The organism is Rhodococcus sp. WY5 (genome assembly GCF_018588185.1).
Lineage (GTDB): Bacteria > Actinomycetota > Actinomycetes > Mycobacteriales > Mycobacteriaceae > Rhodococcus_F > Rhodococcus_F qingshengii.
On sequence record NZ_JAAMPR010000001.1, the window covers coordinates 3,321,467 to 3,379,137 of the forward strand.

Here is a 57,671-nt window from a genome sequence, read left to right on the forward strand (position 1 = left end):
CGGTTCTGTACTTCGATCGAGTGTCGTTCAGCGAGATCGCACCGGTCGAGCACACTCGCAGTTGGTACCGATCCGACCGCTACCAGTTGCAGATGGAAGTCCAGGGCCAAGCGCGGCCCAAAACGCGCGGCGACCAATAGTCATCGTTCGAAGCGAAAGGGCGAGCACACCTTCCGGTGTGCTCGCCCTTTGCGTTACGCCGACCAGTCGAACAGAGTGTCGCCAGTGGCGACGTCCCCACCGACGGAAGGGGATTCGACGGTGTCCGGTTTGGAATCCATCACGACTACCGGGCAGATCGCCGAGTAACCGGTCGTGTCGATGTGCGCTGGATCGAAGCTGACAATGGGATCACCCGCATCGACGGTGTCACCCTCGGCGGCGATGAGGGTGAATCCGTCGCCTTCGAGCTTGACCGTGTCGATGCCGATATGGACCAGCACGCCGGTGGCTTTCTCGCCGAAGATCACGAACGCGTGGGGGTGAAGTTTCAGGATCTTTCCGCTGATCGGCGCCACGACCGTGAGCGGGCCCTGACCGCGGGCGGGTTCGATCGCGACGCCCGAGCCGACCATCTGCTGAGCGAACACCGGGTCCGGTACGTCAGCGAGTGCGACGACCCGACCGGGGAGCGGGGCGAGGACGACCGTCACAGGATGTCCTCGATGTCCTCGGCAAGGGTGTCGGCCTCGGGCCCGACGATGACCTGGACAACCGTTCCGGCCTTGAGTACGCCGTGTGCGCCGGCAGCCTTGAGAGCGGACTCGTTCACCTTCGCTCCGTCCTTGACCTCGGTACGCAGGCGGGTGATGCAAGCCTCGATCTCGACGATGTTCTCTGCGCCGCCGAGGCCTTTGATGATTGCTTCCGCTTTCGACATTTGCTGCTCCTGATTGTCGGGTTGGTCGTGATCGTTGAACGGTCGTGCAGGTGGGCTGACTAGTTGCTGGTCAAGGCTATCCCGGTTACGTATGTCACATTTGGGTGTTGACAAACCGCCTCCACCAGGTAAAACTACAACTGGTTATGACCGGACAGTACCCGTTGGAAGTCCGGCTCCACAACAGTTTCGACAAAACGGTTTCGGCCTCACTTCCGAGCAAGAACCGTGACCTGCATTTTCACGAAACCTGCACGTGTACGACACCCGAATTTCCAGAACCAGCGGCCGATCGCGACGCGGCCCGGCGAACGAAGAAGGTCCTTGATGACTCTCGAAGACACCCCGAAGAAGGAATCGAAAGTGTTCGCCGGGGTTCAACGCCTCGGCCGAAGCTTGATGCTTCCGATCGCCGTTCTGCCGGCTGCGGGAATCTTGCTCCGCCTCGGCCAGGACGACCTGCTCGGGCGATTCAGTTCGATGCACAGTGCTGCTGCAGTGATCTCTGCGGCAGGACAAGCAGTCTTCACGTGGCTGCCGCTGATCTTCGCCGTCGGTATCGCGATCGGCTGGGCCAAGAAGGCCGACGGATCGACTGCCTTGGCAGCCGTCGTCGGCTACATGGTGATCGACGGCGTGTTCAAGGCGATGTCGCCGATCGTCCTCGAAGGGAAGACGGACCCGAACGGGGATCAATCCCTGATCAACTACGGTGTGCTCGCCGGTATCGTGATGGGCTTGCTGTCGGCGATCTTGTGGCAGCGGTTCTATCGAACGAAGCTTCCCGATTATCTCGGGTTCTTCAACGGGCGCAGGCTCGTTCCCATCCTGACAGCGATCACCGGTCTTGTGGTCGGTGTCCTGATGGCATTCGTGTACCCCTTGTTCAACTCCGGCCTCAACTGGGTCGGTGAAGCAGTTGCTTCCAATACCGTTGTGGGCGGCGGCATTTACGGCGCAGCGAACCGCCTCCTGATCCCCACGGGCCTGCACCACATCTTGAACTCCGCCGTGTGGTTCCTGATCGGCGACTACCAGGACGCGAGCGGTCAAATCGTTCGCGGTGACCTCAACCGGTTCTTCGCCGGCGACCCCTCCGCCGGTACGTTCATGACCGGCTTCTTCCCGATCATGATGTTCGCCCTCCCCGCTGCAGCCTTCGCAATCTGGCGCAACGCCAAGCCTTCTCAGAAGAAGCTCGTCGGCGGCATCATGCTCTCCACCGGCCTGACCGCATTCCTCACCGGTATCACCGAGCCGCTCGAATTCTCCTTCATGTTCGTCGCGTGGCCCCTGTACGTCATCCACTCGCTCCTGACCGGAACGTCGATGGCCTTGGTCAATGCGCTCGGGATTCACGACGGATTCACGTTCTCCGCAGGCTTCTTCGACTACGTGTTGAACTTCGGCAAGGCAACCAACGCATGGATGTTGATCCCGATCGGACTCGGCTACGCCGTGATCTACTACTTCCTTTTCAGCTTCGTCATCAAGAAGTGGAATCTGCGCACGCCAGGACGAGAAGAAGAGGTCGAGGTGGCTGCAGGTGAGCCCGACCCAGCGCTGCTCGAAGCCGAACTGGCACTGGCTGCCGAAGGTGACAGCCGCACCGACGCCCCGCTCGTCGCCGAACTGGAAAACAAGCTCGACAAGGAACTGGAAGGACGCTGAACATGGCGATCGCAACCACGACAATCGGATCCCGCGTCGGACTCCACGCACGACCCGCAGCGCTCTTCGCGCGCGCCGCAGCCGATCTACCGGTAGACGTCACCATCGCGCTCGGCGACGGCGAACCCGTCGATGCCTCCAGCATGTTGTCTGTCATGACTCTCGGTGCAGCATTCGGGGATTCGGTGACCTTGCGTGCTGACGGTGACGGCGCCGACGCTGCGGTCGGTTCGCTCGCAGAGCTTCTCGCATCCGAACTGGACGAAGCCTGATGACGGCGAGTGTGGACAACCGCATCGCGGGTATCGGAGTGAGCGCGGGTTCGGTCTGCGCGCCGTGGTTGCGATTCTCCACGCCTGAGCCGACCTCGGCGGCGGACCCGATCACGGGCAGTCCCGAGGCGGAGCTGATCAGGATCCGTGAGGCACTGGACGTCGTCGCGGAGGAACTGCTCTCGCGTGCAAAGACAGTCGAGGGCGTCTCCGCGGAGATCCTGACGACGTCGGCTGCGATGGCGCGCGACGCGGGCATCGTGAAGGCGGCCAAGGCGAACCTGGAATCGGGGCTGCCGACCGCACACGCCGTCGCAGTTGCCTTCGACGCCTTCTGTGAAAAGCTCACGGCGCTCGGCGGGTACATGGCCGAGCGGGCAACGGATTTGCGCGATCTCGGGCAGCGAGCCGTGGCCGTTCTTCGAGGGGAGCCGATGCCCGGAATCCCCGCTCCCGGTCATCCGTACATCCTGGTGGCGCGCGACCTCGCTCCGGCGGATACAGCGACGTTGGGCAACAGTGACGTGGTCGGATTGTTGACTGCCGAAGGAGGTCCGACCAGCCACACCGCAATCTTGGCGAAGTCGCTCGGAATCCCGGCCGTGGTCAACTGCTCGGGAACCGATCTGCTGGCGGAGGGAAAACTCCTCATCCTCGACGGCACCACCGGGACGGTCACCATCGATCCCTCGGCAGAAATGCGCGAGCGCGCTGTCCTCGAAGCATCGTTCGTGGCAGAGCAGTCGGCTTCGGCACAGGGTCCAGGACGCACGCGTGACGGGTTCGCGGTGAGGTTGTCGGCCAACATCGGAACCCTCGAGGACGCCGCGCGGGCCGGAGCGGCGGATTGCGAGGGCGTCGGACTGTTCCGTACCGAATTCTCGTATCTCGGGCGTCACGACGCGCCGTCGGTGGAGGAGCAAGCGCAGACGTACGCGTCGGTGCTCGGGCACTTCGCCGGACAGAAGGTGGTGGTCCGCACTCTCGATTCGGGTTCGGACAAGCCGTTGCCGTTTCTCGATCTCGGGGTCGAGGAGAATCCGGCCCTTGGTATCCGCGGGCTCCGTGTCGGCACGGTTTATCCCGACACGCTCATCAGCCAGCTCGACGCCCTCGCGGCGGCAGGCAATGCGACGGGTGCCGATCTGTGGGTCATGGCGCCGATGGTAGCTACGGCCGACGAGGCGAAAGACTTTGCAGAACTTGCGCGTTCGCGGGGGATCGGCAAGGTCGGAGCGATGATCGAGGTTCCAGCTGCAGCGTTGCGGGCGAAGGATATCCTCGAGCACCTCGATTTTGTCAGTATCGGTACCAATGATCTGAGCCAGTACACCTGCGCCGTGGATCGTATGGCCGGAGGCCTGGCGCAACTGCTCGATCCGTGGCAGCCGGCGGTCCTCGATCTGATCGCGATGGTCGGTCAGGCGGGCGCCGATGCCGGAAAACCAGTTGGTGTGTGCGGAGAATCCGCGTCGGACCCGCTGTTGGCTCCGGTTCTGGTCGGTTTGGGCGTGACCAGTCTGTCGATGTCGGTCCCGGCATTGGGCGCAGTTCGCGCGCAACTGGCCTCTCTCGATCTGGCGGTGTGCAAGGACATGGCCGCGGCGGCGCGGGGCGCGCGAAACCCGATCGAGGGTAGAGCGGCCGTCGCGCGGATTCGCGAGTCGGCATGAGTACATCAGGCTCGGCTACTGTCGGCGATCCGATCGTATTGCGGGGAACTGTGATCGGATCTCCGGCCGGGAGGATTCACGACGGAGTCGTCGTCGTGGACGGCGAAAAGATCAGTTGGGTCGGCTCGGCTGCGGACTATGTGGCGTCCACACCCGTCGTCGTCATTCCGGAACGCACCGACGCGGTGATCATGCCCGGCTTGATCGATGTCCACAGCCACGGCGCCGCGGGTGCTGGTTTCCCGAACACCGACGCCGATGGAGCGAGCCGCGCGGCGGCGCACCATTGCGAGCACGGCACGACCGGAATGCTGGCCAGCCTGGTCTCCGCACCGCGCGCAGATCTGGTGCGACAAGCAACGATGCTCGCCGATCTGGTCGAACGCGGAGAACTTCTGGGTATCCACCTCGAGGGGCCGTTCATCAACGGCGTCCGCTGCGGTGCCCAGGATCCGGCGGCGATCATTCCCGGTGATCCGGATCTGCTCGAAGCCGTGTGTGACGCCGCGCGTGGGACCGTGCGGTCCATGACCTTGGCGCCCGAGACCGAGAATTTCGAAGAGTTGCTCGCGATCATGCGTCATCGCAACATCGTGCCGAGTTTCGGTCACACCGATGCCGACGCGGCAACGACGTCGGCGCGCATCGATGCTGCGGTGCACGGGGATTGGGCCGGACAGATCAGCGCGACCCACCTCTTCAACGGGATGCCGCCCCTGCACCATCGATCTCCGGGTCCCGTCGCGGCGTGCCTGGCGGCTGCCGCGAGAGGCGAGATGGTGGTGGAACTGATCGCAGACGGTGTGCATCTTGCGCCCGAGACCGTGTCGATGGTCTTCGACGCTGTCGGACCGGACCAGATCGCCTTGGTCAGTGATTCGATGGCCGCGGCGGGAATGGACGACGGCGACTACCAACTCGGTGCGCTCGACGTCACGGTTGCCGACGGTGTAGCAAGACTCGCGACCGCCGACGGCAGTTCCGGTGCCATCGCCGGAGGGACTGCAAGATTGCTCGACGTGCTTCGCAGCACTGTCTTCGACGGCGGCGTCGCGCTGGAAGATGCTGTCGCAGCGGCAACTCGGAGCCCAGCGCGTCTGCTGGGACTTGGCGACCTGATCGGATCGCTGGCCGTGGGCTGCCGAGCCGACATCGTGGTCACCGATCGTCACTTGCGCCTGGGGCGTGTACTACTCGGCGGAAAAGCCGCCGGAATGGAAAAATCATGGAAATCGTAATTCAGCCGACACCCGCGGAGGTCGACTCGACCGTCGCGGACATCGTCGAAGGCTACGTCAGAGCCGGGGCGACGACGCTCGGGCTTGCAACGGGGTCGTCGCCGATCGGAACCTATCGTGAACTGGCAGCGAGGCATCGCGATGCCGAACTCGACTTCTCGCTGGCTCGGGCGTTTCTGCTCGACGAGTACCTGGGATTGCCGAAACGCCATCCGCAGTCGTACTACTCGGTGATTCGGTCGGAATTCGTCGATCACGTCAATCTGGATCCGGCGATGGTGTCGAGTCCCAACGGTGAAGCGCCGTGCCCGGAGAAAGAGATCGCGCGATACGACCAGAGCATCGCGGCGGCCGGGGGAGTGGACGTGCAGTTGCTCGGCATCGGCACCGACGGTCACATCGGCTTCAACGAGCCAGGGTCGTCGTTGACCTCGAGAACTCGCGTGAAGACGCTGACCGAGCAGACCCGGATCGACAACGCACGGTTCTTCGACGGGGTGGACGACGTCCCACACCATGTGCTCACCCAGGGTCTCGGAACCATCAGCGATGCACGGCATCTGGTGATGATCGCGACCGGAGAAGGTAAGGCCGATGCGATCGCCGCTGCCGTCGAAGGTCCGTTGTCTGCGTTCTGCCCGGCTTCGGTGATGCAATTGCATCGCCATGTCACCGTCGTCATCGACGAAGCTGCGGCCAGTTCACTCAAACTTGCCGACTACTACCGGTATGCGCTCGAACACAAGCCGTCGTGGCAGTCCTTCTGACATGACGGTTCTGGAGCTGGCTGTGCAGGACGTGCGGGGGGCGAGGATCGCGCGTTCGGTGGGAGCGACTCGAGTCGAGTTGTGTGCGGCACTCGGCCCGACGGGGGGATTGACGCCCAGCATCGGAGTGATCGAGGCTGCGACGGAGGTGGGGATCGCGGTACACCCGCTGATCCGTCCGCGCGCCGGAGGTTTTGTGTTCTCACCCGACGAAGTGTGGGTGATGGAGCACGACGTACATGCTGCTGTGGCCGGTGGAGCTTCCGGCATCGTGATCGGCGCGCTGACAGAAGACAATTCGATCGACACCGTCGTGCTGCGCCGCATCATCGGATGCGTGGACCGGGCGAGAGTCGAGGTGACAGTACATCGTGCGATGGACGTGGTGACCGACCGTCTGACCGCGCTGGACGAACTGATCGACCTGGGCGTGACCCGCGTGCTGACGTCCGGGGGTGCGGACACTTGCAATGAGGGACTCGACGAGATCGGTCGAATGGTCGAACATGCCGCGGGCCGGATCCAGATCATGGCCGGTGGCGGAATAACCGTCGACGACATCCCGGCAATCGCTGCCGTCGGCGTCGATGCGGTGCATCTCTCGGCGCGCAAGGTTGTCGCAGTTTCCGGCGGACCTGGTGGGGGATCGGACGGATACGACGTCACCGATGCAGTAGTCGCGCAGGAAGCGGCAGCCGCGCTCCGCGCTGTGCGCCCTTATTAACCCCCCGCGGTTAATAAAGGCGCACAGCCCTTGGGCTCTAGACATACATGGACATCCAACTATAGGATGGTAGACATATTCACTGCTGCCTCCTGGGCGGTCCATACGAGCAAGGAACGGGTTAGCACAATGGTTGAAAATGCGACGGTTCACGAGTTGACGCACTTCGTCGGTGGCAAGCGTGTTCCCGGGACATCTGATCGATTTGCGGACGTGTTCGATCCCAACACCGGCAAGGTGCAGGCCCGCGTTCCCCTCGCGAGCAAGGCCGAGACCGAAGCCATCATCGCCAATGCCGAAGAGGCGCAGCAGGTGTGGGCAGCGTTCAACCCGCAGAAGCGTGCCCGCGTGCTGATGAAGTTCCTGCAGCTCGCCCAGGCCGAGATGGATTCTCTGGCCCGCCTCCTCTCGTCCGAGCACGGCAAGACCGTCGCCGACGCCAAGGGCGACATCCAGCGTGGCCTCGAGGTCATCGAGTTCGCCGTCGGCGCTCCGCACCTGCTCAAGGGTGAATTCACCGAGAGTGCCGGCACCGGCATCGACGTGTACTCCATGCGTCAGCCGCTCGGCGTCGTTGCCGGCATCACGCCCTTCAACTTCCCCGCGATGATCCCGCTGTGGAAGGCCGGCCCCGCCCTCGCCGCCGGTAACGCCTTCATCCTCAAGCCCTCCGAGCGTGACCCCTCCGTGCCGCTGCGCCTGGCCGAGCTTTTCCTCGAAGCAGGACTGCCCGCGGGTGTGTTCAACGTCGTCAACGGTGACAAGGAAGTTGTCGACGTTCTGCTCACCGACGATCGCATCAAGGCCGTCGGCTTCGTCGGCTCCACGCCGATCGCTCAGTACATCTACGAGACGGCTGCAGCTCACGGCAAGCGCGCACAGTGCTTCGGTGGCGCCAAGAACCACGCGATCGTCATGCCGGACGCGGACCTCGACGAGGTTGCCGACGCCCTGATCGGTGCGGGCTACGGCAGCGCCGGCGAGCGTTGCATGGCCATCTCGGTTGCCGTTCCCGTCGGCGAGGAGACCGCGGACGCTCTTGTCGCGAAGCTGAAGGAGCGCGTCGCGAAGCTCAAGATCGGTCGCAGTGACGACGAAGGCGTCGATTTCGGACCGCTCGTTTGCCAGGATGCCCTCGACCGCGTCAACAACTACGTGCAGATCGGCATCGACGAGGGCGCAACGGCAGTCGTCGACGGCCGCGGCTTCACCCTCGAAGGCCACGAAGGTGGATTCTTCGCCGGCGCAACCCTGTTCGACAACGTCACCTCGGACATGCGCATCTACAAGGAAGAGATCTTCGGACCCGTCCTTCAGGTGGTCCGCGCTGCCGATTACGAAGAGGCACTGCGTCTTCCGACCGAACACGAGTACGGCAACGGTGTCTCCATCTTCACCCGCGACGGCGACACCGCGCGTGACTTCACCGCTCGCGTCAACGTCGGCATGGTCGGCGTGAACGTGCCGATCCCGGTCCCGATCGCGTACCACACCTTCGGTGGCTGGAAGCGCTCCGGATTCGGTGACCTGAACCAGCACGGTCCCGACTCCTTCCGCTTCTACACCAAGACCAAGACCGTGACGCAGCGCTGGCCTTCCGGCAAGAAGGAAGAGACCAACCACTTCGTCATCCCCACGATGAACTGATCGGAACACTTTCCATGTTTACTCTGACCGATGACGAGCGGGCGATTCGTGACACTGCCCGCGACTTCGCGGCCGAGCATCTGGCGCCCAACGCAGTGGAGTGGGATCAGACCAAGCATTTCCCGGTGGACGTCCTCCGTAAGGCGGCGTCCCTGGGAATGGGCGGTATCTACATTCGTGAAGACGTGGGTGGCAGTGAGCTGAGTCGCGTCGACGCTGCCCGGATCTTCGAAGAGCTGGCCAAGGGCGATCCGTCGATCGCCGCGTACATCTCCATCCACAACATGGTCACGTGGATGATCGACCAGTTCGGCAACGACGAACAGCGCCGCAAGTGGGTTCCCGGACTCTGCTCGATGGATCAACTGGGCAGCTACTGCCTCACCGAACCCGGCGCTGGCTCCGATGCTGCGGGCCTGAGCACCAAGGCCGTTCGTGACGGCGACGACTACATCCTCAACGGCGTCAAGCAGTTCATTTCCGGCGCAGGCACTTCCGACGTGTACGTCGTGATGGCACGCACCGGATCTGCCGGTGCCAAGGGGATCTCGGCGTTCATCGTGCCCAAGGATTCGCCCGGACTGTCGTTCGGTGCCAACGAGATCAAGATGGGCTGGAACGCGCAGCCCACCCGTCAGGTGATCTTCGAAGACGTGCGAGTTCCTGCCGCCAACATGCTCGGTGAAGAGGGCAGCGGATTCCGCATCGCCATGAAAGGTCTCAACGGCGGCCGGCTGAACATCGCCGCCTGTTCGGTCGGTGGGGCCCAGGCAGCGCTGGAGAAGGCAGTCGCATATCTGGTGGACCGCAAAGCTTTCGGTTCGGCACTGATCGAGTCGCAGGCCCTGCAGTTCCAGCTCGCCGACATGCGTACCGAACTCGAAGCGGCCAGGACGTTGCTGTGGCGCGCCGCTGCCGCACTCGAAGACGGAGCGTCCGACGTCGTGGAGTTGTGTGCGATGGCCAAGCGCTTTGCCACCGACACCGGATTCGACGTAGCCAACAAGGCCCTCCAGCTTCACGGCGGGTACGGCTATCTTGCTGAGTACGGGATCGAGAAGATCGTCCGCGATCTTCGGGTTCATCAGATCCTCGAAGGCAGCAACGAGATCATGAGGGTGGTCATCGCCCGCAGCGTGGTCGCATCAGGTCAGGGAAAGCAGGGAGCAGCATGAGCGACGAGCTCGAGGTATTGATCGAAAAGCGTGACGGGCTGGGGCTCATCACTCTCAACCGTCCCAAGGCGATCAATGCCCTCAACCACTCGATGGTCAAGGCGATGGCCAAGGCCCTCGAGGAATGGAAGTCCGACGACGACGTCAAGGCAGTCGTACTCACGGGCGCCGGCGAGCGTGGTCTGTGCGCCGGCGGCGACATCGTCTCGATCTACCATGACGCCAAGGACGGCAAGACCGGTTCGCTCGACTTCTGGCGTGAGGAGTACATCCTCAACTCCGAGATCGCGAACTACCCGAATCCGTACGTCGCGATCATGGACGGGATCGTCATGGGCGGTGGCGTCGGAGTGTCCGCACACGGCGACATTCGCATCGTGACCGAGCGCTCGATGATCGGAATGCCCGAGACCGGAATCGGTTTCATTCCAGACGTGGGCGGAACTTACCTGCTCTCGCGTGCTCCCGGTGAACTCGGGACGCACATCGCGCTCACCACGGCGCGACTGAGCGCCGGCGATGCCATCGCAGCAGGTTTCGCTGACCACTTCATCCCGTCGGAGAACATCGAGACGTTCATCGCCGCACTCGCGTCGTCTTCGGTTGCCGACGCCGTGGCGCAGTACGCGGAGCCGGCTCCGGTGTCGGAACTGTTGGCCCAGCAGAGCTGGATCGACGCCGCGTACTCCGCCGACGACGTATCCACCATCGTCGAGCGTCTTCGCGCAAGTGGAATCCCCGAAGCGGAGAAGGCAGCGGAGCAGATTCTCGGCAAGTCCCCGATTGCACTGTCGGTGACCCTGCGATCTCTGCGGCATGCCAAGGAAGCAGCAAGCTTGGAAGAAGTCCTCAACGAGGAGTTCCGGGTCTCGACCGCTGCGCTCGCCTCACACGATCTGGTCGAGGGCATTCGCGCCCAGGTCGTGGAGAAGGACCGAAACCCGAAGTGGTTGCCGGCAACTCTCGACGACGTCACGGCAGAATCCGTCGACGCCTACTTCGCCCCGCTGGGCGACAACGAGCTCGGACTCGCCCCTCAACCGCAAGGCAACTGATCACCGCCGAAGGAGCATCACTAATGAGCACCATTGGATTTATCGGACTCGGTCACATGGGTGGCCCGATGGCGGCCAATCTCGTCAAGGCCGGACACAAGGTCGTCGGTTTCGACCTGGCACCTGCGGCGCTGGAGCAGGCAGTCAAAGACGGTGCATCGGTGGCGGATTCGGCGGTCGACGCCGTTCGCGGTGCCGACGTCGTGATCACGATGCTGCCGAGCGGTAAGCACGTTCTGGGTCTGTACGAAGAGCTGCTGCCGGTGGCAACACCGGGCACGCTGTTCATCGACTGTTCCACCATCGACGTCGCCGACGCCCGCGAGGCGCACGACAAGGCCGAAGCGGCCGGTCACCGCAGCGTCGACGCACCGGTCTCCGGTGGAGTCGTCGGAGCTACCGCAGGCACGCTGGCATTCATGGTCGGCGGTTCCGAGGCTGACTTCCAAGCCGCGTCACCGTTGCTGGACGTGATGGGCCGCAAGGTCGTTCACTGCGGCGACGCCGGTGTCGGCCAGGCAGCCAAGATCTGCAACAACATGATCCTCGGCATTTCGATGATCGCGATCAGCGAGGCGTTCGTGTTGGGCGAAAAGCTCGGCCTGAGCAACCAGGCGCTCTTCGACGTGGCGTCCAACGCCTCGGGACAGTGCTGGGCACTGACCACCAACTGCCCGGTTCCGGGACCTGTGCCCACCAGCCCGGCCAACAACGACTATCAGCCCGGCTTTGCTGTTGCACTGATGGACAAGGACCTGAGTCTGGCAGCAAATGCGTTGCGCAACAACGGCGTCGATGCGGAGATCGGACTCAAGGCCGCCGAACTCTACAGTCGCTTCCATGCCGCGGGCGGTGGCGGTCAGGACTTCTCTGCCATCATCAACGACATCCGTGACCGTTCGACCGAAGGACAGTAGTGACCGACTTCAACACCATCATCCTCGAGCGTAAGGGTCGCGTCGGCGTCATCACGCTCAACCGCCCGAAGGCTCTCAACGCGCTGAACTCCGAGCTGATGAACGAGGTCGTCGCCGCGGTTGCCGACCTCGAAGCGGACAACGGCATCGGAGCCATCCTGATCACCGGTTCCGAGCGCGCCTTCGCCGCCGGTGCCGACATCAAGGAAATGCAGTCCAAGACGTACATGGACGCATACGTCGAGGATTTCTTCACCCCGTGGGATCGCGTCGCAGCAGCTCGTAAGCCGCTGATCGCCGCCGTCTCCGGATACGCGCTCGGTGGTGGCTGCGAGCTTGCGATGCTCTGCGATTTCATCATCGCTTCGGATACCGCGAAGTTCGGCCAGCCCGAGATCAAGCTCGGTGTCATTCCGGGTATCGGTGGCTCGCAGCGCCTTACGCGCGCCGTGGGCAAGGCCAAGGCCATGGAGCTGTGCCTCACCGGCCGCAACATGGACGCAGAAGAAGCCGAACGTGCAGGCCTGGTTGCCCGGATCGTTCCGGCCGCCGATCTGCTCGACGATGCCCTGAAGACCGCAACCACCATCGCCGAGATGTCGCTGCCGATTGCGATGATGGCCAAGGAAGCAGTCAACCGCTCCTTCGAGACCACCCTCGCCGAGGGCGTCCGCTTCGAGCGTCGGGTGTTCCACTCGACCTTCGCGACGGAGGATCAGAAGGAAGGCATGACCGCGTTCGTGGAGAAGCGGTCGGCAGAATTCAAGCACCGCTGAATTTCAACAGCGCTGAAACTGCCCTCACACTCGTCGAGAGTGTGAGGGCAGTTTCTTTGTGTGTACGGGTGGTCGGTTCACCACTTGGTCGGTGCGCCGCCGGTGTCGAAGTCACCCGCAGTCTTGCGAAGTTCAGTGAGGATCGTCACCAATTGCTCGAGCTTGTCCTGCTGGAGTCCGGGGTGAGCGAACACCTTGCTGTTGAGCATTTCGGTGGCTTCGAGGGCCAGCGCGCGACCCGCGTCGGAGATCTCGATGAGCGTCGCACGGCGATCGCTGGGATGCGGGACCCGCCTGACCAACTCCGCTTTCTCCAAACGGTCGACGGCATTGGTGACGCTGGTGGGGTGGACCTGGAGTCGGGCGCTCGCCTTGGCCATCGGGAGTGCGCCCGACCTGGTGAAGGTGAGAAGCGTCAGCAGTTCGTAGCGAGCGAAGGTCAACCCGAGCGGCTTGAGTACCTCTTCGACCCGCGCCATCATGATCTGCTGCGCACGCATCACCGACGTGACCGCAGCCATACCGTCGGCGACGTCGCTCCACCCGTGCTCCGTCCACTGACGATGCGCCTCTTCGATGGGGTCGAGGGGGAGCGGCGCGGGGGGAGACATAGGTTCGATCATCCCATGCTGGCAAGCGGTCGGGTGCCTTGTCTGATTGTGTGTCGCAGCCGCTTACGTCTGTAGAGTCCCACGGGTGATTTCAATCCTCGTAGCGGGTGGCGTCTCGTTGTTCGTCGCGCTCTTCCTGACTCCGTTTCTCATTCGTGTGCTTTCGCGGCAGGGGCTCGGGCACGAGATTCGGATCGAGGGTCCGCAGAGCCATCAGGGCAAGCGTGGCACCCCGTCAATGGGCGGCATCGCGATCATCGCAGGCATGTGGGCGGGCTACCTGGCGGCACACATCATCGGTTTCGGCTCGCGGCTACCGCGGCTGTCTGCATCCGGTTGGCTGGTTCTCGCGCTGGCGACGTCACTGGGAATCGTCGGCTTTCTCGACGACTTCATCAAGATCCGCAAGAAGCGCAATCTCGGGCTGAACAAGACGGCAAAGACTGTCGGACAGCTGGCAAGTGCCATCATCTTCGGCATTTTGTTCCTGCAGTTCTCCAACAACAACGGAGTCACTCCCGGAAGCCAGTACCTGTCCCATGTTCGTGACATCTCGGTGTTCTCCATGGGTGCCATCGGCTTTGTGGTCTTCTTCTGCATTCTGGTGTTCGCCTGGTCCAACGCCGTCAATTTCACCGACGGCCTCGACGGTCTCGCGGCCGGTTCGATGGGCATGATCCTGGGGACCTACGTCGTCATCGCCGGTTGGCAGTACCGGAACTCGTGTGTCCTCGAGCCTGCCGCCGGTTGCTACGACGTTCGTGACCCTCTCGATCTAGCGATCGTCGCTGCCGCCGCAGGCGGGGCGTGCCTCGGCTTCCTCTGGTGGAATGCCGCCCCGGCTCAGATCTTCATGGGCGACACCGGCTCCTTGGCACTCGGCGGCCTGGTTGTCGGCCTGTCCGTCACGACGCACACCGAGCTGCTGATGGTCATCATCGGCGCCCTGTTCGTCGCTGAGATCCTGTCGGTGATCATCCAGGTTCTGGTCTTCCGATCGTCCGGTCGACGCGTATTCAAGATGGCCCCGATCCATCATCACTTCGAGTTACTCGGTTGGCCGGAAACCGTCGTGATCGCAAGATTCTGGATCTTCGTCGCGATCTCGTGCGTCCTGGGACTTGCCACCTTCTACAGCGAGTGGTTCTCCGCTGCCGGTTAGACCGATTCACTCTTTCGGGTCGTAGCCAGAAGAGCGATCAGACCGAGCGACACACACGCCGTCATCGTGACGGCCAGGGCTGTGCTCGTGTTTCCCAGTAGACCGACTGCCGGCGCGATGGCCGCACCGACGCCGAACTGGAATGCACCGAGCATTGCCGCGGCAGTACCGGCCGCTTCGCCGTGACGAGCGAGGGCCAGTGCCGGGGCGTTGGGCAGAACGAACCCGATGGCGCCGGCCATGACCCACAGTGCGATCACGAATCCGGCGAGTCCGCCGAGTTCCAGGACCGCGACAGCAATGACGACGGCCCCGGAGACAACGGCAGCCACGAGGGCCCACTTGGTGATCTGCTGAGGAGTCCAGCGATCGAGCAGTCGAACGTTGACCTGCGAAGCGCCGATCAACGCGATAGCGCCCGCACTGAAGAGCAGTGCGAACTCCTGCTGATTGAGGCCGTACTGATCCTGATAGACAAACGACGCGCCCGAGACATACGCGAACAACGACGCCATACCGACGCTGGAGACGAGCGTCAGGACCATGAACGTGCGGTCGCCGAGCAGCGAACCGTAGGTGCGGAGAACCGACGTCAATCCGCTCGGGCGACGCTTTTCCTTCGGCAGTGTTTCGGACAGTCCGAACGCACCGATCATCGCCGTGCCGACGCCGATCAGTGCCAGGACGACGAAGATCCCGCGCCAGTCGAGGGCGACGAGGAGGGCGCCACCGATGCTGGGCGCCAGGATCGGCGCAACGCCGAGCACGAGCATCAGCCGGCTCATCACGACGGCAACGGTGTTACCGCTGTAGAGGTCGCGGACGATCGCCATGGTCACCACTGCCGCGGCCGCCGCGCCCATGCCCTGGAAAACCCGCAGGATGCCGAGGACAGCGATGCTCGGTGCGAAGACCGCCAGCAGCGAAGCCAGGATATGGACGCCGATTCCGGCAAGCAGCGGCTTTTTGCGGCCGAGAGTGTCCGAGAGCGGCCCGACCAACAGCTGGCCGAGTGCGAGGCCGATGAGAGTTCCGGTGATGGTCAGCTGAACCGTTGACGACGAGACCCCGAGATCGGCACCGATATCCGGCAGCGCGGGCAGGTACATGTCGATGGTGAAGGGCCCGAGTGCAGTCATGGAACCGAGGGCAAGAATCTTCCCGACGCTCGGCTTACGGTCGATACTGCTCGTTTCCAGCGGGGCTGCCTTCACGGGCGGGGCGATGGCGGTGTTCTCGGCACTCATGAAACCTTCTGGGTTGTCTGGGTCTGGCGAACTGCTCGGTCGTTCGGGCGAAATTCGGGCCGCAATCGAATGACCTGCGCCCACCGAGGGAGTCAGCATCGAGACTGACCGATTTGTTCCCGAAAGGCCCGCACTTTTCCCAGAGACTGGAACGCTTGGCGAGAACGCACTCGAATCATGCTGAGCGGAACTGTGGTTCGAGATCGTCACTCAGGGCAGAGTTACTCACTGACGCGGGTGTGGCTGAGTGGCTAGGCACCGGCCTGCAAAGCCGTTCACACGGGTTCGAGTCCCGTCATCCGCTCGTGTCGGAGACCGGCAGGCATATCGCCTGCCGGTCTCTCTTGTGTGGTCCCGGTTCGCGGGGTCGGCTGCGATAGTCTGGGCTGCCGGAGCGAGCGGACCACATGAGTGAGGCACTGAATTGATTTCGGGACAGGACCTGCGATCGCGGCGCTTGCACGTGGGGATCAGTCAGTTCCAGTTCGCCCGCCAGGCGGGAGTCTCGTCAGCAGTCGTCTCCGCGTGGGAACTCGACAAGGCATATCCGAAGCCACCGGTTGAGCGAGCAGTCCTCACGGCCCTCTCCGCGTTGGAAGCAGCCAAGCGTGAGGGCACGTACGCGGCCCCCCGGAAGCGATCGAGCGGTAGTACCCGTGCGCGTCGAGCGACACCGGTCAACGACCCCGCCTCGGTGGCCAGGCGTGCGGTCGCGGGGGCAGGAAACGGTGGCCCCACCGTATTGACGGCGTTCTCCGGTTGTGGCGGTATGGCCGAAGGCTTTCGGATGGCGGGGTTTTCGGTGGAGGGATACATCGAAGTCGTGCCGGAGGCGCGCGCGACCTTCGATCGGAACTTCCCCGGCGCGAAGTGCCTCGGTGAGGACATCCGGGCGATCGACGAAGCCCGGGTGAAAGATCTTCTGGCACAGGTGAATATCGATGTGTTGGCCGGGGGGCCGCCGTGTCAGGGTTTCAGTCTCGCCGGCCGGCGAGACCGCGACGATCCGCGTAACCATCTCTTCCGGAACCTACTCGAGCTCGCCGATCTGGTGAGGCCGAAGGTCGTGGTGATGGAAAATGTTCGGCTGCTGCTGAGCATGAAAGACCCGGACGGTGGGATGGTCGTCGACCGGATTCTCGGCGAGATGGCTGCATGCGGTTATGACGCCTCGGTCAACACGGTGAATGCGCAGGATTACGGAGTGCCGCAGTTCCGGGAACGAGTGTTCATCGTGGCGACCCGCCGCGACAGTGGTATCGGGCCGCTGCGTTTCCCGCCGAAGACTCACGGCGTGAATGATGTTGCACCGCTGAGGACTTTCCGCGACGCCACCGTCGACCTGGCCCCGCTGGAATCCGGGCAGGCCTGCGAGACGGACCCGCTGCACTGGGCCGTCGAACATCCCGAGCACGTCTTGCGGTGGCTGCGTGATGTACCAGAAGGAATGTCGGCGCACGACAACGAAGATCCGGCCATGCGACCGTCGTCCGGGTACAACACGACGTACAAGCGCCTCCGGTGGGACGAGCCGGCGTCCACGGTCGGAACCACTTTCGGGATGATCTCGGCTTCACGCAACGTGCATCCGAAACACACGCGATCGTTGACCGTTCGAGAAGCTGCTCGCCTCCAGACCTTTCCCGACGACTACGTCTTCGAGGGTAAGTGGGGAGCGGTGCGCACGATGATCGGCAATGCGGTGCCGCCGCAGCTGGCGTCGGTACTGGCAGGAGAGATCAAGAAGGCACTCGGCTGAGATAGGGCACCTACGGAAAATGGGGCCGACGATGTCGGCCCCATTTCGAGTTACGCCCTGGCAGGGGTGTGGTCCAAGCGAATCAGCTGAGGTTGAGCTTGGCGATCAACGGCTGGACGACCTTGATGATGTCGATGACGGCGCTGAGGGTGTTGATGGAACCCATGTTTCGGTCCTCCGTGTCGTATGTACAGGTGTGTATGTACAAGGTTGTGTCTGCGTGGTGTTTCTGTACGACCTTGTGTCGCAGACACAAGTTAGCAAACTGGACGCTTGTTTGGGTCGAAATGACCGCTTTGCGCTGAAGTTGCTGAAAAGTTCACGGATTGTTCAGGAACGTAAACAAAAAACAGGCCGGACTCCCCGAAGTCCGGCCTGTCGATGACGCTTTGCGATCAGCTGAATGCCGAAAGTGCGCTGATGAGGCCGATGCCCGCAACTGCGACCTTGAGGACACTCAAGACGTCTTCGAGCTTGACACCCTCGGGCAATACGTTTTCGACAGACTCCATGTTGGATCCTTCATGTGTTGGGGTCGTGGTCCAGTGCCACTGCAAGCAAGATACCCAATCGTGACCACCTGTGAAACCCCGGCACGAAGATCACAGTTGTGTTGCGCCGGACTCACTGGCCGTCGCGACAACGGTGGCTGCCACTATTTGCTCCACGCTGATGCCCGCTGCCGGTAGGCAGTGGTAGAAGATTCGTTCGCAGAGGTCGACCATTTCGCCTCGCTCGAGCGTCGGCTCGTCGATCCAGTTGACGACGATTTCCTCCATGAATGCCTGCCACCCGGCGATTGTCGCCTCCACGGTCGCATTCGATTCGATGCCTAGATTCGTCAGCGCAGCGACGATCCACGTGGTGAAAGTGCGGCGCATGCCTCGGTAGATCGTGCGCATTCGAACGTCGCCACTGCCGGCCATACGCATCACGGCGAGGTAAATGGTGGGGTGCTCGATAACGGCGTCGACGAATGTCTCGATACCTGAGCGCAGCTGGGACGTGATGGGTAGCTCGGGATCCGGTCGCATTCGATCTTCGAGATCGGCCGAGGCGGCCTCGAGGATGGCGTTCTGGAAACCCTTCTTGTTCTTGAAGTAGTGGAACAGCAGTGGCGGCGAGACACCGGCCTCGGCTGCGACGCGATCCATCGACAGTTGGTCGAAAGGCTCGGTCCGCAGCATCTGTACTGCCACCTCGAGGATTTGCCTCTGACGGTCTTCGGGGGAGCGGGGGACTGCAGCCATTCCGTCATCTTATGTATTGGTTCGAATGGTTCATTGACTTTTACTCAACGCTGTCTATAACGTGAGGTAACACATACGTGAGGCGAGGAGTCCGACAGTGTCTGCTTTCGACATCGTGGTCAACGACGGGTTGTGGTTCGACGGGACGGGGGCTCCAGGTCTGCGTCGTAATCTCGGAATTCGAGACGGCGTGGTCGCGGAGGTGTCCACGACGCGCCTCGAGATCGGGCCGGACACAGAAGTGATCGACGCGGCCGGCAAATGGGTTCTCCCCGGCTTTGTCGACGTCCACACGCACTACGACGCCGAAGCCTTGGTCAGTCCAGGGCTTCCGGAATCGGTTCGCCACGGCGTCACGACGGTCGTGCTCGGCAATTGCTCGCTGTCGACGGTGTATTCGACCCCGCGCGAGATTGCGGATCTGTTCAGCCGGGTCGAAGCAGTTCCCCACGACGCGGTGCTGCGCATCCTCGAAGCGAACAAGACCTGGACCGGTCCCGCGGCGTACACCGCCGCCCTCGAAGCCCTTCCCCTCGGACCCAATGTCGCGGCCTTCATCGGTCATTCCGACATCCGCACGCACGTACTCGGACTGGGGCGCGGCACCGACAAGAAGGTCAAGCCGACTCGCTCGGAACTCGGCCGGATGGGCTCGATGCTCGAGGATGCCATCGACGCTGGGATGCTGGGCCTGTCGTCGATGACCAATGCCCTCGACAAGATCGACGGCGACGAATATCGTTCTCGCTCTTTGCCGTCGACGTATGCACGGTGGAAAGAGTTCCGATTCCTCAATCGCATCCTTCGTGATCGCGGAAAGATCTTGCAGAGCGCTCCGACCATCAACCTGCATCCGAACGTCGCGGCGTTCTTCGCCGAAAGCTCCGCGATCGGACGCAAGAAGCCGCTCAAGACGTCGCTGCTCTCCGGCGCGGATTCGAAGGCCTACCCGGTGATCGTGTACTTCATGCTCGCTGCGGCCCCACTGCTCAATCGCTTCGCCAAGACCGATTTCAAGTGGCAGCACCTGCCGGTTCCCTTCACCGTCTACGCGGATGGAATCGACCTCGTCGTGTTCGAGGAGTTCGGCGCCGGCGCCGCCGCTTTGCACCTCAAGGACCAGGTGGAGCGCAACGAACTGCTCCAGGACGAGTCGTACCGTCGCGCATTCCGTAAGGACTACGACAACAAGTTCTCACCCCGCATCTGGCATCGCAATTTCTACGATGCGGTCATCGTGGGATGCCCGGACGAGACGTTGATCGGCAAGAACTTCGGTCAGGTCGGTGACATCCGCGGAGTGCACCCGGTGGACGCGTACCTCGACCTGGTGGTGAAGTACGGGCGAGATCTTCGCTGGCGCACCACCATTGCCAATCACCGGCCCAAGTTCGCGAAGAAACTCGCCGCGAGTTCCGGTGTGCAGATGGGCTTCGGCGATGCCGGCGCGCATCTGCGCAACATGGCGTTCTACAACTACCCGGTGCGACTCCTCAAGCGCGTCAAGGACGCTCAGAGTGACCGCAAGCCGTTCCTCACCATCGAACGCGCAATCCACCGCCTGACAGGCGAACTGGCGGACTGGTACGGCATCGACGCCGGGCATCTACGCCAGGGTGACCGCGCGGACTTCGTTGTCATCGACCCGGCCGGGCTCGACGAGTCCGTGGACGGGTTGTTCGAGGCAAAGGTTCCCGAGTACGGCGGGATCAGCCGGATGGTCAACCGCAGCGACGACGCAGCGGTCGCTACGGTGATCAACGGCCGACTCGTCTACCGCGAAGGTGAATTCGCCCCCGGATTCGGAATCGAAAAGACAGGTCAGTTCCTGCGTGCCGGTGAAAAGGCTCCGGTTACCAGGGCCGCGAAGACTAGCGTGGCGCTATGATTACACCGGCGGATCGCCTCACCTCGTACTCCCGGTCCGGGCTGACCTTCGACGTGCGCGACGAAGGACCCGCCGACGGTCCGGTCGTGGTTCTCCTGCACGGGTTTCCGCAGGATTCCCGCTCATGGGATCACCTTGCGCCGTTACTGCACGCCCGCGGCTTCCGGACCGTCGCACCGGATCAGCGAGGGTACTCACCCGGCGCCAGGCCGAAAGCGCGCTGGGCGTACCGTGGGTCCGAACTCGCCGCTGACACTGTCGCACTGATCGACGCGCTCGCGGTGGGCAAAGTGCACCTGGTCGGCCACGACTGGGGTGCCGCAGTCGCATGGCAGGTGGCCGCCGAACGGCCGGACTTGCTCGATACCGTGACCGCGGTGTCGGTTCCGCACCCACTGGCGTTCGTCAAGGCGATGGTGACCAGCACACAGGGACTGAAGTCGTGGTACATGGGGGCGTTCCAATTACCCTTCGTCCCCGAGAAGATTCTGTCCTCCACGTCGGCAGGTGAAAAGTTCCTGATTTCGAGCGGGCAGACGCCGGAGAACGCGCGGCGCGATCTGAACGCCATGCTGGCTCCCGGTCGGCTACGCGGCGGTCTGAACTGGTACCGCGCGATGTGGATGACCAAGCCGAACCCCGCAACTGCCAGGGTCACCGTGCCGACCCTGCACGTCTGGAGTGACGGCGACGCCGCCATCGGCCCCAAAGGGTCTGCGCTCACCCCCGCGTTTGTCGACGGCCCGTACCGGTTCGAGGTTCTCAGCGGCGTGAGCCACTGGATTCCGGACGAGGCGCCGGTCGAGTTGGACCGACTGCTGGGTGAGCATCTCAGCAGCTGACCGCGTTTTGATCACTGAAGCCCCGCCGATCGGCGGGGCTTCAGTCGTCAGCAAGGTCGTCAGCAAGGTCGTCGACCAACCGTGGTCAGCGAGCTCCGAATCGCTCTTCCACCTGCTCCTTCGTCAGACCGAACTCCTCGAGCGTGTACTTGTGCGAAGGTTTGCGAGCACCCGAGCGGCTTTCCTCGTGCATGGCCTCCATCGACTGCTGCGCGGCAGCTGTCAACGGGATGTCGAAGTGCGTGTAGATGTTCTCGACGGTTCCCAGCGGATCGGTGACGAAGTCCTGATAGTCGACGTCGATGAACTGCGCGGGATTGTGGTGTGCGCGTGCACTGTCGAACTGCTCGAGCCCCCTGGCCCACAATTCGAGCTGACTTTCGCCGATCACCTTGTCGGTGAACGTGTTCGACCAACCCTCTGTCGCCTGGGCGGCCAGGCTGCACACCGACGGAATGATCGTCGTAGGGGAGCGGTGAGTCTGAATGACAAGCGCGTCGGGGTACGCCTCCATCAATTCGTCGAGCGCGAACAGGTGGCTCGGGTTCTTGAGGACCCACCGTCGATCCTGATCGGGCAGACCGATCAGCTGCAGGTTCTTCTTGTGTCGTGCATAGGCGTTCGACCACTCCTGGTCCTTCAGCCATGCGGAGTACGTGGGTAGATTCGCCAGACACTCGTACGACACGGACTTGAACGTCTGACGCAAGAGTTGCCAACATTCTTCGACTTCGCTGGCCGACATGTAGTGCACGCCCATGAATTCGGGATGCTCGACGTGGTGTTGACCGAATGTCTCCTCGATCTTGGCGAAGACCTGGTTCGATTCCCACGTATCGCGAGGCGGGCGAGGCTGAGGGAACTCGGTCAGCCACATCTCGAGGCCCTGGTGAGCCGGGTCGACCGTGAGGAGGCGGTGCAAGGCAGTGGTGCCCGTCCGTGGCAATCCGGTGACGAAGATCGGCCGCTCGATCTTGACGTCGGCGTGCTCCGGATGCTCCTTCCACGCCGATTCGCTGAGCAGACGGGCCACCAGGGCGCCGCGAAGGAATACCCGAGAGATCTTGCTGCCGAAGGGCGTCAGATCCTCGTCACGGTCGTAAGACTCGAGCAGGACCGACAGAGCTTCGGTGTAATCGTCGACGCCGAAGTCCGTCAGGCCGGTCATCCGCGTCGCCGAGGCATGGAGATCCTCGACGGTGCCGACGTGAGTGCGTTCAGTCATGGTGCTCCTAGTGATGGAATTCGCCGCAGTTGACGTCGATGCATTGGCCGGTGATCGCGCTGGCCATCGGAGACGCCAGGAAGATCGCCGCATCGGATACTTCATCCGTCGTCGGCAGGCGCTTGAGGTCGGTGTTCGACGCAGTGTGCTCGTAGATCTGCTCGACAGTCATGCCGAACTTCTCCGCCTGGTGCGCGAAGTATCCCTTGAGGGTGTCTCCCCAGATATAGCCGGGTGCAATCGAATTGACACGAATTCCCTGCGGGCCGAGTTCGGTGGCCAGGGACTGCGACATGGCGAGCAGGGCCGACTTCGCCATCTTGTAGCTGCCGTAACGCTCTTGCGAATGCCGCAACACCATCGAATTGATATTCACCACGGAGCCGTCCGACTCGCCAAGTGCCGGCGTGAACAGCTGAGTCAGGCGCAACGCACCCAGTACGGTCAGTTCGATGCTGTCGCGGATGTGCTGGTAATCGGTGCGAGCCAACGGTTTCATCGACGGAATCGAGAATGCATTGTTGATCAGAGTGTCCACTTTGCCGTAGGCGGCAATGGACTCGGCCACCAGATTCTCGGCGGAAGCCTGGTCGGTGATGTCGGTGGCAACGGTGACGGCGCGCCCACCGGCATCGACTATTTCCTTCGCAACGTCGTCGAGTCGCGATTGCGTACGTGCTGCGAGAACAAGACTCGCGCCGGCCGACGCACATCGAAGGGCCAGAGCGCGGCCGAGTGCCGGGCCGACTCCGGAGATGACTACTACACGGTCTTCGAGCAAGGCGGTCATGATTACCCCAGCATTCGGTTGTCGATGGCGGCCTGGCGCTGGGCAATGCGTGCTGCCCAGTCCTCGGCGGTGATGGCGTTGGTGTCGAAATGCGGCAGGTGCTTCGCAATATCTGCGACGGCGACGATTTCGACGGTGGGACCGTCCTGCGGCGTCAGCTCGCGGGACACGCGCTGCCAACGGAACTGCAGAATGCCGCGCGGATGTCCGACGGTTTCGATCCAGTTGGTGACACCGGGGTTCTTCTCGCTGACCACCATTCGAACCATCCCGTCCGGATCGACCTGTGCCTGGCCGTTGTTGAGGGAGGTCTGATGATTGACGTAGTCCAGTGAGATGTACCAGAGGCTCCCCAGTTGGAAGCCGAGATACGGTGCGTCGGAGGCGGGAACGGTGATGATCATCGCCTGCTCGTCGGTGAGTTCGTAATGTCCCACCGACGAGTACTGCGTTGCCAGCCCGCCCGGTGTCAGGCGTGGTTCGGTCATGGTGTTGACCGTGAGCTTGAGGTAGAACCACTCCGGGAACTGGAGCCACGTCTTGACCCGCGTGACCAGTGCCTTCCCAGCCCGGGCGTAACGCTTCTCGGTCTCTTCGGCGGTGAGAGGTGGCGGCGCGATCCCGATCGAATCGGTGCGCTCGATGCGGATCACACCGCGCTGCTGACTCCAGTCGCTGTAGACCTCGCGAACGACCAGCTGCGAGGATCCGGGCGCCAGGGTGTAGTAGTTGGCTCGGCCGTCGGCAGGGCCGGGGCCGAACCAAGCGACGAAGTTACCGTCGTCGTCTATCTCCAGCTCGCGGTCGTCGAAGGCGATTTCGCTGCCGGGAACGTTCGAGTTGGTGTAGTTCCCACTCAACACCTGGAAGCTGAGATCGGCTGTGGTGCCGCGCTTTCCGGTGACCTTGTATTCCTTGTCGTCGTTGATACGGGCGCCGAAGTACAGAGTGTCGGGGTTGTCGAGGCCCATCTTGGTGAATGGTCCGGTGCCCTGGATGAAACTCGGATGGGTCTTTTCGCCGGCCCAGGCGGCATGCGTCGTCGCAATGATTCCGCCGGCCAGATATTGGTATCCCTCCAGTAGATCCTGTTCGGATCTGATGTGCGGCGCAGTCTCGATCAATTTCTCGGCTTCGGCGATCGCCTCGGCAAACGGGTCCGTCAGCACGCTGGCTCCTCACAGTTCCGACTATGTCGCCGGTCCAGAGCGTCGTGGTACAAATATGTACCTATTTGGTAGATGTTGGGTATTTCGACAATAGAACGCGTTCTAGGGAGTGGTCAATGGGTGGACCGGAGAAGACGCCTGAAGAGGGACGCCCGAGGGGGAGACAATCGCCTCCCACCGAACGGGTGGTTCAGGTGCTCGACTACCTCGTCGGTCGCCCTGATCAGCGGTTCGGGCTGTCGGAACTGGCCCGCGCGCTCGAGATCAGCAAGCCCACCTGCTTGGGAATCCTCACGGCGCTGGCTGATCGTGGATACCTGACTCGGGACGAGGTGTCGAAGACCTATGGGCTCGGTCCGGCCTTGATCGCAGCCGGACGTGCAGCTCAGCGGGGATTTGCCGTCGGACCCATTGCCCGCACCCATCTGGAGAAAGTGAGCACGGAGTTCGGGACGACGTGCACGGCGTCCGGTGTGATCGGTGATCAGATCAGCGTTCTCGAAGTGACCGGACCGATCGGCGCGCGTCGCGCCGCCAAGGTCGGTCAGGTGTACCCGTTCGCTCCACCGGTCGGACTGATGTACGTCCTCTGGGGTTCGGATCACGACATGGACAGTTGGCTGAGCAAAGAGCCGAGCCTGCCGGTGCGCTTGGATCGCGAGCGTCTGTGGAACGTGGTCCGCGAGTGTCGCGCTGCGGGGTATCTGGTCGAGAGTCTGGATCCCGTCGGGCAGCGACTGCACACGCTGATGGCGGGCGTTGCGACGCACGATCTTCCGCCGGAGGTGCGTGAACTGCTCGGTGAGATGGTGTCGAGCCTGGGCGAGAGGGTGTATCTCGGACGCGACATCAGCTCTGACGACGAGCATCCGGTGAGTCTCATTGCCGCCCCGACCTATGACGCCGAGGGGCATCAGGCCCTTGTGCTCACTCTGTATGTGGGTGGGGCGATCACGGGCGCCGAGATCGAGCGCCGCGCCGCGGTGCTGGTTGCGGCGGCGGATGCGGTGACGGCGGAAGTTGGTGGCAGGAGTCCGGTTCGCGGTCTGTGACGTCTGATTGCCGGTCATTGACCTTTGGGTAGAACGAGTTCTATTCTGTGATTGCGTTCAATTTAGAACCAGTCCGGTACATAAATGTACCGATGCGGAAATGGTGTTCCGCACGGAGTACGTGATGCTCAGGAGCGAAAGACATGGCAACACTCCAGACCCCGCCCGCCTACGAGTTGTCGCATCTGCGAGCACTCGAAGCGGAGGCGGTCCATATATTCCGCGAAGTCGCAGCGACTTTCGAAAAGCCGGTCCTCCTGTTCTCCGGAGGTAAGGATTCCGTCGTGATGCTGCACGTAGCGGCCAAGGCATTCTGGCCTGCCCCACTGCCGTTCGCTGTGATGCACGTCGACACCGGTCACAATTTCGACGAGGTGATCGAATTCCGCGACCAGACGGTCGATCGCTTCAACCTGCGTCTTGTCGTCTCCAGCGTGCAGGACGACATCGACGCCGGACGCGTCATCGAGGACACCGGAGTCGGTTCCAGTCGCAATCGCCTGCAGACGCACGCGTTGCTGCGCGGAATTCGCGACAACAAGTTCGACGCCGTATTCGGTGGTGCTCGCCGAGACGAGGAGAAGGCGCGCGCCAAAGAGAGGGTGTTCAGCTTCCGGGACGAATTCGGGCAGTGGGATCCGAAGGTGCAGCGACCTGAACTGTGGAACCTGTACAACGGCAAACACCGTAAGGGCGAACATATTCGGATCTTCCCGCTCTCCAACTGGACAGAGCTCGACATCTGGCAGTACATCGAGAGCGAGCAGATCGACCTCCCCGGCATCTACTACGCCCATCGTCGCGAGGTGGTTCCACGCGACGGAATGTTGTTGGCACGCACCCGTTTCCTCGAGCTTCGCGCCGGCGAAGAGTCCTACGAGGCGTTGGTGCGCTTCCGTACGGTCGGCGACGCAACGTGTACCGGATGTGTCGAATCGTCGGCCGAAACACCGGGCGCTGTCGTGGAAGAAGTTGCGGCGAGCCGTATCACGGAGCGTGGCGCAACCAGGGCTGATGACCGGATTTCCGAAGCTGGCATGGAAGATCGTAAGAAAGAGGGGTACTTCTGATGCCGCAACTGCTGAGAGTCGCTACAGCGGGCAGTGTCGACGACGGAAAATCGACACTCATCGGCCGGTTGCTCTACGACTCCAAGTCGATCTTCGAGGACCAACTCGAGGCCGTGGAACGGAGCAGTCGAGAACGCGGCGACGAGTACGCCAACCTCGCGCTACTGACCGACGGATTGCGCGCCGAGCGTGAACAGGGCATCACGATCGACGTGGCCCACCGGTATTTCGCGACCCCTCATCGGAAGTTCATCATTGCGGACACTCCCGGGCACGAGCAGTACACCCGTAACATGGTGACCGGCGCGTCGACGGCCGATCTTGCCCTGATCCTGGTGGATGCTCGCAAAGGGGTGCTCGAACAGACGCGGCGGCACGCCTTCTTGTCCACTCTCCTGGGGATACCGCACCTCGTGCTGTGTGTGAACAAAATGGACCTCGTGGGCTGGTCTCAGGAACGGTTCGAGGAGATCAAGGAAGAATTCCGACAGTTCGCGATCAAGTTGGACGTCCACGACCTGACGTTCATTCCGGTCTCGGCGCTGTTGGGGGACAACATCGTTGCCCGGACCGAGAACATGTCCTGGTACGACGGGCCTTCTCTGCTGCACCATCTCGAGCAGGTGCACATCGCGTCGGATCGCAATTTGATCGACGCGCGTTTCCCGGTGCAGTACGTGATCCGTCCGCAGAAGCAGACCGACGCCGACCTCCACGATTTCCGTGGATACGCCGGAACGGTGGCCAGTGGCGTCTTCAAGCCCGGCGACGAAATCGTGGCTTTGCCTTCAGGATTCACCTCGACGGTGAAGGCAGTCCACGGGCCGGGTGGTGACGTGATCGACGAAGCGTTTGCGCCCTCGGCCGTATGCATCGAGCTGACCGACGACCTCGACGTCAGCCGCGGGGACCAATTGTGTCGGCTCAACAACCGGCCGCAGGTCGGGCAGGAAATCGATGCGATGGTCTGTTGGTTGACCGAACAGACAACTCTGTCGGAGAACAATCGCTACTCGTTGCTGCACACCACGCGCTCCACGAAAGCGCAGATCGTCAAGCTCGACTACCGGCTGGACGTCAATTCTCTGCACCGCGACGAGAAGGCAGAATCTCTGTCCCTCAACGAGATCGGCCGCATCTCGATCAAGACGCAGCAGCCGTTGATGTTCGATCCCTACCGCCGCAACCGCGTGACGGGCAGCTTCATTCTCGTGGACGAGACCACGGGCAATACCGTCGCCGCCGGAATGATCAATGGTCCGACACTCAAGGAATCGCGCGTCGTCTGGCACAGTTCGGAGGTTTCTCGCGAGGAACGTGCGACTGCCGGCGCCACCGTCTGGCTCACCGGTCTCTCGGCCTCGGGTAAGTCGACGATCGCGGTGGAACTCGAGCGGCGGTTGGTGGCCGCGGGTATCCCGGCGTACCGCCTCGACGGCGACAACCTCCGGCACGGATTGAACGCGGATCTGGGATTCAGTGCCGATGACCGCGCCGAGAACGTCCGCCGAGTCGGCTCGGTGGCGCAGTTGTTCGCTGATTCAGGTGCAGTGGCAGTGGCCTGCCTGATCAGCCCGTACCGCGCAGATCGTGATCGAGTGCGGGCGGCGCACGAGGCCGCCGGGCTGAAGTTCGTCGAGGTCTACGTCGACACCCCGATCGAGCAATGTGAAGCCCGAGACCCCAAGGGCATGTACGCCAAGGCCAGGGCCGGGGAAATCACGGGATTCACCGGAGTCGACGATCCCTACGAAGCTCCGACAAGTCCCGAGCTGGTGATCAGACCCGAAGACGGAACGCCTACCGAACTTGCGCTGCGAATTATGGAAGTGTTGGACCGGTGAGCGAATCCACACACAGCAGAATCGCCGACGAGGCACTCGCGGCGGAATTGGCGCAGGCCGCCGGTGCGATCCTCCTGGGGATCCGAGCCGAGGGTCTGGGTGTCGACGACGGTCGTGAACTGGGTCGCCGGGGCGACAAGGCCGCCGATTCCTACATCCTCGACCGGTTGGCTGCCGAGCGGCCGGGCGATGCCGTGCTCTCTGAGGAATCTGCCGACGATCGCAGTCGTCTGGATGCAGCTCGGGTCTGGATCATCGATCCGCTGGACGGCTCCAAGGAATACGGCTTGCCGAATCATGCGGATTGGGCAGTGCACGTGGCGCTTTGGGAGCGCGGTAGCGGAATTACCGCAGCCGCGGTTGCTCAGCCGGCGCTCGGAGCGGTGTACTCCAGTGGCGACGAGGCAGCTTCGGTTGCCGCCAACTCGCCGCTCCGCGTAGTAGTCAGCGGATCGCGACCACCCGCATTCACCGAAGCGGTGGCAGCCGAACTCGGCGCCGACGTGGTGCACATGGGATCGGCCGGCGCCAAGGCGATGGCGGTGGTGCGCGGCGAGGTCGACGCGTACCTGCACGCCGGTGGGCAGTGGGAATGGGATTCGGCTGCACCCGTCGGCGTCGCACAGGCGGCGGGACTGCATTGCAGCCGCATCGACGGTTCGCCGCTGCTCTACAACGAATCGCATCCGTACCTGCCGGATCTCGTGATCTGCCGACCGGAGTTGTCGGAGTCGATCCTGGGCGCAATTGCCAAGCACTCCACGGAGTCTGCGGTAAGCGGACGCGTCGCCATGGCGCGTGAATACGTGAACGCATTGCTCACTCATGACGCAACGAAGGTCCGCTTCGCCGCCGACGCCTGGCGGGTCGAGAACGGTCAGCGAACCGGTGACAGCGGAGCCTTCATCAGCAACGAGCTCGAACAAGGCCAGCAATATCGCGGAATCGTGGCGATACGTGAACTCGCGCTGCGTGAGTGGGGCGAGAGCGTCGTAGCCCGGTATCTGCTCGACCTCGGAACACCTGGCCAGGCACCGGCCGTCACAGTTTTCGTCACCGAGTACTTCGGGATACCGGCAGGCGAGATCGAAAGCATCCTGGCAATCATCGAACCCCACGAAGACGATTCGAAAGAGGCTGGAACACAATGACATCGGACAAACTGATCACCGATTTCTGTGCGCTGTGGGCAGACGCCGATGTTGCAAAGATCGTCGACTACTTCACCGATGACGTCGTTTATCACAACATCCCGATGGAGCCCGTGGTCGGTCGCGAGGCCGTCCGGGCGTTCATCGAGCAGTTTGTCGGTGCCTTCGGCAACATCGACTTTCAGATCAAGCGTCAGGTCGCGGACGGCAACACCGTCATGAACGAGCGCGTCGACGTTTTCACCATCAACGGCGCCGAGGTAGCGCTCCCGGTCATGGGGGTGTTCGAAGTCGAGGACGGAAAGATCAAAGCCTGGCGCGACTATTTCGACATGGCGCCGATCAATGCGGCAGCCGGCCAGGCCTGATCGGGGCGCCTACTCCGCGATGACAGCGTGCGGGTAGTCCGACGAGCGGTGCTGGAAACGTGTGATGGCGGGATTCACGATGACGCCGTCCCGGATTTCGATGGCCCGATCGACGGTCTCGTCTGCCTTCCAGGCCGTCTCTCCTGCCATCACAGTGGGCAGGTAGGGAAGAAGTGATTCGCTGATCTCCCACGACGCGGAGTTCCACAGGTACGACGGGCTGTGATCGACGCCGTAGTAAGTGATGTTGTCGCCGACGATGAAGGTCGGATCCGCGAACGAGGTGGGACGAGCCCAGCTGAACCCCATGCCTTCGTCGCACGAGACGTCGACGATGAGGCTTCCCGGTTGGAAGTCCATGAGATCTTCCTCGGTCAGGAACGTCAGTGGGGCGTCCGTGTTCTGCAGTACGCAGTTGACGACGATGTCGTGCTCGGCCAAGAAACCGGGCACCGGCACGCTGTGGTTGTCGAGCATGACGTGGCTGCCACGGACGTCACCGTTGTTGTTGTCGAACGAGACCATGCGCGCCGAGTGGATGGGGGAGCTGACCGCGGTGACTCCACGCTGGGTGAGGACGTCCACTTCGTGGATACCGTGCGCCTTGAGTGCTGTGACCGCGCCGCGTGCAGTGGCTCCGAAACCGATCACGGCAGCGGTGAGACGCCGGCCGTAGTCACCGGTGGAACCGATCAACTGCAGGGCGTGCAGTACCGAGCAATAACCGGCGAGCTCGTTGTTCTTGTGGAACACATGCAGATTGAACGATCCGTCGCTGTGCCAGAAGTTCATGGCCTCGAAGGCGATGAGAGTCAGTTTCTTGTCGATCGCGATCTGTGTCAGTTCGGTGTCCTGGACACAGTGCGGCCAGCCCCAGAGAACCTGACCTGACCGTAGTTCGGCGAGGTCACGCACCAACGGCTTCGGTAGCAGAACCACATCGGTTTCCGCCAAAATCTGCTTGCGCGTGCGGATTCCGGCAACGAGGCGCGAGAGGTAGTCGTCGGAGTAGCCGAAGGGGTGGCCGTAGCCTTCTTCGAGGTAGATCCGAGAACGTAGTTCGGCATCGATGCGATCGAAATGCGCAGGATGGATCGGCAACCGGCGTTCTGCCGGTTTGCTCGACTGTCCGATGACTCCAAGGGTGCGTGCGTTGTTCAATTGTGTATCTCTCGATAGGAGCAGGTAGAGATGTCAGGCAGGAGCCTGAGGGACTAGCAGAAGGCGCAGGAACGCTGGCAGATTGCCTCGGCCAGGACCGCGTGAAAGCGTGCTGGCTGCGCTGCTGTCGATCGCCGACGGCAACAGAAAGGCGCGTCGGTATGTGCTCAGTCTAGTCCGGAACGGCCCTCGCCCGGTGGCCGGGCGCTGTGTCGTGCTCCGCTGACGTGTGGCTACTGCTCGCGCAGGCGTGAATCCAGTACGGCCAGTTGGATTTTGCTGGCGTCCGCGTGTACCTGACGTCCTTTGTCGGTGACGTCGACGAAGACTCCGCGCCGGTCGGCCTCGCACAGTGCTCGCTGAACCAGTCCGGCCTTCTCGAGTCGGGCCACGCTACGGGAGAGCGCGCTGGGACTCAGGTACATCTCCGAGGCAAGCTCCTGCATGCGTGGACGTTCGCACGTGGCGTCCATGAGTCGGTCGAGAGCCTCGAAGTCGCTCATGCTCAGCCCATGCGCCGACTGCATCTGGCGATCGAGTTCGCACGCGATGTCGTTGTAGCTGGTCGACAGCGAGCGCCAGGTGTTGCGCAATTCGGATTCCGACGTCACGACCGCATTCTAGTTGAAGACTCGATTACGTGCAATTGCATTAAATGCTTGTGCATTATGTGCATGTGCATCTATTCTCGCTGACGTGACTTGCACAGACTCGACACTCAAACCATTCGATTCGCCGGAAGCCCCGGTTTCTACGGAATCCTCGGATCCGGCCACAGGGGAGGGCTGGTCCCTCAAGCTGTGGGGCATCCTCGCGGTGCTCTGCCTCGTGTTGTTCCTCGACGGTCTCGATGTGTCGATGGTGGGCGTCGCGCTTCCGTCCATCGGCAATGAACTGGGCCTGTCCACTACCTCGCTGCAGTGGATCATCAACGGCTACGTCCTCGGATTCGGCGGCCTGTTGCTACTCGGTGGACGTACCGCCGATCTTCTCGGGCGCAGGAAGGTCTTCCTGATCGCACTGACCGTGTTCGCAATCGCCTCGCTGGTCGGTGGCCTTGTCGACAACGGAACACTGCTGATCGCATCACGATTCGTGAAGGGATTGGCTGCGGCCTTCACCGCTCCGACCGCAATGTCCATTCTCACCACGACGTTCAAGGAAGGTCCGGCCCGTAACCGTGCGCTGTCGGTGTTCTCCGTGTTCGGCGCCAGTGGTTACTCGTCCGGTCTGATCCTCGGTGGGCTGTTGACCAGTGCCGGTTGGCGATTCACGTTCCTGATGCCGGTTCCGTTTGCCGTCATCGCGCTGATCGGTGGGTACTTCCTCATTCCGCGGGACCGTCCCGCAGATACCGGGGGACACGACCTCGTCGGCGCCGTCACCCTGGTGACGGGAATGCTTCTCACGGTGTACACGATGGTTTCGGCTCCGACCCGTGGATGGGCACACCCGATGACGCTGGGTTCGTTCGCTGTCGCAGCCGTGCTTCTGGCGACGTTCTTCTTCGTGGAGAAGAAGGTGGCGCATCCGCTTGTGCGACTTGGGCTTCTGCGCGTCGGCACCATCGTTCGTGCAAATCTGGCCATCATCGCGCTCTTCGGTTCCTACCTGAGCTTCCAGTTCATGATGACGATCTTCCTGCAATCGGCCCTCGGCTGGTCGCCCCTGAAGATGGCGATGGCACTGCTGCCCGCGGGCATCATCGTCGCATTCGGATCGCCGTTCGTCGGACGGCTGGTCGACCTGTACGGCAGTGCCAAGCTCATCATCGCGGCACTGACCTCGCTCAGCGTCGGGTACCTCTGGTTCCTCTTCGCGGGCAGCGATTCACCGTCGTACGTCGTGGCGATTCTGCCGAGCGTCATCCTGCTCGGACTCGGATTCGCGCTGGGGTACACCTCGATCATGGCCCAGGCCACCTCGGGTGTCGACGACTCGGAGCAGGGTTTGGCGTCCGGGCTGGTGAACACCTCCGCTCAGGTCGGTGCGGCGCTCGTGCTCGCTCTGACCACTGCCCTCGTGACCGCTGGATCGCACACCGCGTCCGGCGCCGGTACCGCCGGATTCGAGCAGTTCCATCCCGGACTGATCCTGGTTACCGGAGTCGCGCTGGTGGGCTTGGCGATCACCGTCTCGCCGCTGTTACGTGGAAGGTCGCAGCGGGGAAGATCCGTGCGTGAAAGGCGCGCTGAGGAAGAAAAGGAATTGGCCGAGGTCAACTGAATACTTGCTTCATCCGCGAATGCGCTCGGCCGCGTAGGAGACAATCCTGCGCGGCCGAGTTGCTGTGTCTGAACTATCGGGTGGCAGATTTCAGGGCAGCGTCTTTCAGTGCTACGTCTTTCAGTGCTAGGTCGAAGCTCGTCGACGTAGCTTGCGAACCGAGAATCAAGGCAAGGCGCACCAACATGGCTTCGCGGTCGGACGGATCAGCCTGATCGAGTGCGTTCGACAGTGCCAACCAGACGTGCTCGCGATGGCCCTCGTCGTCGACCACCGCAGTTGTCGCCGACTGTGCCGTATCGAAGTGCGTCGGCGCAGTGCCGGCGGTGAGGTGTTTGGCCACGTCGTTCAATTGCGTGGGATCGCTGATGCGGCACAGCGCCAGTCCGTCGGGCCGAATCACGAAGATCTCGCCGACACGTGCGCCGAGGGCAGATGCGAGATTGCCTTCGGCATCGGGAACCGTGGAGTCGGTAGTTCCCACGGTGATCACGCGTACGGTTTCCGGTGCAAGGGCCTGAGCAAGGATTTCGGCTTGCGTGTCGAGTTCGGATACCAGCTCAGCTGACAGTCCGAAAGCCAGCAGGCCGAATCCAGTACCGCGCAGACTGTTCAAGGAGGTAGATGAACCGTCCGCCGAGACCTGGACGACCCTGTCTTCCAACGGATCGCCGGGTAGTACGCCCTCGGCGCCCGCAGCTGTGGGCCACGTCAGCGGGGAGAGCCGGGCGTGCGTCGCACTCGACTGGCGCGGATTGATGAGGTGCGCGAATTCGCTTCGCTTGGTGGCGATTTCGAGTACGGCATCGCGGGTGGTCCGGTAGCCGTGACTTCCCGGCGACATGATGAGCGTCGACTTGCCTGCGTTGTCGACGTTCTGCTGCCACGCGCTGCGACGTTCCTTCGAATACGCGTCGAGGATGGTGGAATCGGCAGCTCCGTTGATGACGGCGGCTAGTTGCCACACCAAGGTCTCGGCGTCTTCCATGCCCGAGTTCAGGCCGCGAACACCGAAGATCGGAACGAGATGCGCGGCGTCGCCGGCAAAAAGCACACGGCCGTGAGTGAAATCTTCCAGAGCGAGTGCGTGGGCGCGGTAGAAGCCGAACCATTCCAGGGTCCAGGGGATGTCGCTCTGGAGCCATTCGAGGTGACGCGTGATGCGGTCACGGATGCGATCTTCTTGCGTCTCCGCTTCCGGATCGTCCGAGGCGTCGAGCTGGTAGTCGATGCGCCAGATGTCCCGTGGTTGGCGATGCATGATGATCGTGGACCCCGGGTTGCTGGGTGCGTCGAACCACACCAGACGCTCGGCCGGGAGTTCCGATTCCCAATGAATGTCGGCAATGACGTAGTTGCCCTCGTAGCTGTTGCCCTGCAAGCGGATTCCGCTGAGTTCGCGCATCTTGCTGCGTCCACCATCGGCGGCAACGACCCACGCCGCGCGCAGTTCGCGGGTTCCGAACGCGGTGTCGACGGTCAGAGTCACCTCGTCGTCACCGACGGAGATGCCGGCGATCGACGACGACCAGTGGAAGTTCACCAGTGGGTGAGCGAGCAGCTTGTCGGTCATGATCTGCTCGAACTCGGATTGCGAGACGTTGACCATGGGTCCACGCGCGTCGTGCTCGGCGGATGCCATGCGGAACTGCAGTACTTCCTGATCGCGGTAGTAACTCCGACCACCCACCCACGGCAGAACGATGTCTTCGAGCTCGGCACCGAAGCCGAGGCGTTCGGCAACTTCGAGGCTGTGGCGTGACACGCAGATCGCGCGACTGCCGAACGAGACCTGATCGGCCGCTTCGAGAATCGTGACGGCAATGCCGCGCTGCGCCAAGCCCATGGCTACGCCCATGCCGACGGGGCCGGCTCCGACGATCACGACGGGAAGTGCGTCGGCCGAAGGCGCCAGGGAGGCGAAGTCCTCGGGTGCGTACTTCTTCGGATGAAAGTAGGTCGACATGATCACGAGGCTTTCTGTGCGGCAGTGTTTTTCAGGATCAATTGAGGTTCCGGGAGCAGCAGGATGGAAACCAGGCTGATCACGGCAATGATCACGAAGTAGGCGGTGATGGCGAACGAGGTATCGAAGGCGGCGTAGAGCGCGGTGGCGATCATCGGGGCCAGACCGCCGCCGAGGATTGCGCCGATCTGGTAGCCGAGTGACGCTCCGCTGTAGCGGATGTGTGCGGGAAACAATTCGGCGAACAGTGCCGCTTGTGGGCCGGCGCAGCAGCCGAGCGTGAAGCCGAGGGCGATCATCGATACGAGCATCACCGGAACGATCGCTGTGTCGATCAGCGGAAAGAACACCGCTGCCGCCACTACCAGGGTGATCGAACTGCGGATGTAGACGGTCCGGCGTCCGAGAGTGTCCGACTTGTGAGCGCTGAAAGCCATTCCCGCCATCCAGAACGGGCAGGATGCGATGAGAAGGAAGAGCATCGTGGTCTTGCTGAAGCCGAGTTCGGTCTCGCCGTACTTGAGGACGTAAACCATGTACGCGTACGCGATTCCGTTGGTGGCGATGAAGGTTCCACCGGCGAGGAGCACAGTCTTCCAGTGTCTGGTGAGAACCTCGAGAATCGGCATGGACTCCGCCGGTGCCTCGGATTTCGACGCGGTGAACTCGTCACTTTCCTCGAGGCCGAGACGGATCCACATCGCAACGCCCACCAGAACTGCGCTGAGCAGGAACGGGATTCGCCATCCCCAGGAGTTGAATGAATCGTCGTCCATGAAGGCGGCGAGGGGGAGATAGACGAGATTGGCCACCAGTACGCCTGCGGGAACACCGATTTGTGGTGCGCTGCCGTACAGCCCCTTCCTGCCCTCCGGTGCGTTTTCGGTGGCGACCAGAACTGCGCCGCCCCACTCGCCGCCGACACCGAGTCCCTGAACGAATCGCAAGGTCACCAGGAGTATGGGGGCAAAGACGCCGATAGCGGCGTAGTTGGGTAGCAGTCCGATGGCAACGGTGGCGCAGCCCATCAGCATCAACGAGGTGACCAACATGGATTTGCGTCCGATGCGGTCGCCGAAGTGGCCCATCACGATTCCGCCGATGGGACGCGCGACGAATCCGACGGCGAGGGTGGCGAAGGCGGCGAGGGTGCCGGCCAGATCGGACGTGCCGGGGAAGAACTGCTTGCCGAGCACGAGTGCGGCGGCGGTGCCGTAGATGAAGAAGTCGTACCACTCGATGGCGGTGCCGACAAAGCTGCCGAGGGCGGCCTTACGCGCCTTGACCGTCGCGGCGGCGCGCGTTGCGGTCGGTGAGGCGATGGAGGTCATGAAGTGCCTTTCGAGATGAATGTGGCTTGAAGAAACAATGACGTGCGCCACAACAATTGAAAAGCGAAAGAATTGGAGGTTCTTGCACGGAAAATACGTGGAACCAGCTCCGCTGCCTGGTAGCGGGACTATTGGGCAGTTTCTGAGGGTGAAACGAATTCTATGAAAGCGCGTGCGACGCGGCTGAGGCGAGTGTTCTGGTGCCAAGCGAGAACTACGTGCACCGACGGCACGGCGGGGGAAGCGATGGTCTTGACGACCACCTCGAGCCCCTCGTACGTGACGTCGATCTTGGGCCGCTGGAGTAGCAGCGTCCAGCCGAGGCCACGGCCGACAAATGCCCGCGCCGTCTCGAAGTTCGCAGTTCTGTAGGCAACCTTCGGGGCGAATCCGCCTGCGCGACAGACGTCGAGCGCGTGTTTGGTGCTCGGCGGCGCGTCGAGGAGAACCATCGGGTGTTCCGCGAGGTCCGGAAGATGGATCGGTCGCTCGGACCGCGCGAGTGGGTGTTCTGCACCCAGGACGATCAAGGGTTCGCGGATGGCCAACGGAACTGTGCGCAATTGTGGAGACAGGTCCAGGTCGTAAGCGATTGCGAGGTCCAACTCGCCGTTCTCGAGATGTGTCTGGAGCCGATTCTGAGTGTCCTCGCGGAACTCCACCTGCGCGTCAGGATTCTCACGGGTGAACCCGGCGATCATCGACGGCAACACCGTCGGCCCCAGAGCGGGATAACAGCCGATCGCGATGGGCCCCGACACGCTTCCGCCGGTTCCGAGCGCATCGGATTCGAGTTCCCCGGCTTGCTGAAGTAGCGCCCGGGCGCGCACCAGAACGGATTCACCGGTGCGGGTCAGTTGAATGCCGAATGAGCGACGGCGAACGCACAGTTGAACTTTGAGCGCGCGTTCGAGTTCGGTGAGCGCCGCGGACAGGGCGGAAGGAGAGAGGTGCAGGCGCTCGGCCGCGGCACTGATCGTTCCGGTCTCGGCTACCGCGACAAACGCAGCAAGCTGACGCATCGTGTACGTGGGAGCAGGATCGATGCGAGGCATGAGATCGACAGTAGTCGGGTAGATTGCCCTGAATATTTTGGTGTGGCACCGTGAAGAGGTCGACGATCAATCGCTGACCTGCGTCTTCGTGGTGCCCCCGGCAGGATTCGAACCTGCGACCTTTCGCTCCGGAGGCGAACGCTCTATCCCCTGAGCTACGGGGGCGCACCGAATACTCGGTGTGCCGATTGGGCTGCGTTAGCGTAGCGCATTGCGGGGGGACAAGACCAAACCGGCACCCGCCTCGGCATGGCGTCGTCGCGGGAGGTAGTCGAGGATGCGGCCGGGGACCATGGTCGTCGAATCATCTGTACCGACTGACTCGGATGCTTTTTACGCCTAGGCTCGGCTCTGAGCACAGGCTCGGGCGGACTGCTCGGGCACCCTCGTGAGGTACGGGAGTCGTTGATGACCGATCACCACTATTCCGAAGACCAGCTCGCGCTCGACCTGAAGTGGTGGGCAGCGGCCAACTACCTGACCGTCGCGCAGATCTATCTGAAGGACAACACGCTTCTGCGGGAACCGTTGCGTGCCGAGCACATCAAGCCCCGACTGCTCGGGCACTGGGGGACCAGCCCCGGCTTGTCGATGATCTACACGCTCCTCAATCGGCACATCGTCGCCACCGGCGCAGACTGGCTGTACGTGACCGGTCCCGGGCACGGCGGTCCGGCGCTGGTCGCGTCGACGTATCTCGAGGGAACGTACTCGGAGATCTATCCTGAAGTCTCGGACGACGCCGAGGGCATCCACCGGATGTGTCGGCGATTCTCCGCTCCCGGCGGAGTGCCCAGCCATGTGAGTGTGCAGACACCCGGAAGCATCCACGAAGGCGGCGAACTCGGCTACGCCCTTGCCCATGCGGCCGGCGCTGCCTTCGATCATCCGAACCTCGTGGTGGCCTGTGTGATCGGCGACGGCGAAGCGGAGACCGGGCCGTTGTCCGGTTCGTGGAAGCTCCCGGCGTTCCTGAATCCACGACGCGACGGCGCGGTGCTGCCGATCCTGCACGTGAACGGTGCCAAGATCGCCGGGCCGACGGTCTACGGACGCAGCAGCGACGAAGACATCCAGGCCTATCTTGGTGGACAGGGGTGGGCGCCGATCGTCGTCTCCGGTGACGACCCCGACGCGGTGTTTCCTCAGCTGTATCAAGCGATCTCGCAGGCGTACGAGAAGATCCGCGAGATGCAGGGTGCCGCACGCCGCGGAGAGGAGTGGACGGGTTCGTGGCCGGCAATCGTGTTGCGGACGCCGAAAGGATGGACCGGTCCACACACCGTCGACGGAATCTTGGTCGAGGGCACACATCGTGCGCACCAGGTGCCGTTGTCCGGCGTGCGAAGCAACGAATCACATCTGCGGCAACTCGAAGAGTGGATGCGGTCGTACCGTCCGGACGAGTTGTTCGACGCCAACGGATCACTCGTCGCGGAACTGGCGGCGCTGTCGCCGACGGGGGACAAGCGCATGGGGAGCACTCCCTACGCGAACGGTGGACGACTTCGCGTCGATCTCCCGATGCCGCCGCTCGAAAAGTACGCGCTTCCCATCCAATCCCCGGGTTCGACCTTCCACGAGACGACGCGAGTGCTCGGCGAGCTTCTGCGCGACATCTACGCCGCCACGGAAACCGAGGACAGCGGCGGGATCTTCCGACTCTTCTGTCCGGACGAGACGTCGAGCAATCGCCTCGGCGCCGTATTCGAGACAACCGATCGCTGCTGGCAACTGCCGATCACCGACTACGACGACGGGCTGTCCGCGGACGGTCGTGTCATGGAGGTCCTCAGCGAGCACCTCTGCGAGGGATGGCTCGAGGGCTATCTGCTGTCGGGCCGACACGGGATGTTCGCGAGCTACGAAGCATTTGCGATGGTGAGCGTGTCGATGCTCATCCAGCACGCCAAGTGGCTCCAACATGCCGTCGACCTGCCGTGGCGGGCGTCTGTTGCTTCGCTCAACGTGCTGCTGACCAGTACGTGCTGGCGCAACGATCACAACGGATTCAGTCATCAGGGCCCCGGCATGATCGACGCCGTTATTCCCTTGGCACCCAGTGTGATCCGCGTGTGGCTGCCGCCGGATTCCAACACGTTGCTCTCGATCTCGGATCACTGCCTGCGTAGTACCGACCACGTCAACCTGATAGTCGTGGACAAGCAACCGCACCTGCAGTACCTCACGCTCGAGCAAGCGCACGAGCACTGCGCGGCGGGCGCTTCGGTCTGGGAATGGGCCGGAACCGAGGCTCGCGGACAGGAACCGGACGTGGTCCTGGCCGCCGCGGGAGATGTGCCGACGCAGGAGATCCTGGCTGCTGCACAGTTGCTGCGCGATCACACACCCGAACTGATCACCCGCGTCGTCAACGTCGTCGATCTGATGGCCTTGCTGACGCCAACCGAGCATCCCCACGGATTCGGGGAGCGGGTCTTCCTCGATCTGTTCTCCGCGCAGACCGACGTCGTGTTCGCATTCCACGGATACTCGCGTGCCGTGCACGAACTGATTCACGGGCGTCCGAGTCCCGAGCGCTTCCACGTTCGCGGATTCAGTGAACAGGGAACAACCACAACACCGTTCGACATGGTCGTCCTCAACAAGATGAGCCGCTACCACCTGGTGATCGAGGCGCTACGACGCTCCAAGCGTCGGCCGGCCGGGGCGTCCGAGTTGGCGGAGTTCTGCCGCACACAACTCGAAAAGCACTCGCGTTACATCGTCGAGCACCTCGAAGACATGCCGGAAGTAGAAAACTGGACCTGGTCCTGAAATTCAGGACCAGGCCCAGTTGGGTCTGAACATTCTCGGCTCAGTTCAGTTCTGCTCAGTTCATGGGCAGTGGCACTGCGCCGCGAGCTGCCAACATGTCGGTCATCAGCTTGGACTCGCTCTGCTGCGTGTTGACCATCGTCTGCGCCAGGCTGCGCACCGGCCCCTCGGTGGCGTCGGCTGCTGCGTACTCCATCATCGGAAGCCCACCTTCGTGGTGACGAAGCATCAGCTGCAGGAACAAGGTGTCGAGTTGCAGACCTTCCGCTGCGCGGAGAGCCGCAAGGTCCTCGGGGGACGCCATGCCGGGCATGGTGTCGACCGGCCCGGAATGACTCATGTCCATCGTGGCCGAAGTCCCGTGCGATCCATGGCCGGAGCCCGAATCCGACGACATCCACTCCATGTACGGGCCCACCTTGGACAGCGGCTGATCCCACATGGTCAGCCACGCCTGCATCTGACCGAGCTGGTTCTGCTGCGTGGTCAAGATGTCGAACGCCAGCGTGCGTACGTCGTTGTCCGTGGACTTCGTCAGGGCGATGGACGCCATGTCGACGGCCTGGCTGTGATGCACGCTCATGTCCTGCGCGAAGCCCACGTCCACCGAATCCGAAGCCGGAACGGTCAGTGACGACTTCGCATCGGGTCCGAGGAGGTTGGTCAGTGCGCCGAGCGCAAAACCGACGGCGATCGCGCCGATCAGACCGATGATCAGCAGTGCGGTGCGCTGACTCGGCTTCGAAGACTGATCGGTGTTCGTCGAACTATCCACCGGCGGGAATCTGTTCGTCGGTGGCCGGGGTAGCGCCCGTGCCGTCCATCTGGATGGCGTCGGCGCCCGGAGGTGTCGGATCGAACGGCGACGTCGACGGAGTGAACAGCGGGTTGGTGCAGCTCGCGCCGACCTCGGGATAGACGTTCGGGTTCTGGTTCAGCGCAGTGATGAACTGATCGATGCGATCGTCGTCGGCCTTGTCGATCTCGAGGCGATGGCCCCACGACTGCAGAGAAATGGGGCTGCTCTGACCGGGGTACGGCGACATCAGCATGTAGGACTTGCCGTTCACGCGTCCGGCGAGACTGTCGATCTGGTCCTGGTCGACGAGATCGGGGTTGTACGTGATCCAGATGGCGCCGTGCTCGAGCGAGTGGACGGCGTTCTCGGTGCGAATCGGGTCGGCGTACACGGTTCCGGTGCAGTTAGCCCAGGTGGCGTCGTGCGGGCCACCGAACGGCGGGGTCTGGTCGTACGCCACGCGCTGAGTGGAATCGACGTGCTGGCCGGCCGGGTACTCGATCTTGAGGACGCCGTCGATCTTGTCGGACGGATCCTTGTTCTCGGAGCTGTACTTGTACGGCTCGAGGGCCTGCCGCTCCTCGACCTTGGGCCACAGATTGATACCGAGCACGGCGATGAGTGCGAGCACAGCCACACCGGCGCCGATCGACAGCCAGGGGATCTGGCGGGGAGCGGGGACGCCGCCCTTGCCCTTCTTGGCCGGCCGACTGTTCTTGTTGGCGGCCTTGATGGCCTTGGCTGATTTGGCCCCGGAGTTCTTGTTGGGACCGCGACTATCGGAACCGCTTGGCATCGATTGGGCTCTTTCGGTGTGTGGGCTTGAGGTGTGGCGCGCCCGCGCATGAAGGTACGCGGTGGTAGCTCGGGCATTACCACTGTACTTTCCGAGTCTGAGGGCAAACTTTGAGAGTGGCGTGCGACACGCCACAGCGGCCCCGCGCACGTTCACGGAGAGCGAGGCGTGAGGCGAGTCTCCACTTCCGGTGTGCAGGCAATAGGATGAATACCTGTGACTCCAGCTGACCTTGCCGAACTGCTCCGCGGAACCGCAGCGAGCGTCCTTGCCGATCGTGGCCTCGACGTATCCGTGCTACCCGAAACCCTCACCGTCGAGCGACCACGCAACCCCGAGCACGGCGATTACGCCACCAACATTGCCATGCAGGTAGCCAAGAAGGTCGGCACGAATCCCCGCGAGCTGGCGGGCTGGATCGCCGAAGCCCTCACCGCTGCCGACGGAATCGAATCCGCCGAGATCGCCGGGCCCGGCTTCCTCAACATTCGGTTGGACAAGGACGCCCAGGGCGCGATCGTCGTGTCGGTTCTCGAAGCCGGTGCGTCGTACGGCTCGGGTGACTCCCTCGCCGGCAAGAAGATCAACCTCGAATTCGTCTCCGCCAACCCCACCGGACCGATTCACCTCGGTGGAACCCGTTGGGCCGCAGTCGGAGACGCGCTCGGACGCATTCTGTCCGCGCAGGGTGGTTTGGTAACACGTGAGTACTACTTCAACGATCACGGTGCCCAGATCGACCGCTTCTCGCGTTCGCTGATCGCTGCAGCGAAGGGTGAACCTGCTCCCGAAGACGGTTACGCCGGTGCATACATCGCCGACATCGCCGCCTCGGTTCTGAAGCAGCGTCCCGACGTCATGGATCTGCCTGCCGACGAGCAGCAGGAAACCTTCCGCGCCATCGGCGTCGAATTGATGTTCACGCACATCAAGCAGACCCTGCACGACTTCGGCGTCGACTTCGACGTCTACTTCCACGAGAACTCGCTCTTCGAATCCGGTGCGGTCGAGAAGGCCGTCGAATCCCTCAAGGGTTCGGGCAACCTCTTCCACGAAGACGGTGCGTGGTGGCTCAAGAGCACCGACTACGGCGACGACAAGGACCGCGTCGTCATCAAGAGCGATGGCAACGCCGCCTACATCGCCGGTGACATCGCCTACTTCCAGAACAAGCGCGCACGTGGGTTCGACCTCTGTATCTACATGCTCGGCGCCGACCATCACGGTTACATCGGCCGTCTCAAGGCTGCCGCTGCCGCATTCGGCGACGATCCGGACACCGTCGAGGTGCTGATCGGCCAGATGGTCAACCTCGTCAAGGACGGCACTGCCGTCAAGATGAGCAAGCGTGCAGGCACCGTCATCACCCTCGACGACCTGGTCGAGGCAATCGGCGTCGACGCCTCGCGTTACGTCATGATCCGCTCGTCGGTCGACTCGAGCATCGACATCGACCTCGACCTGTGGACCAAGACCAGCAGCGAGAACCCCGTCTACTACGTGCAGTACGCGCACGCACGCCTCTCGGCGATCGCTCGCAACGCCGCAGACCTCGGTCTGTCCGCCGACGCGAGCAACCTCGCCCTGCTCACCGTCGAGCAGGAGGGTGACCTCATCCGCACGATCGGCGAGTACCCACGCGTCGTGTCGAGCGCTGCGAATCTGCGTGAGCCGCACCGTATTGCCCGCTACCTCGAAGAACTCGCGGGTGCGTACCACCGCTTCTACGGCGCGTGCCGCATCCTTCCGCAAGGCGACGACGACGCCACCGACGTGCACCGCGCGCGTCTGGCTCTCTGCGCCGCCACCCGACAGGTCCTGGCCAACGGTCTCGAACTGCTCGGCGTCACCGCACCGGAGCAAATGTGAACGCGCACCCCGCCGGCCCCAAGCATGCCGAGCAGTTGCAGGCCCCCGGCTTGCCCGACCGTCCGACCAGCCCCGAAGCCTTCGGCGAACTCTCACCGCAGGTGTGGCCGCGCAACGCTTCTCGCGGCGACGACGGTGAAGTGACCCTCGCGGGTGTCAAGGTCGGTGAACTTGCCGAGAAGTACGGCACTCCGTTGTTCGTCATCGACGAGGACGACTTCCGTTCACGCTGCCGTGACATGGCCCGCGCCTTCGGCCCGGATGCCAAGGTGCACTACGCATCCAAGGCATTCCTCTGTGGCGAGATCGCACGCTGGGTCGCCGACGAAGGCCTCTCGCTCGACGTCTGCTCCGGCGGCGAACTGGCGATCGCGTTGCACGCGGACTTCCCGGCCGAGCGAATTGCCATGCACGGCAACAACAAGTCAGTCGCCGAACTGGCCGCTGGTGTCGCCGCGGGCGTCGGACACGTCGTGCTCGACTCGTCGATCGAGATCGACCGACTCGATCGTGTCGCCGGTGAGGCCGGTGTCGTTCAGGACGTGTTGATCCGACTGACCGTCGGCGTCGAAGCGCATACTCACGAATTCATCTCCACCGCACACGAGGACCAGAAGTTCGGTTTCTCGCTGGCCGGGGGAGCGGCGATCGACGCGGTCCGTCGCGTCTTCGCTGCCGACAACTTGCGCCTGGTCGGCCTGCACAGCCACATCGGTTCGCAGATCTTCGACGTCGACGGTTTCGAGGTGGCAGCGCACCGCGTGATCGGTTTGCTCCGCGACGTCGTCACCGAGTTCGGAGTCGAGAAGACCAAGCAGATTTCGATCATCGACCTCGGCGGCGGCATGGGGATCTCGTATATCCCCTCCGACGACCCGCCGCCCGTCGACGAACTGGCAGCAAAGCTCGGCCACATCGTGCGCAACGAGTCCGCACTGGCCGGATTGCCGGAGCCGACGCTTGCCGTCGAACCCGGCCGCGCCATCGCCGGACCTGGCACGGTGACGCTCTACGAGGTCGGCACCATCAAGGACGTCACGGTGGGTAGCTCGCTGACACGCCGCTACATCAGCGTCGACGGCGGGATGAGCGACAACATCCGCACGTCCCTCTACGGTGCGGAGTACGAAGCCAAGTTGGTTTCGCGAACTTCCGAGGCTGATCCCGTCGTTGCACGTATCGTCGGTAAGCACTGCGAGTCCGGTGACGTGGTCATTCGGGACACCTGGATGCCCGAGGACGTCGGGCCCGGTGATTTACTAGCGGTAGCAGCGACCGGTGCATACTGCTATTCGATGTCGAGCAGGTACAACCTGCTCACCCGCCCAGCCGTGGTGGCGGTGCGTGACGGAGTCTCACGCGTGATTCTGCGGAGGGAAACAGTGGAAGATCTGCTCAGCTTGGAGGTATCGCAGTGACGAGCGAATCGGCGCATCGCGCTATCGGTGTGGCCGTTCTCGGCCTCGGCAACGTCGGGAGCGAGGTCGTCCGGATCATTCGTGAGCAGGCCGAGGAACTCGAAGCTCGCGTCGGCGCCCCGTTGGAACTGCGGGGGGTTGCCGTCCGCCGTATCGGCTCGGACCGCGGAATTCCCGAGGAACTGCAGACGACGGACGCCGAGTCCCTGGTCGGTCGTGACGACGTCGACATCGTGGTCGAGGTGATCGGCGGAATCGAGCTCCCTCGCAAGCTGATTCTCTCTTCCCTCAACTCCGGTAAGTCGGTCGTGACCGCCAACAAGGCGCTGCTCGCGGACCACACCGGTGAATTGGCGGAGGCTGCAGAGGCCAACTCTGTCGACCTGTACTTCGAGGCCGCTGTTGCCGGCGCGATCCCCGTGATCCGCCCGCTCACACAGTCGTTGGCCGGAGACCGTGTCAACAAGGTCGCCGGAATCGTGAACGGCACCACCAACTTCATCCTTTCGGCGATGGACGAGACCGGCGCCGACTACGAAGAGACCTTGGCCGAAGCCGGACGCCTCGGATACGCGGAAGCCGACCCGACCGCGGACGTCGAAGGCTACGACGCCGCGGCGAAGGCAGCGATCCTCGCGTCGATCGCGTTCCACACCCGCGTCACTGCCGCGGACGTGTACCGCGAAGGAATCTCCACGATCACCTCCGCCGACCTGGCGTCGGCGAAGGCACTCGACTGCACGATCAAGTTGCTCTCGATCTGCGAGCGCATCGTCACGCCCAAGGGCAAGGAGCGGATTTCCGCTCGCGTGTACCCGGCGCTGGTTCCGCTCAGCCATCCGCTGGCCTCGGTCAACGGCGCGTTCAACGCCGTTGTCGTGGAAGCAGAGAACGCCGGCCGGCTCATGTTCTACGGCCAGGGCGCAGGCGGCGCCCCCACCGCTTCCGCGGTGATGGGTGACCTGGTGATGGCTGCGCGCAACAAGGTTCACGGCGGCCGCGGCCCCCGCGAGTCCAAGTACGCCAAGCTCAAGGTCGCCCCGATGGGCGACATCCTCACGCGCTACTACGTGAACATGGAGGTCGCGGACAAGGAAGGTGTGCTTTCCGCAGTCGCCGCCGAGTTCGCCAAGCACGGCGTGAGCATCTCCGTCGTCCGCCAGGAGGGCGCCGGCGCCGGCGCGCGTCTGGTGGTCGTCACTCATGTAGCAACCGACGCGGCTCTCTCCGAGACCGTGGCGGCCCTCAACGAACTCGAATTCGTCACCGCTGTGACCAGCGTGCTGCGACTGGAAGGCACTGAACAATGACCGGCATCGTCAACCCCGTCCACAAGGCATGGCCGGGTCTCATCGAGGCATACCGGGACCGTCTCGCGATCGGTGACAACTGGAAGACCGTCACCCTGCGCGAAGGCGGCACCCCGCTCCTGCCGGCCGGCCACCTCTCCGAGATCACCGGCTGCGACGTCTACCTCAAGGTCGAGGGTCTCAACCCCACCGGTTCCTTCAAGGACCGCGGCATGACGATGGCCGTCACCGACGCCTTGGCCCGTGGCCAGCGTGCAGTTCTGTGCGCGTCCACCGGCAACACCTCCGCCTCGGCCGCTGCGTATGCAGCCAAGGCCGGCATGACCTGCGCCGTGCTCATCCCGCAGGGCAAGATCGCCATGGGCAAGCTTGCGCAGGCAGTCATGCACGGCGCCAAGATCATTCAGGTCCAGGGCAACTTCGACGACTGCCTCGAGCTGGCACGCAAGACCACGGCCGAGTTCCCCACCATCGGTCTCGTCAACTCGGTCAACCCGGTGCGCATCGAAGGCCAGAAGACCGCGGCATTCGAGATCATGGACGTCCTCGGCAAGGCTCCCGACGTGCACGCACTCCCGGTCGGAAACGCCGGTAACATCACCGCGTACTGGCGCGGATACTCCGAGTACTACGCGGACGGTCTGACCACGGTCAAGCCCCGCATGCTCGGTGTCCAGGCAGCCGGAGCGGCTCCGCTGGTCAACGGTGCACCCGTCAAGGATCCCGAAACCATCGCCACCGCAATCCGAATCGGTTCTCCCGCGTCCTGGAACGGCGCTGTCGCCGCGAAGGAAGAGTCGAACGGTGCATTCCGTGCCGCCACCGACGAGAAGATCCTCGAGGCTTACCGTCTGATCGCCGCCACCGAGGGCGTCTTCGTCGAACCGGCGTCGGCAGCCAGCGTCGCCGGCCTGCTCGCCGCACGTGCAGAGGGCTGGCTCGAGCCGGGCCTGACCGTCGTGTGCACGGTGACCGGTAACGGTCTCAAGGATCCTGACACGGCTTTGAAGGGTATGCCGAACGTCGAGCCGATCGGTGTCGATCCCGTTGCCGTCGCGGCTGCCCTCGAGCTTGCATAGTGTCCGTGGATTCATCGACCACTCCGCGGAATCCGGTGTCTGACATGACTATAACCCTGCCTATCGGCCTTTCGGTGACTGCTCGCGTCCCGGCCTCGAGTGCGAACTTGGGGCCGGGGTTCGACACCCTCGGTCTGGCGTTGGGGTTGTACGACGAAATCGTGGTCACCACAACGGATTCAGGCCTTCAGATTCGCGTCGAAGGTGAAGGCGCTGCCGACGTGCCCTGGGGTCCTTCGCATCTCGTGGTCCGCGCCATCGAGCGTGGTCTCGAAGCGGCCGGAGTGTGGGCCAGTGGCCTGGACGTGTTGTGCCGCAACGCGATTCCGCATTCGCGCGGGTTGGGATCCTCGGCTTCCGCGGCTGTCGGCGGATTGGCAGCAGCCAACGGTCTGGCGCGCGCGCTCGATGCCGAGATCGGCTTGACGGAAGAGCAGTTGGTTCAACTCTCGTCAGAGTTCGAAGGTCACCCGGACAACGCGTCTGCCAGTGTTCTCGGTGGCGCAGTCGTCTCGTGGAGTTGCCCACCGGCCGTCGAAGGCGACGAGCCGATCTACTCCGCGGCCAAACTCGACGTCCATCCCGACATCCGTGCTGTGGCACTGGTTCCCGAGGAGCGGTCGTCCACCGCACACACTCGCGGGCTCCTGCCCGAATTGGTTCCGCACCAGGATGCCTCGTTCAACGCGAGCCGCAGCGCGCTCGCCGTCGTTGCGCTCACTGCTCGGCCCGATCTGTTGATGGCGGCCACCGAGGATCGCCTGCATCAGGCGCAGCGCGCGCCCGCGCTTCCGCTCACGACGCGATGGATCGGGATCCTGCGCGAGGCGGGTATCGCTGCGACCGTTTCGGGAGCCGGCCCCACCGTGTTGGCGCTCAGCACAGAACCTTTCCCCGTCGAACTCGCGGAAGCGGCGCGGGCAGACGGACTACGTGTGCTCGAATTGGACATCGCCGACGGCGTCGAAGTATCCACGACGACGGTCTGATCCCTGCCTTGGTCCAGGTGATCGCCCACTACCGATCGGTAGTGAACTGACACACCCAGTCGTCCAAATTCTTGCCGGACTCAGGTTTGGGCGCTATCCTGGGCTATGTCCGTACATCGTGCGCGTCAGTCGCCGGTGCATCACCAGGGGGCAAAACTCCTTCCCAATCGGGGTCCACAGTCCTTGGCATGATTCTCGCAGGCATGATCCTCACGCTTGTACCTTCTCCGAAGGTTTGAATCCTCCGCGGATCGAACACTCAGAGGTTCCATCACTCTGGGGTTCAACACACGGGGGAGTGAATCGTCGACGAAGGCGCGTTGGGCAGGTTTGCGAGCGCATGAAAAGTTTGAGGCGAGAGTTTCCGACAATCATGTGACGGCGGACAAGCCGGCAGTTCTGGACAGCAACCACGTACGGCACCACCGAGTTCGGTATTCAATCGAACTGCGGGACGAACCCTCGACTTTGCGCAGTGCGAGTGAGGGAAGGAAAGGACCTCCGTGACCGATACGGACCTCATCGCCACTTCTGCACCCGCCGGGTCGGAATCAGGCGACAATTCTCAGGCGTCATCTTCAGCATCGAACGGTGCGGTGGCGACCTCCACGAAGCGTGCCGAAACGCGCCGTGGTGCCGGACTCTCCGGCATGGTGCTCACCGAACTCCGCACTCTTGCGGGTGAACTGGGCATCAAAGGCACTTCCGGCATGCGCAAGGGTGACCTGATCGCAGCCATCAAGGAGCGCCAGGGCGGCAGCGCGAAGGCTGCACCCGCACAGAGTGAACTCACTCTCGACGACGCACCCGTTGCGCGCACTCGTGCCAAGAGCACTCGCGCCGCACGCACCGAAACCCCCGCAGCCGAAACAGCTCCGGCAGCCGAGTCGGCTCCTGCCGAGGCCGCGCCTGCGCGTACGGAATCCGCCGAGGATTCCGATCAGAGCGCACCCCGTCGCGGACGTCAGCGTCGTGGCGCCGCTCGTCGTGCAGGTTCACCCGACCAGGGCGAACTGAGCATCGAGCAGGAAGCGCCTTCGGCGAAGTCCGACGCGGACACCGCGAAGGCCGCCGATTCTTCGAAGGTCGCCGAGACCGCCAAGGCCGAGGCTCCGGCCGAGCGTCCTGCGCGCACCGAGGGCAAGTCCGACGCTGATCAGGCTCCCGCCGAGCAGGGCAACGAGCGTCCCCGCCGCGAGCGAAACCGGGACAACCAGGGCCAGCGGGACAACCAGGGCCAGCGGGACAACCAGGGCCAGCGGGACAACCAAGGCCAGCGCGAGAACCAGGGCAACCGGGGCAACCAGGACCGCCAGGACCGCGGCAATCAGAACAACGCCGGCCAGAACAACGCCGGTCCTCGCACAGACAACCGCAACAACGGGCCGGACGACGACGAAGAGGGTGGACGCGGACGCCGCGGACGCCGTTTCCGCGAGCGCCGTGGCCGTGGTCGCGATCGCGGTGAGGGTGGCGCACCCAACGATTCACGCGAGACCGAGATTCGTGAGGACGACGTCCTTCAGCCGGTCGCCGGCATCCTCGACGTCCTCGACAATTACGCCTTCGTGCGTACGTCCGGGTACCTCGCCGGTCCCAACGACGTCTACGTCTCCATGAACCTGATCCGCAAGAACGGCCTTCGCCGTGGCGACGCCATCACCGGTGCCGTCCGCGTCTCGCGTGACGGTGAGCAGGGCAGCCAGCGCCAGAAGTTCAACCCGCTGGTTCGCATCGACACGGTCAACGGCGGCGACGTCGAGGCCGCGAAGAAGCGCCCCGAGTTCAACAAGCTCACGCCGCTGTACCCGAACCAGCGTCTGCGCCTCGAGACCGAGCAGCACATTCTCACGACGCGTGTCATCGACCTGGTGATGCCCATCGGTAAGGGCCAGCGTGCCCTCATCGTCAGCCCGCCCAAGGCCGGTAAGACCAGCGTGTTGCAGGCGATCGCGAATGCGGTCGCCACCAACAATCCTGAGTGCTATCTGATGGTCATCCTCGTGGACGAGCGCCCCGAGGAAGTGACCGACATGCAGCGCAGCGTGAAGGGTGAGGTCATTTCCTCCACCTTCGACCGCCCGCCGGGAGATCACACCGCAGTTGCCGAGCTGGCAATCGAGCGTGCGAAGCGCCTGGTCGAGATGGGTAAGGACGTCGTCGTACTGCTCGACTCCATCACGCGTCTGGGTCGTGCGTACAACAACTCCTCGCCGGCGTCGGGACGCATCCTCTCCGGTGGTGTCGACTCGACGGCGCTCTACCCGCCGAAGCGTTTCCTCGGTGCTGCCCGCAACATCGAGAACGGTGGATCGCTCACCATCATCGCTACCGCAATGGTCGAGACCGGATCCACCGGCGACACCGTGATCTTCGAAGAGTTCAAGGGCACCGGCAACGCCGAGCTCAAGCTCGATCGCAAGATCGCCGAACGCCGCGTGTTCCCGGCCGTGGACGTCAACCCGTCCAGCACGCGTAAGGACGAGTTGCTCCTGAGCCCGGACGAAGCTGCGGTGCTGCACAAGCTCCGCCGCGTCCTGTCCGGTCTGGACTCGCATCAGGCCATCGATCTGCTGATCGATCGACTGAAGAAGAGCAAGAACAACCTCGAGTTCCTGATGCAGGTCTCCAAGACCGCACCGGGTGCGATCGACGACTGATCGACTCGACGTCAAAGGCCCACAACCAGCTGGTTGTGGGCCTTTTGCGTGGGCGGAACAAAACCGAGGGGCAGTGCGTTGACAACTTCGTACAGCCACCCCGAGGCGTGCGAGACGCGGATTATCCGGTGAGGTACCGCATCTGGCATACTGAACGGCCGAGTCCGGTTCCGGTTCACGATGTCGATTGGCGACGTCGACCCGGCGACCATTGAAAGGGACACCATGAAGGCAGGAATCCACCCAACCTACGTAGCGACCACCGTCGTCTGCGGTTGCGGTAACACGTTCGAGACCCACAGCACCAAGGAGTCCGGACGCATCAACGTCGAGGTTTGCTCGCAGTGCCACCCGTTCTACACGGGCAAGCAGAAGATTCTCGACACCGGTGGACGCGTCGCTCGCTTCGAGGCTCGCTACGGCAAGCGCGCAGACAGCAAGGTCCCGGCCACCGAGTCCTAGCTGTTCCGCCGACGCCCGATCTGCCATGCGCAGATCGGGCGTCGGCTTTTTTGTGCCTGCACTCGGTTTGCGCGTTTCCCGGGTCCCGGCGTCGAAATACCTTCAAGCGCGCACCGTAGGAATCGAAACTCAGAGCGGAGCGAACCATGGCAGGCGCAACCCAGCCCTCGGCCATCGACGACATCTTGGCGGAGCACGCCGGTCTCGAAGCACAGATGTCCGATCCGGCGCTGCACAACGACCCTGCCGCTGCCAGGCGCGTCGGTAAACGGTTCTCCGAGCTCTCGCCGATCATGTCGACGTACAACAAGCTCACCGCTGCGCAGGACGATCTGGAAGCCGCGCGCGAACTAGCCGCCGACGATTCCAGCTTCGCCGCCGAGATCCCCGATCTCGAAGCCGAGGTCGCGCAGCTCGAGCAGACGCTTACCGATCAGTTGGCGCCGCGTGATCCGCATGACGGCGACGACATCGTCCTCGAAGTGAAGTCCGGTGAGGGCGGCGAAGAATCCGCGCTCTTCGCCTCGGACCTGGCCCGCATGTACGTCCGCTACGCGGAACGGCATGGCTGGCGCGTCGAGATTCTCGACGCGACGGTCTCCGACCTCGGCGGATACAAGGAAGCCACGCTGTCGATCAAGAGCAAGTCGGACACCCCAGACGGAGTGTGGGCGCGGCTGAAGTTCGAGGGCGGCGTTCACCGCGTCCAACGAGTGCCCGTCACCGAATCCCAGGGGCGCGTTCACACTTCGGCTGCCGGCGTTCTGGTCTACCCGGAGCCCGAAGAGGTCGAGCAGGTCCAGATCGACGAAAGTGACCTGCGTATCGACGTCTACCGTTCGTCCGGCAAGGGCGGTCAGGGCGTCAACACGACCGACTCTGCTGTCCGAATCACGCACCTTCCGACCGGCATCGTCGTCACCTGCCAGAACGAGCGTTCGCAGCTCCAGAACAAGGCGCGCGCCATGCAGGTCCTTGCAGCCCGTTTGCAGGTAGTCGCCGAGGAAGCCGCGGACGCTGAAGCGTCGGCAGGTCGCCAGAGTCAGGTTCGGACGGTGGACCGTTCGGAGCGCATCCGCACCTACAACTTCCCCGAGAACCGCATCACCGATCACCGCATCGGATTCAAGTCGCACAACCTCGACGCGGTGCTCGACGGTGAGCTCGACGCACTTCTCGATGCATTGGGCAAGGCGGACCGAGAGGCGCGTCTCGCGGCCGAGTAGATGCAGACCATGACTGACCTCCATCCCGCCGGGAACTCGGTGAACCGCGTGTCGGTCGAGCGTGGCAGGCTGTACCCGTGAGTCGACTTCCACTTCGTTTGGCGCTGATCGAAGCTGCAAAACAGCTCGACGCCGCAGGTGTGCCCAGCCCACGCACCGACGCCGAGTTGTTGGCATCCCACCTGCTCGGGGTCGAACGCACGCGTCTCGGACTGATTCCGTTGGTCGATCCCGAGGTCATCGCGGCCTTCGACGAGTTGGTTGCCCAACGGGTGAAGCGGATTCCGTTGCAGCACATCATCGGAGTCGCGTCGATGGGCAACATCGACGTCGCTGTCGGGCCGGGTGTCTTCATTCCGCGGCCGGAAACTGAACTGCTCATGGGTTGGGCACTCTCGTTCCTCGAAGGTTGCGGAAGCAAGCCGCCGGTAGTTCTGGACCTGTGCACGGGATCGGGTGTACTCGCGCTGTCCATCGCCGAGGCCCGTCCGGACGCCGTCGTTCACGCCGTGGAGAAGGAGCCCGCCGCGCTGGCGTGGGCGCGTCGTAATGCTGCCGACCGCGAGGCCGCCGGTGATACACCGATCCATCTGCATCAGGGTGATGTCACCGATCGGAACCTGTTGCCAGGGCTCGAGGGCGGCGTCGATCTGGTCGTGTCCAATCCGCCGTACATCCCCGAAGGCGCGCAATTGCAGCCTGAGGTCATGGATTACGACCCACACACCGCACTGTTCGGCGGTACCGACGGTCTGTCCGTCATCAAACCCATGATCAGCAACATCGCACGGTGGCTTCGAATCGGCGGCGCGGCAGGCATCGAGCACGACGACACCAACGGGGACGGCGTCGCTGCGCTGTTCTCGGCGCGCCGGGTATTCGGCGAGGTCGCGCAGCATCCAGATCTTGCCGGTCGTCCGCGATTCGTCGTCGCCAGACGTGTCGCCACCGACGTCGAAGCACAGCGGAATCGAACGCCCGAAGCGCAGAGTGAAAGGATGGCTGAGTGAGCACCGTGTACGACTGCAGTCAGACAGATTCCCGAACCGCAGGCTTGGCCGCCGCGAAGAACGCGCTCAAGGCCGGCCGACTCGTAGTTCTCCCTACCGACACCCTTTACGGACTCGCCGCCGACGCGTTCGACAGCGAAGCTGTCACGAGTCTGTTGCGCGCCAAGGGACGCGGGCGAGACATGCCCGTCCCGGTTCTGGTCGGATCGTGGAACACCATCGACGGGCTCGTCTACAGCGTGCGCCCGCAGGCACGGGATCTGATCCGCGCATTCTGGCCCGGCGGACTGAGCCTGGTCGTCGAGCAGGCGCCTTCACTTGCCTGGGACCTCGGTGATACCCGCGGAACCGTCATGCTCCGCATGCCCTTGCATCCGGTTGCCCTCGAACTGTTGCGCGATGTCGGACCGCTTGCCGTCTCGAGCGCCAACATTTCGGGGCGTCCGCCGGCAACTACCGTCGAGGAAGCCCGAGATCAGCTCGGCGGATCTGCCAGCGTGTATCTCGACGGGGGCAAGGCCGAACACGCCGTTGCTTCCACGATCGTCGACCTGACCGGCAATTCACCGCGTATCTTGCGAGTGGGTGCCGTCTCGGCAGAATCCATCGCCGAGGTATTGGGCACCAGTCCGGAAAGTCTCGTAGAGGGAGTTTCGTAACGATGGTCGGCGCCGGCGGCGAGCGCGCGGGGGAATCCACGTATTGGGGACCGGATTTCGGTGAGCTTGCCACGGCAGACCCCGAGATCGCGGCTGTTGCGCTGGCCGAACTCGAGCGTCAGCGCGACGGACTTCAACTCATCGCGAGCGAGAACTTCACCAGCCCTGCCGTACTGGCTGCCTTGGGTTCGACCCTGAGCAACAAGTACGCCGAGGGCTATCCGGGTCGGCGTTACTACGGCGGGTGCGAGTACGTCGACGTAGCCGAGAATCTGGCGATCGATCGGGCAAAGGCGCTGTTCGGCGCCGAGCACGTCAACGTCCAACCGCATTCGGGGGCCACTGCGAATCTCGCGGTGTACGCCGCATTCGCCAAGCCCGGCGACACCGTATTGGCGATGAGTCTGCCGCACGGTGGGCATCTGACTCACGGGTCTCGCGTCAGCTTTTCTGGGCAGTGGTTCACCACCGTTCCCTATCACGTCGATTCGGCCACCGAATTGATCGACTACGACGAGGTTCGCACCCTGGCTCTGGCGCACAAGCCGAAAATCATCGTCGCCGGCGCGACCGCGTACTCCCGCACCATCGACTTCGCAGCCTTCCGCTCGATCGCAGACGAGGTCGGTGCGATCCTGTGGGTCGACGCCGCCCACTTCATCGGACTGGTGGCAGGCCGGGCGATACCTTCGTGCGTTCCGTACGCCGACGTCGTCTCCGCGACGACGCACAAAGTCCTCAGAGGCCCGCGCGGCGGAATGATCCTGTGCCGCAGCGAGCATGCCTCGGCTGTAGATCGCGCGGTGTTCCCCTTCATTCAAGGCGGCCCGATGATGCATGCGATCGCTGCGAAGGCGGTTGCCTTCAAGGAAGCGTCGACGCCGGAATATCGTTGGTATGCACAGGAAGTGGTTGCCAACGCATCGGCACTCGCGCAGTCGTTGGAAGCTCGCGGCCTGCGCACCGTGTCCGGTGGAACCGACACACATCTGGCGCTTCTCGACCTGCGCGCAAGCGGTGTCACCGGAGTCGACGCCGAGCGTAGGTGCGGACTGGCTTCGATCACGCTCAACAAGAACGCGATTCCGTTCGATCCGCAGTCGCCCGCCGTCACGTCCGGAATCCGCGTCGGATCCGCGGCCGTCACGACCCAGGGTTTCAACCGCTCCGACATGAGCGTGGTGGGGGAGTTGATCGCGCGCGCAGTTGTCGCGGACCCCGCCACCACGTCAGGAGAGGCCGAGTTGGCAGCAGTTGCCGACGGCGTTCGCGAACTGGTCCGGGCAAAGCCTGCCTATGCCCGCCAGACGGGTGATCTCGAGCAGTGATCACTTCCTACGAGGCGACCACGTATCTGGCACAGGGTGGCGGGGGAGCGGGTGTTCCCATCCGTGAACTTTTGCTCGTGCTGTGTACGGCGGCGGTGGTGACCTACCTGGCGACTGGCGCAGTCCGGTTGTTGGCGCTGAGGTTCGGCGCTGTCGCGATTCCTCGTGATCGGGACGTTCACGTCGAGCCGATTCCGCGCCTCGGTGGCGTCGGAATGTATGTCGGCATGGCTGTCGGTCTGCTGTTCGCGCAGCAATTACCCGCGCTCACAAGAGGTTTCGGCTTCGGCAGTCCTGACGTACACGCTGCGCTCGTAGCTGGCGCCGTCATCGTCCTCGTGGGTGTGATCGACGACAGGTGGGGCCTCGACGCCCTCACCAAATTTGTCGGTCAGGTGACTGCTGCCGGCGTTCTCGTGGTGATGGGCGTCAGCTGGTTCATCATCTACAACCCGTTCGGCGGTGACGGTGGGTCCACCATCATCCTCGATCAGATTCAATCCGGACTGTTCACCGTTGCTGTTGCCGTCGCGACCATCAACGCCATGAATTTTGTCGACGGTCTCGACGGATTGGCCGCCGGGTTGGGGCTGATCGCGGCGCTCGCCATCCTCATCTTCTCGATCGGTCTTCTCCACGATCAGGGCGGCGACGCGAGTGTCTACCCGCCGGCGATGATCGCGGCGGCCTTGGCAGGCGCTTGTCTCGGTTTTCTTCCACACAACTTCAATCCAGCGCGCATTTTCATGGGCGATTCCGGGTCGATGTTGATCGGTCTCATGCTGGCCGCGATCTCCACCAGTGCATCCGGTCGTATTCCGCTCGCTGCTTACGGAACCCGCGACCTCGTCGGCCTCCTCGCGCCGTTGTTGCTGGTCGGGGCTGTGATGTTCATCCCGATGCTGGACATGCTCCTGGCCGTGATCCGCCGGACGAAAGCGGGCGTCAGTCCGTTCAGTCCGGACAAGATGCACCTGCATCATCGCCTCTTGCAGATCGGACACACGCACCGACGAGTTGTGCTGGTCATCTACCTGTGGGTCAGCGTCCTGGCGTTCGGTGCCGTCGGATCCTCGCTGCTCAATCGTCGGCTGGTTGTTGTACTCGTCGCGGCCGGTTTGGTTCTTGCGTTGTTCTTCACTGCGGTGCCTTCGCTGATCGATCGCAAGCAGCAGCGTCGCTAGCCAAGTTTTCCGATCCATTACCCTTGGGCATCGTGACGAACACGCCGCAGCCTGTACCTGCCTCGCAACCCATCCCTGATTCGACCGCCGCCATGAAGTCGGCCGTGAAGTGGGGTGTGATGGGGCTGATCGCGCTGGCCGT

The 57,671-nt window shown here is 63.1% G+C and carries 52 protein-coding genes and 2 tRNA genes (2 of these 54 running past the window's edge); 37 read left to right on the top strand and 17 right to left on the bottom strand.

All coding sequences use genetic code 11. The annotated features are described in order from the left end of the window. A protein-coding gene (locus G4D79_RS15560) for a GntR family transcriptional regulator (protein ID WP_007726130.1) crosses the window boundary here: on the top strand, nt 1-140 show its 3' end. Its footprint begins 610 nt before the window's first position; 140 of the gene's 750 nt are visible here — the last part of the coding sequence; its start codon lies beyond the left edge, outside the window; its stop codon occupies nt 138-140. 54 nt (nt 141-194) lie between these two features. Here G4D79_RS15560 and G4D79_RS15565 read toward each other — a convergent pair whose 3' ends face one another. Continuing rightward, the gene (locus tag G4D79_RS15565) at nt 195-653 is read right to left on the bottom strand and encodes a glucose PTS transporter subunit IIA (protein WP_019749215.1); all 459 of its coding nucleotides are present in this window, start codon (nt 651-653) and stop codon (nt 195-197) included. Further along, nucleotides 650-880 (bottom strand): glucose PTS transporter subunit EIIB, encoded by a 231-nt coding sequence (locus G4D79_RS15570; protein WP_003941324.1) that lies wholly within the window; start codon nt 878-880, stop codon nt 650-652. Before G4D79_RS15570 ends, G4D79_RS15565 begins: the two co-directional genes overlap by 4 nt. A 327-nt stretch (nt 881-1,207) precedes the next feature. Between G4D79_RS15570 and G4D79_RS15575 the strand changes: the two genes are divergently transcribed. The 11 genes from G4D79_RS15575 to G4D79_RS15625 all read left to right on the top strand — a co-directional run bounded on the left by G4D79_RS15575 (nt 1,208) and on the right by G4D79_RS15625 (nt 12,795). Then, nucleotides 1,208-2,551, top strand: a complete 1,344-nt coding sequence (locus tag G4D79_RS15575) for a PTS transporter subunit EIIC (RefSeq protein ID WP_003941307.1) — start codon at nt 1,208-1,210, stop codon at nt 2,549-2,551. 2 nt (nt 2,552-2,553) lie between these two features. Then, complete coding sequence (locus G4D79_RS15580) at nt 2,554-2,823, top strand: HPr family phosphocarrier protein (protein WP_003941322.1); 270 nt, start codon at nt 2,554-2,556, stop codon at nt 2,821-2,823. Next, nucleotides 2,823-4,496, top strand: a complete 1,674-nt coding sequence (gene ptsP / locus G4D79_RS15585; protein ID WP_099698300.1) for a phosphoenolpyruvate--protein phosphotransferase — start codon at nt 2,823-2,825, stop codon at nt 4,494-4,496. Before G4D79_RS15580 ends, ptsP begins: the two co-directional genes overlap by 1 nt. Beyond that, the gene (locus G4D79_RS15590) at nt 4,493-5,734 is read left to right on the top strand and encodes an N-acetylglucosamine-6-phosphate deacetylase (protein ID WP_099698299.1); all 1,242 of its coding nucleotides are present in this window, start codon (nt 4,493-4,495) and stop codon (nt 5,732-5,734) included. Before ptsP ends, G4D79_RS15590 begins: the two co-directional genes overlap by 4 nt. Then, the gene (nagB, locus tag G4D79_RS15595; RefSeq protein ID WP_021334281.1) at nt 5,722-6,501 is read left to right on the top strand and encodes a glucosamine-6-phosphate deaminase; all 780 of its coding nucleotides are present in this window, start codon (nt 5,722-5,724) and stop codon (nt 6,499-6,501) included. Before G4D79_RS15590 ends, nagB begins: the two co-directional genes overlap by 13 nt. A 1-nt stretch (nt 6,502) precedes the next feature. After that, complete coding sequence (locus tag G4D79_RS15600; protein ID WP_099698298.1) at nt 6,503-7,225, top strand: copper homeostasis protein CutC; 723 nt, start codon at nt 6,503-6,505, stop codon at nt 7,223-7,225. Nucleotides 7,226-7,354: 129 nt separating this feature from the next. Then, nucleotides 7,355-8,872 (top strand): CoA-acylating methylmalonate-semialdehyde dehydrogenase, encoded by a 1,518-nt coding sequence (locus G4D79_RS15605; RefSeq protein ID WP_003941275.1) that lies wholly within the window; start codon nt 7,355-7,357, stop codon nt 8,870-8,872. 14 nt (nt 8,873-8,886) lie between these two features. After that, entirely contained in the window at nt 8,887-10,047 is a 1,161-nt protein-coding gene (locus tag G4D79_RS15610) for an isobutyryl-CoA dehydrogenase (protein WP_099698297.1), read from the top strand. Continuing rightward, nucleotides 10,044-11,102 carry an enoyl-CoA hydratase/isomerase family protein gene (locus tag G4D79_RS15615; protein WP_099698296.1) on the top strand — a complete coding sequence of 353 codons (1,059 nt, stop codon included), beginning with the start codon at nt 10,044-10,046 and terminating at the stop codon, nt 11,100-11,102. The genes G4D79_RS15610 and G4D79_RS15615 overlap by 4 nt, the downstream gene beginning before the upstream one ends. A gap of 23 nt (nt 11,103-11,125) precedes the next feature. Next, entirely contained in the window at nt 11,126-12,019 is an 894-nt protein-coding gene (mmsB, locus tag G4D79_RS15620) for a 3-hydroxyisobutyrate dehydrogenase (RefSeq protein ID WP_099698295.1), read from the top strand. After that, nucleotides 12,019-12,795: an enoyl-CoA hydratase gene (locus tag G4D79_RS15625; RefSeq protein WP_003941374.1), complete on the top strand. Its 777-nt coding sequence runs from the start codon at nt 12,019-12,021 to the stop codon at nt 12,793-12,795. The genes mmsB and G4D79_RS15625 overlap by 1 nt, the downstream gene beginning before the upstream one ends. 77 nt (nt 12,796-12,872) lie before the next feature. On the opposite strand, the gene G4D79_RS15630 is transcribed toward G4D79_RS15625, so the two are convergent. Beyond that, nucleotides 12,873-13,406: a MarR family winged helix-turn-helix transcriptional regulator gene (locus tag G4D79_RS15630; RefSeq protein WP_054825961.1), complete on the bottom strand. Its 534-nt coding sequence runs from the start codon at nt 13,404-13,406 to the stop codon at nt 12,873-12,875. A gap of 85 nt (nt 13,407-13,491) precedes the next feature. Between G4D79_RS15630 and mraY the strand changes: the two genes are divergently transcribed. Continuing rightward, the gene (mraY, locus tag G4D79_RS15635) at nt 13,492-14,568 is read left to right on the top strand and encodes a phospho-N-acetylmuramoyl-pentapeptide-transferase (protein WP_003941316.1); all 1,077 of its coding nucleotides are present in this window, start codon (nt 13,492-13,494) and stop codon (nt 14,566-14,568) included. On the opposite strand, the gene G4D79_RS15640 is transcribed toward mraY, so the two are convergent. Next, nucleotides 14,565-15,815 carry a multidrug effflux MFS transporter gene (locus tag G4D79_RS15640; RefSeq protein ID WP_099698316.1) on the bottom strand — a complete coding sequence of 417 codons (1,251 nt, stop codon included), beginning with the start codon at nt 15,813-15,815 and terminating at the stop codon, nt 14,565-14,567. The two genes, mraY and G4D79_RS15640, sit on opposite strands and share 4 nt — an antisense overlap. 233 nt (nt 15,816-16,048) lie before the next feature. Here G4D79_RS15640 and G4D79_RS15645 point away from each other — a divergent pair. Together G4D79_RS15645 and dcm are read left to right on the top strand one after the other, a co-directional pair. After that, nucleotides 16,049-16,119, top strand: a tRNA-Cys gene (locus G4D79_RS15645). 159 nt (nt 16,120-16,278) lie between these two features. Continuing rightward, nucleotides 16,279-17,574 carry a DNA (cytosine-5-)-methyltransferase gene (dcm, locus tag G4D79_RS15650; protein ID WP_063316884.1) on the top strand — a complete coding sequence of 432 codons (1,296 nt, stop codon included), beginning with the start codon at nt 16,279-16,281 and terminating at the stop codon, nt 17,572-17,574. A gap of 82 nt (nt 17,575-17,656) precedes the next feature. On the opposite strand, the gene G4D79_RS34980 is transcribed toward dcm, so the two are convergent. Together G4D79_RS34980 and G4D79_RS15655 are read right to left on the bottom strand one after the other, a co-directional pair. Then, complete coding sequence (locus G4D79_RS34980) at nt 17,657-17,782, bottom strand: hypothetical protein (RefSeq protein WP_003941303.1); 126 nt, start codon at nt 17,780-17,782, stop codon at nt 17,657-17,659. 394 nt (nt 17,783-18,176) lie between these two features. Beyond that, nucleotides 18,177-18,824, bottom strand: coding sequence for a TetR/AcrR family transcriptional regulator (locus G4D79_RS15655; RefSeq protein ID WP_003941289.1), 648 nt, complete (start codon nt 18,822-18,824; stop codon nt 18,177-18,179). Nucleotides 18,825-18,921: 97 nt separating this feature from the next. Between G4D79_RS15655 and G4D79_RS15660 the strand changes: the two genes are divergently transcribed. Together G4D79_RS15660 and G4D79_RS15665 are read left to right on the top strand one after the other, a co-directional pair. Further along, entirely contained in the window at nt 18,922-20,712 is a 1,791-nt protein-coding gene (locus G4D79_RS15660) for an amidohydrolase family protein (RefSeq protein ID WP_003941306.1), read from the top strand. Continuing rightward, entirely contained in the window at nt 20,709-21,554 is an 846-nt protein-coding gene (locus G4D79_RS15665) for an alpha/beta fold hydrolase (protein WP_099698498.1), read from the top strand. The genes G4D79_RS15660 and G4D79_RS15665 overlap by 4 nt, the downstream gene beginning before the upstream one ends. Before the next feature lie 85 nt (nt 21,555-21,639). Here G4D79_RS15665 and G4D79_RS15670 read toward each other — a convergent pair whose 3' ends face one another. Genes G4D79_RS15670 through G4D79_RS15680 form a run of 3 tightly spaced genes read right to left on the bottom strand, consistent with a single transcriptional unit; the run spans nt 21,640 to nt 24,738 of the window. Beyond that, on the bottom strand, nt 21,640-22,779 hold the full coding sequence (locus G4D79_RS15670; protein ID WP_099698499.1) for a sulfotransferase: 1,140 nt from the start codon (nt 22,777-22,779) through the stop codon (nt 21,640-21,642). Between the two features lie 7 nt (nt 22,780-22,786). Beyond that, nucleotides 22,787-23,569: an SDR family oxidoreductase gene (locus tag G4D79_RS15675; protein WP_054801046.1), complete on the bottom strand. Its 783-nt coding sequence runs from the start codon at nt 23,567-23,569 to the stop codon at nt 22,787-22,789. Nucleotides 23,570-23,571: 2 nt separating this feature from the next. Then, nucleotides 23,572-24,738 (bottom strand): hypothetical protein, encoded by a 1,167-nt coding sequence (locus tag G4D79_RS15680; protein ID WP_064075259.1) that lies wholly within the window; start codon nt 24,736-24,738, stop codon nt 23,572-23,574. Between the two features lie 116 nt (nt 24,739-24,854). Here G4D79_RS15680 and G4D79_RS15685 point away from each other — a divergent pair, with 116 nt between their 5' ends. The 5 genes from G4D79_RS15685 to G4D79_RS15705 all read left to right on the top strand — a co-directional run bounded on the left by G4D79_RS15685 (nt 24,855) and on the right by G4D79_RS15705 (nt 30,223). Next, nucleotides 24,855-25,790 (top strand): helix-turn-helix domain-containing protein, encoded by a 936-nt coding sequence (locus tag G4D79_RS15685; RefSeq protein WP_047270168.1) that lies wholly within the window; start codon nt 24,855-24,857, stop codon nt 25,788-25,790. Nucleotides 25,791-25,933: 143 nt separating this feature from the next. Then, nucleotides 25,934-26,860 (top strand): sulfate adenylyltransferase subunit CysD, encoded by a 927-nt coding sequence (gene cysD, locus G4D79_RS15690; RefSeq protein ID WP_003941285.1) that lies wholly within the window; start codon nt 25,934-25,936, stop codon nt 26,858-26,860. After that, nucleotides 26,860-28,704: an adenylyl-sulfate kinase gene (cysC, locus tag G4D79_RS15695; protein WP_042923180.1), complete on the top strand. Its 1,845-nt coding sequence runs from the start codon at nt 26,860-26,862 to the stop codon at nt 28,702-28,704. Before cysD ends, cysC begins: the two co-directional genes overlap by 1 nt. After that, the gene (locus G4D79_RS15700; protein ID WP_047270166.1) at nt 28,701-29,855 is read left to right on the top strand and encodes a 3'(2'),5'-bisphosphate nucleotidase CysQ; all 1,155 of its coding nucleotides are present in this window, start codon (nt 28,701-28,703) and stop codon (nt 29,853-29,855) included. Before cysC ends, G4D79_RS15700 begins: the two co-directional genes overlap by 4 nt. Further along, a complete protein-coding gene (locus G4D79_RS15705; RefSeq protein WP_007726173.1) occupies nt 29,852-30,223 on the top strand; it encodes a limonene-1,2-epoxide hydrolase family protein in 372 nt (123 codons plus the stop codon). The genes G4D79_RS15700 and G4D79_RS15705 overlap by 4 nt, the downstream gene beginning before the upstream one ends. A 9-nt stretch (nt 30,224-30,232) precedes the next feature. On the opposite strand, the gene G4D79_RS15710 is transcribed toward G4D79_RS15705, so the two are convergent. Together G4D79_RS15710 and G4D79_RS15715 are read right to left on the bottom strand one after the other, a co-directional pair. Further along, on the bottom strand, nt 30,233-31,384 hold the full coding sequence (locus G4D79_RS15710) for a N(5)-(carboxyethyl)ornithine synthase (RefSeq protein WP_007726175.1): 1,152 nt from the start codon (nt 31,382-31,384) through the stop codon (nt 30,233-30,235). A 233-nt stretch (nt 31,385-31,617) separates the two neighbouring features. After that, nucleotides 31,618-31,995 (bottom strand): MarR family winged helix-turn-helix transcriptional regulator, encoded by a 378-nt coding sequence (locus tag G4D79_RS15715; RefSeq protein ID WP_003941367.1) that lies wholly within the window; start codon nt 31,993-31,995, stop codon nt 31,618-31,620. 85 nt (nt 31,996-32,080) lie between these two features. Here G4D79_RS15715 and G4D79_RS15720 point away from each other — a divergent pair, with 85 nt between their 5' ends. Then, entirely contained in the window at nt 32,081-33,610 is a 1,530-nt protein-coding gene (locus G4D79_RS15720) for an MFS transporter (protein ID WP_065456552.1), read from the top strand. A gap of 73 nt (nt 33,611-33,683) precedes the next feature. Here the strand turns inward: G4D79_RS15720 and G4D79_RS15725 are convergent, their stop codons facing one another. The 4 genes from G4D79_RS15725 to G4D79_RS15740 all read right to left on the bottom strand — a co-directional run bounded on the left by G4D79_RS15725 (nt 33,684) and on the right by G4D79_RS15740 (nt 38,127). Further along, the gene (locus tag G4D79_RS15725) at nt 33,684-35,576 is read right to left on the bottom strand and encodes an FAD-dependent monooxygenase (protein WP_099698506.1); all 1,893 of its coding nucleotides are present in this window, start codon (nt 35,574-35,576) and stop codon (nt 33,684-33,686) included. Nucleotides 35,577-35,578: 2 nt separating this feature from the next. Then, nucleotides 35,579-36,907 (bottom strand): MFS transporter, encoded by a 1,329-nt coding sequence (locus G4D79_RS15730; protein ID WP_099698500.1) that lies wholly within the window; start codon nt 36,905-36,907, stop codon nt 35,579-35,581. 128 nt (nt 36,908-37,035) lie between these two features. Further along, nucleotides 37,036-37,962: a LysR substrate-binding domain-containing protein gene (locus G4D79_RS15735; RefSeq protein WP_064689462.1), complete on the bottom strand. Its 927-nt coding sequence runs from the start codon at nt 37,960-37,962 to the stop codon at nt 37,036-37,038. Nucleotides 37,963-38,051: 89 nt separating this feature from the next. Beyond that, nucleotides 38,052-38,127: transfer RNA gene (locus G4D79_RS15740), tRNA-Arg, on the bottom strand. A gap of 243 nt (nt 38,128-38,370) precedes the next feature. Here G4D79_RS15740 and G4D79_RS15745 point away from each other — a divergent pair. Further along, nucleotides 38,371-40,740 (top strand): phosphoketolase, encoded by a 2,370-nt coding sequence (locus G4D79_RS15745; RefSeq protein ID WP_099698501.1) that lies wholly within the window; start codon nt 38,371-38,373, stop codon nt 40,738-40,740. 55 nt (nt 40,741-40,795) lie between these two features. Here the strand turns inward: G4D79_RS15745 and G4D79_RS15750 are convergent, their stop codons facing one another. Then, on the bottom strand, nt 40,796-41,515 hold the full coding sequence (locus G4D79_RS15750) for a DUF305 domain-containing protein (protein WP_030537330.1): 720 nt from the start codon (nt 41,513-41,515) through the stop codon (nt 40,796-40,798). Further along, nucleotides 41,508-42,335 (bottom strand): DUF3105 domain-containing protein, encoded by an 828-nt coding sequence (locus G4D79_RS15755; RefSeq protein ID WP_003941378.1) that lies wholly within the window; start codon nt 42,333-42,335, stop codon nt 41,508-41,510. The genes G4D79_RS15750 and G4D79_RS15755 overlap by 8 nt, the downstream gene beginning before the upstream one ends. A 216-nt stretch (nt 42,336-42,551) precedes the next feature. Between G4D79_RS15755 and argS the strand changes: the two genes are divergently transcribed. From argS to G4D79_RS15820, 13 genes are all read left to right on the top strand, one after another. Beyond that, a complete protein-coding gene (gene argS / locus G4D79_RS15760) occupies nt 42,552-44,204 on the top strand; it encodes an arginine--tRNA ligase (RefSeq protein WP_099698502.1) in 1,653 nt (550 codons plus the stop codon). Continuing rightward, complete coding sequence (gene lysA / locus G4D79_RS15765) at nt 44,201-45,622, top strand: diaminopimelate decarboxylase (protein WP_003941384.1); 1,422 nt, start codon at nt 44,201-44,203, stop codon at nt 45,620-45,622. The genes argS and lysA overlap by 4 nt, the downstream gene beginning before the upstream one ends. After that, nucleotides 45,619-46,932 carry a homoserine dehydrogenase gene (locus G4D79_RS15770; RefSeq protein ID WP_007726192.1) on the top strand — a complete coding sequence of 438 codons (1,314 nt, stop codon included), beginning with the start codon at nt 45,619-45,621 and terminating at the stop codon, nt 46,930-46,932. The genes lysA and G4D79_RS15770 overlap by 4 nt, the downstream gene beginning before the upstream one ends. After that, complete coding sequence (gene thrC / locus G4D79_RS15775) at nt 46,929-48,011, top strand: threonine synthase (RefSeq protein ID WP_003941280.1); 1,083 nt, start codon at nt 46,929-46,931, stop codon at nt 48,009-48,011. The genes G4D79_RS15770 and thrC overlap by 4 nt, the downstream gene beginning before the upstream one ends. 44 nt (nt 48,012-48,055) lie before the next feature. Then, nucleotides 48,056-49,000: a homoserine kinase gene (gene thrB / locus G4D79_RS15780; RefSeq protein ID WP_007726194.1), complete on the top strand. Its 945-nt coding sequence runs from the start codon at nt 48,056-48,058 to the stop codon at nt 48,998-49,000. A gap of 503 nt (nt 49,001-49,503) precedes the next feature. Continuing rightward, entirely contained in the window at nt 49,504-51,660 is a 2,157-nt protein-coding gene (gene rho, locus G4D79_RS15785; RefSeq protein WP_099698503.1) for a transcription termination factor Rho, read from the top strand. A gap of 225 nt (nt 51,661-51,885) precedes the next feature. After that, nucleotides 51,886-52,122, top strand: coding sequence for a 50S ribosomal protein L31 (gene rpmE / locus G4D79_RS15790; RefSeq protein WP_003941310.1), 237 nt, complete (start codon nt 51,886-51,888; stop codon nt 52,120-52,122). A gap of 146 nt (nt 52,123-52,268) precedes the next feature. After that, nucleotides 52,269-53,348 carry a peptide chain release factor 1 gene (gene prfA, locus G4D79_RS15795; protein ID WP_003941341.1) on the top strand — a complete coding sequence of 360 codons (1,080 nt, stop codon included), beginning with the start codon at nt 52,269-52,271 and terminating at the stop codon, nt 53,346-53,348. A gap of 77 nt (nt 53,349-53,425) precedes the next feature. Next, a complete protein-coding gene (gene prmC, locus G4D79_RS15800; protein ID WP_030537333.1) occupies nt 53,426-54,358 on the top strand; it encodes a peptide chain release factor N(5)-glutamine methyltransferase in 933 nt (310 codons plus the stop codon). Then, nucleotides 54,355-55,017, top strand: a complete 663-nt coding sequence (locus G4D79_RS15805) for an L-threonylcarbamoyladenylate synthase (protein WP_003941345.1) — start codon at nt 54,355-54,357, stop codon at nt 55,015-55,017. The genes prmC and G4D79_RS15805 overlap by 4 nt, the downstream gene beginning before the upstream one ends. Nucleotides 55,018-55,019: 2 nt before the next feature. Then, nucleotides 55,020-56,345 carry a serine hydroxymethyltransferase gene (glyA, locus tag G4D79_RS15810; RefSeq protein ID WP_030537334.1) on the top strand — a complete coding sequence of 442 codons (1,326 nt, stop codon included), beginning with the start codon at nt 55,020-55,022 and terminating at the stop codon, nt 56,343-56,345. Continuing rightward, nucleotides 56,342-57,529 (top strand): glycosyltransferase family 4 protein, encoded by a 1,188-nt coding sequence (locus tag G4D79_RS15815; protein ID WP_099698504.1) that lies wholly within the window; start codon nt 56,342-56,344, stop codon nt 57,527-57,529. The genes glyA and G4D79_RS15815 overlap by 4 nt, the downstream gene beginning before the upstream one ends. A 32-nt stretch (nt 57,530-57,561) precedes the next feature. Continuing rightward, on the top strand, nt 57,562-57,671 hold the 5' end (the start) of the coding sequence (locus tag G4D79_RS15820; protein ID WP_030537336.1) for a glycine zipper family protein. The gene runs 361 nt beyond the window's last position; only the first 110 of its 471 coding nucleotides appear in the window; the start codon lies at nt 57,562-57,564; the stop codon falls past the right edge of the window.

What these genes read in the sequence shown, in the direction of transcription:
- G4D79_RS15605 (WP_003941275.1), top strand. Translation starts at nt 7,355, where the DNA reads ATGGTTGAAAATGCGACGGTTCACGAGTTGACGCACTTCGTCGGTGGC.
- G4D79_RS15610 (WP_099698297.1), top strand. Translation starts at nt 8,887, where the DNA reads ATGTTTACTCTGACCGATGACGAGCGGGCGATTCGTGACACTGCCCGC.
- G4D79_RS15575 (WP_003941307.1), top strand. Translation starts at nt 1,208, where the DNA reads ATGACTCTCGAAGACACCCCGAAGAAGGAATCGAAAGTGTTCGCCGGG.
- G4D79_RS15705 (WP_007726173.1), top strand. Translation starts at nt 29,852, where the DNA reads ATGACATCGGACAAACTGATCACCGATTTCTGTGCGCTGTGGGCAGAC.
- G4D79_RS15735 (WP_064689462.1), bottom strand. Translation starts at nt 37,962, where the DNA reads ATGCCTCGCATCGATCCTGCTCCCACGTACACGATGCGTCAGCTTGCT.
- cysD (WP_003941285.1), top strand. Translation starts at nt 25,934, where the DNA reads ATGGCAACACTCCAGACCCCGCCCGCCTACGAGTTGTCGCATCTGCGA.
- G4D79_RS15655 (WP_003941289.1), bottom strand. Translation starts at nt 18,824, where the DNA reads ATGGCTGCAGTCCCCCGCTCCCCCGAAGACCGTCAGAGGCAAATCCTC.
- G4D79_RS15745 (WP_099698501.1), top strand. Translation starts at nt 38,371, where the DNA reads ATGACCGATCACCACTATTCCGAAGACCAGCTCGCGCTCGACCTGAAG.
- thrB (WP_007726194.1), top strand. Translation starts at nt 48,056, where the DNA reads ATGACTATAACCCTGCCTATCGGCCTTTCGGTGACTGCTCGCGTCCCG.
- G4D79_RS15630 (WP_054825961.1), bottom strand. Translation starts at nt 13,406, where the DNA reads ATGTCTCCCCCCGCGCCGCTCCCCCTCGACCCCATCGAAGAGGCGCAT.
- G4D79_RS15570 (WP_003941324.1), bottom strand. Translation starts at nt 880, where the DNA reads ATGTCGAAAGCGGAAGCAATCATCAAAGGCCTCGGCGGCGCAGAGAAC.
- G4D79_RS15615 (WP_099698296.1), top strand. Translation starts at nt 10,044, where the DNA reads ATGAGCGACGAGCTCGAGGTATTGATCGAAAAGCGTGACGGGCTGGGG.
- mmsB (WP_099698295.1), top strand. Translation starts at nt 11,126, where the DNA reads ATGAGCACCATTGGATTTATCGGACTCGGTCACATGGGTGGCCCGATG.
- G4D79_RS15640 (WP_099698316.1), bottom strand. Translation starts at nt 15,815, where the DNA reads ATGAGTGCCGAGAACACCGCCATCGCCCCGCCCGTGAAGGCAGCCCCG.
- nagB (WP_021334281.1), top strand. Translation starts at nt 5,722, where the DNA reads ATGGAAATCGTAATTCAGCCGACACCCGCGGAGGTCGACTCGACCGTC.
- G4D79_RS15590 (WP_099698299.1), top strand. Translation starts at nt 4,493, where the DNA reads ATGAGTACATCAGGCTCGGCTACTGTCGGCGATCCGATCGTATTGCGG.
- G4D79_RS15670 (WP_099698499.1), bottom strand. Translation starts at nt 22,779, where the DNA reads ATGACTGAACGCACTCACGTCGGCACCGTCGAGGATCTCCATGCCTCG.
- rpmE (WP_003941310.1), top strand. Translation starts at nt 51,886, where the DNA reads ATGAAGGCAGGAATCCACCCAACCTACGTAGCGACCACCGTCGTCTGC.
- G4D79_RS15685 (WP_047270168.1), top strand. Translation starts at nt 24,855, where the DNA reads ATGGGTGGACCGGAGAAGACGCCTGAAGAGGGACGCCCGAGGGGGAGA.
- G4D79_RS15725 (WP_099698506.1), bottom strand. Translation starts at nt 35,576, where the DNA reads ATGTCGACCTACTTTCATCCGAAGAAGTACGCACCCGAGGACTTCGCC.
- G4D79_RS15675 (WP_054801046.1), bottom strand. Translation starts at nt 23,569, where the DNA reads ATGACCGCCTTGCTCGAAGACCGTGTAGTAGTCATCTCCGGAGTCGGC.
- G4D79_RS15730 (WP_099698500.1), bottom strand. Translation starts at nt 36,907, where the DNA reads ATGACCTCCATCGCCTCACCGACCGCAACGCGCGCCGCCGCGACGGTC.
- glyA (WP_030537334.1), top strand. Translation starts at nt 55,020, where the DNA reads ATGGTCGGCGCCGGCGGCGAGCGCGCGGGGGAATCCACGTATTGGGGA.
- prfA (WP_003941341.1), top strand. Translation starts at nt 52,269, where the DNA reads ATGGCAGGCGCAACCCAGCCCTCGGCCATCGACGACATCTTGGCGGAG.
- G4D79_RS15600 (WP_099698298.1), top strand. Translation starts at nt 6,503, where the DNA reads ATGACGGTTCTGGAGCTGGCTGTGCAGGACGTGCGGGGGGCGAGGATC.
- thrC (WP_003941280.1), top strand. Translation starts at nt 46,929, where the DNA reads ATGACCGGCATCGTCAACCCCGTCCACAAGGCATGGCCGGGTCTCATC.
- cysC (WP_042923180.1), top strand. Translation starts at nt 26,860, where the DNA reads ATGCCGCAACTGCTGAGAGTCGCTACAGCGGGCAGTGTCGACGACGGA.
- ptsP (WP_099698300.1), top strand. Translation starts at nt 2,823, where the DNA reads ATGACGGCGAGTGTGGACAACCGCATCGCGGGTATCGGAGTGAGCGCG.
- G4D79_RS15755 (WP_003941378.1), bottom strand. Translation starts at nt 42,335, where the DNA reads ATGCCAAGCGGTTCCGATAGTCGCGGTCCCAACAAGAACTCCGGGGCC.
- G4D79_RS15665 (WP_099698498.1), top strand. Translation starts at nt 20,709, where the DNA reads ATGATTACACCGGCGGATCGCCTCACCTCGTACTCCCGGTCCGGGCTG.
- G4D79_RS15580 (WP_003941322.1), top strand. Translation starts at nt 2,554, where the DNA reads ATGGCGATCGCAACCACGACAATCGGATCCCGCGTCGGACTCCACGCA.